The sequence below is a fragment of the Bacillus sp. MYb78 genome, assembly GCF_002975115.1.
GTDB lineage: Bacteria > Bacillota > Bacilli > Bacillales > Bacillaceae_G > Bacillus_A > Bacillus_A cereus.
The window spans coordinates 345,064-402,734 of the sequence record NZ_PCOB01000001.1 but is presented as its reverse complement, the minus strand read 5'-3'; the positions used below and the strand labels follow the sequence as shown (position 1 = coordinate 402,734).

Sequence of the window (57,671 nt, the reverse complement as noted above, 5' to 3'; positions counted from 1 at the left end):
TAGAGTTTCGTAATTAGAAGCTTTCGTAATAAGCATTCCTTTTATAACTTTTTTTTCATTATTTGTGGAATTGGAATAAGGGATGTCGTTTTGTTTCGTATACAAAAGTTTGTATGGAACTGTTTTTCTCTCTGCTTTTGAAATAGTGGAGTATTTTAGAGTTAAAAAAAATCCTACACATAAAATAATGCATATCATAAGAGCAATCCAAATGCGTATCAGTGACATAACTCTCATTTTTCATCCCTCTTTCATATCTTTGACTTCATTATTTATCATACAAAATGAGGATTAAGATAGAGTAAATTTGAGGTAAAGAAACGTAAAGAAGGAGCACTTATCCTCCCAAATAAGTGCTCCTTTTTATTAAAAGAGAGATTTAATAGACAATCAAAAGCAAACCTATTACTTATAAATGTGCTTAGTCCTCCCAAAATATTATCGGAAATTGTGGTTAGTAAATTCGGAAGACAGATAGTGTCGCAGTTGTATCGCCCGCAGGTCCTTGAGCACCAGTAGTCCCCGTAGTTCCTCCACCTAGGCAACCAGATCCATATTGAACTAGAATAGCTTGACCAAGAGCTTGAAGAAGTCTAACAAATTCTGTAAGTTCTGACTTAGGGATGTTAATATGGCTACATGCTCTTACTTCGCAACAATCATTACCATAAAATACTTTTCCTTTATTTTTATTGTTCATCTTTTCATTCTTTTCTTTCATAGAATCATTAGTCATTACTATATATTAAAATGAAATTTATACTAAATTCGTGATGGACAAACTACCATTTCTAAAAAAATAAGAAATTGGCCCACCTAGAAAGAAATAAGTAAGATATAGAGAAAGGTTTATATAATGTAAAGAAGAAAAGTGCAACATAAAAAACTACATGCTAATTGTTGGGAGTGTTTAACAATTGGCATGTAGTTCGTGGATTAGTCCTTTATTTACATTGATTTAATTTTTCAAGGGTTGTTTTAGGTAAGATTGGAATTGAAATAGTGAAAGTTGTACCATCTTCATTACTAGTCATTTTTAATGTGCCGTTATGATTTTGGATGATTTTTTTTGTTACTGACAAGCCTAGTCCTGTTCCCGAATCCTTCGTTGAGAAGAATGGATCAAAGATATATTCTTGAATAGCTGGAGGAATACCAATTCCATTATCTGTGAAAGTAATCCGAACGAAGTTATCAAGGCGATAACTAGTAATTTGAATAGAAAGAGGTTTGTCGCCTTGAGCATCGACGGCATTTTGAAATAGATTTAAAAACACTTGAACAAGTTCATGTCGATCAATATTGACTAAAATATCATCTAATTCATTAGAGAAGTTATAATCAATTGAAATGTTATGCAAGGAGACTTCACTAGCTAGTAACTGTTGAATATAGTCACGTAAAAATGTATTGATCGGAAACGGTTCTCTTGTAAATTCCCGTGTTTTTGAAACAGCTAAAAATTTTGTAATAATATTATTTGCACGATCTAATTCAGGGATAAGCAAGTTTTTAAATAACTCTTGATTTGATGTAGAAACGCTTTCTTGTAAAAATTGTAAGTATCCTCGTACTGTTGTAAGAGGATTTCGTACTTCGTGTGCAATTCCAGCTGCGATTCGCCCTGCTAACGAAAACTTCTCTGCATCACGTTCTGTATTTAAATAATGAAAGACACTAATAACTCTAAAAATCTCACCGTTATAATCACGAATAATTCGGTTATTTATAATACCGTAATTTTTGTCTAAAACTTCTTCATTATATATTTCTGTTCCCGTTCTTAATGTTTCAATTGCTTTAATTTTTTCTTCCGGCAAGTTTAGTAATTGTTGAATTGGTTTTCCAATAATATCATTGCGTATTACACCGAAATCATCTGCGGCAACTTGATTACATAAAGTAATATTCCCTTTACTATCGACAAAGGTTACATGATGTGAAAAGGCATCAAAAATATGAACAAAGTGTTTTTCAAGTTGTTCAAATAAAAATAATGAATCACAAGTAAGTTGAAAATTAGCTTCTTTATTTTCTTTTGGTATTTCTTGAATGGAATGAGTTGTTCTGGTTTTCTTTATTCGTAAACCAATATGTGGATTTTTGTATGTGAAATGATGTGGTAATTGATTCACAAGTTCTTCATAAAAACGTACTTTATTTTCTAGTTCTTCAATTCGTTTTTCATGAGATACAGTAACATCGTTTGGAAGCATAAATAAATAACCCCTCATTTTAAAAATTCTTCCATATAGTATATCATATTTTTATAAGGATACTCTTAAAGAAAAGGCTACATGATGCAAAGTGTTTGGAAAGTGAATAGAAGATGAAGTTAAAAAGGGAGGGATATATGTGCTGTTCATTGGAGTGACAGGATGGGGAGATCATAATTCTTTATACATAGATTCCTATGAAAATAGAAATAAATTACGAACATATAGCGAGTATTTTCCTATTGTGGAAGTGGATAGTTCATTTTACGCGATGCAACCTGCACGAAATTATATAAAATGGGCAATGGAAACGCCGAAAGATTTTTCTTTTGTCGTAAAAGCGTATCAAGGAATGACAGGACATATGAAAGGTGAAATTCCTTTTTCTACGTTCGATGAGATGTTTGATGTGTATAAACAGTCTATTCTTCCTTTATTAGAAGCTGATAAATTAAAAACAATTTTATTTCAATATCCACCATGGTTTGATTGCAAAAAGAAAAATGTAGATTTTCTTCGATATACGAAAGAAAAAATGGAAGGTTTACCATGTGCAATAGAATTTCGAAATCAAACATGGTTTTATCCAGAAATGAGAGATAAGACGTTACAGTTTCTAGAACAGGAGAAATGGGTTCATACAATTTGTGATGAACCACAGGCTGGGATAGGTTCTGTGCCACTCGTGTTAGAGGTTACGAATTCAGACATGGCATTAATACGTTTTCACGGTCGAAATGTTCATGGTTGGCTTGATAAAGGGGAGAATTGGAGAGCGGTTCGCTGTTTATATCGCTACAACAATAAAGAACTGGAAGAATGGGTTGAACGACTAGAGCAATTAAAAAAGAAAACAAAGGATATATACGTACTGTTTAACAACAATTCAGGTGGGGATGCAGCAGATAATGCGAAACAGCTGATGAAAATGATGAACATTACATATGGTGAGCCGAAGCCGGAGCAATTAAATTTTTTTGAATGATAATAAACAAGAAAGGCACTGTACAAACAGGGGGAATGTACAGTGCCTTTCTATATGAAAAAGAGGGGTAACAATGTTACTGAGCGTTTGGTTGATTCATCAATTGTTGGCTTCATAATAAATGATAATGGTTATCATTATCATTGTCAATGGTTTTTCTAAAAATATATAAAAAACTTTGTATATTTTAAATAGAGATAAAAAAAGAACAGCATTAATGCTGTTCTTTTCCGTTGACGAATTGTTGTAAATCAAAAGGAGTTATCGCCTGGATAAATTCTTTTGAGATAAGTGTTTGAACGAGAGTGCTCTCAGAGATAGAAGCACCTGTTTTCTTTTCATAAGCTTGTTTTAATAAATCAAGTTTTTCAGCCGTTTCTTTTGGTAATTCAATTGTAAGTGTGTTCATAATTTCTCCCCCTTATTATTAGAGTACCACTACAGTATAGGAGAGACAAGAAAAGAGAATATGAAATATAAAAAAGGTTACCAAATTTTCAAATGGTAACCTTTTTTATGTATAAGAGTTATTAAGCAATACCGATATACTTTAAAGTTTTTGATGGAGTACTGTGATCAAAGAAGTGTTGTAAAAATGCAATATCAACACCTGATTTGTATGCACAATAACCCCAAGTTTTTCGAAGTGTATGTGAGCTAATCCCTTCTAATCCAACTTCTTTTGCAGCTTTGTTTAAAATGTACCATGCATGTTGTCTCGTAATAGATTTTGTTCCTTTTTGAGATTTTAACAATGGTTCATTACGTTTCCAAGTTTTACGTTCTTTCATGTAGTCTTCGATTGCGTGCTGTAAGTCTTCATTTACAGCAAACCATTTATGTTTCTTCACTTTTTCATTGTAAAATAAAATGGAATGGCGAACATTTTCATTTTCATCGATTACATCACTAACTTTTAATTGTAAGATTTCACTTACTTTTAAGCCAGAATTTACAGCTAATACGAATAATAAGCCATCACGTTTCGAAGATTGTAAAAGTATATTTTTGATAGTTTCTAATTGTTTTTCATTTTGAATAGGTTGTCCTGCTTGTTTCATTTTACGCACTCTCCTCTTTTATATGTGTAAAGGAAAGGATTAACTTGTTTCTTACTATAAAGGGAGAGTGTGAATTTCATGTGAACTCCTAGTGAAATTAAGACAAATTATTTGACTTCTTTTACTTTTTGTAAATTGAAATAGAATACAACACTGTTAGTCGTATTATACACACCGTATTCGGCATGATGGAGGTCTAAAATGTTTTTTACAATAGATAATCCGAGACCGGTACCTCCAGTGTGACGGCTACGTGATGCATCTAGACGATAGAAGCGATCCCAAATTTTTTCAAGACTTTCTTCAGGGATAGGGTTTCCTGTATTTTCGATTTCGACTTTTACGGTATCTTCTGCTTCTATAATAGAGACTTGTATTTTTTTTCCATCTGGCGTATAACGGATTGCATTACTTAGTAAGTTCACAACTACTTGCTCAATGCGACTGCGATTTGCTTTAACAAGTATAGAAGGGTCTGCATCGACATTCACTTGTAAATGTTTTTCTTCCATGCTAAATAATAATTTTGTGTAGACTTGTTGCGTTAATTCACCAATTGAGAACGTCGTCATATCTAGTTTGTAAGTACCAGATTCCAGCTTTGCTAATTCTAACATTTCAACAATCAGCCTGTTCATATTTTCTGTTTCTTCTAAAATAACATCAGTATAATACGAAGTATCCTTACTAACACCATCTTTAATTCCTTCTGCAAAACTTCTAATTACACTCAGTGGTGTTTTTAATTCGTGTGACACGCCAGAAATGAATTCTTTTCTTGTTTTTTCTAATTGACGTTCACGTTCAATATCTTGTTGTAACTTTGTATTAGCGACATTTAATCGATCGATTCGATCTTTTAAATTTACAGATAATGTATTGATACTGCCAGAAAGCCCGCCAATTTCATCGTCAGCTGTAACAGGTAATTTCTCGCTGAAATCAAAATTAGCCATTTTTTTTGTAACACGATTTATTTTAATTAATGGCTTAACAATGATTTTTGAGTAGTAGAAGGATAACAAAATAATAACGAGAAACACGATGATTAAGGCATAAACATAATAGTCTTTTAAAACGAGCATCGCTTCATTAACGGGCTGCAAAGATGCTATCGCAAAAGCATATTCTGTAATCTTTCCGTTTTCTATAATCGGTTTTACAAAGATACTATTTTTTATATTTTCGCCACCATCTAATATGAACGTGTTTAATTGGTTCGAGTTAGAAGTGCCATCTCTAATAATATCTGCAAAATATTGAACGGCTTGTAATGTTTCAATATCATTTGCAAGACGAACCTCAGCTTTTGATGGGAGCTGTAACTTAGTTATAACACCTGTAAAGACGATGCGAGTTGTAGATTTGTATCGGCTTGCAAGTCTATTCTTGGAAGGATTACCATTAATCGACTGAAAATCCGAATAGAAATGTTCGTTTTGCCATTGATTATAATTCGTTCCTAATTTTTGTGGTGTGATTATATTATTCTCTTGTACGACTCCATCAACATTAATTATTACATCTTTTTTTAAACCTAAATTTTCGAATTTATTATATTCTTCTGGTGTTAAAAGATTATTGAGTGGAATGGAATACTGTTTATTATTGTTGGGATTAAATACATCGATATAGTAATTGTTATCACTTTTAATAATACCGTTAGAATCCAAAAACTGCATATCGGCATTTGTTTTATCATGAAATTCTTGTTTTAGTTTTCTAATTTTCTCATAACTTTTATCACTTTTGTCATAATTATCTACGAATTTTTCAAAAGCAGTTTGAACTGTTTTTACTTTTTTATTAATATAAAATTTCTCTAAAAATAGAGATTGTCCTAGGAAAAAAAGTAGGAATATGATTGTAAATAAAGTTGATGTTAATAAAAATAGTTTAAAGACGATACTTCTGTTTTTCACTGCGTCACCTCTTATGAGAAATACTGTAAATGATTTCTTTATCCCGCTTTAACGGGTAATAAGACTCCTACTTCAAAATTCGGCAAATACAAGGGAGTTAGGCGGGAGATCAACTGCCCGTAAAATCCTGATTGGTTCAACTAATAATCAGTGGGGAATGGGAAAAATCCCCACTGATTAAAGTTTCACTTTATTATAACAAACGTTACAAGAAAGTAGAGGGGAGAAATCTGTCTCTTTATGAAATAGTTATTTATAAAAAGTCACATAAAAAGAACTCGCCAGACGTATGACAAGTTCTTTAGTGTATTATTGTTGAATTGCTGCATCTAAAGCGATTTCAATCATTTCGTTAAATGTAGTTTGACGCTCTTCAGATGTTGTTTCTTCGCCAGTGAAGATGTGATCGCTAACTGTTAATACAGATAATGCATTTACACCGTATTTCGCTGCTAATGTGTAAAGAGCAGTTGTTTCCATTTCTACTGCTAATACACCGTAATCTCCAAGTTTTTTAACCATGTCCATGCTTTCACGATAAAACACATCTGCTGTTAAAACGTTACCGACACGAACGTGTAATCCTTTTTCAGTTCCAGCATCGTAAGCTTTCTTTAAAAGATCAAAGTTTGCAGCTGGTGCAAAATCAAATCCTGGGAATGTTAAACGGTTCATATTAGAATCAGTACAAGCCGTCATTGCGATAATAACATCACGAACTTTTACATCTTTTTGAATTGCACCGCAAGTTCCAACGCGAATTAAATTTTTAACTCCGTAGCTTTGGATTAATTCGTTTGCATAAATAGAAATAGAAGGAACACCCATACCTGTACCTTGAACAGATACACGTTTTCCTTTATAAGTTCCAGTGAAACCTAACATACCACGTACGTTATTATAGCAAGTAACATCCTCTAGAAATGTTTCAGCGATATATTTTGCACGTAATGGATCACCAGGTAATAGAATAGATTCAGCGATTTCGCCTTGTTTTGCTTCGATATGTACACTCATGAAAAGTCCTCCTTATAATGTATTGATAGAAATCAATATCATTTGCATTATACACTACGAATCCTTTCAATTAAAATCTTTTTATTATTTGTAATATGTGCAAAATAGGAGGATTTCATAAATCATAATCTAGAATATATACCTTAAGAAGTTTTGTATGAACAGAGACAATAAAAATGGTAGGTGATGTTTTGAAAAATCTTGTCATTGGGCTTATTGCGTTAGTACTTATTGTGGCAGGAGGATTTTACATAAAAAAATATCAAGAAAACGAAGAGACTGTAGGAGATGTTCAGGAAGTAAAGTGGGATGTGTCAAATGGAAAGGGAAATGAGAAAGTAGATATTGTATTTCAGTTGTTAAACAAAAAGAATAATGAAATTCGTGGTTTAAATGATCAAATTCGGGCAGTGATTGTAGATGGACAGTTAAAACACATACAACAAATTAAACCTACATTTGCAGGGAACGGGTCATATAAGTTATCTTCCAAAATAGCGAAAGACGAAGAATATACAATATTTTTATACGAAGATAAAAATAAGTCCGTAGAGTCATTCGCTAGGAAAGATTTTGGTAGAACGAAAGAGGAGAACAATAAGAAAAAAGTGAAATTTCCAATCGACAGTGTACTTACAAAAAAAATAGGAGAGTATGAAGTTTCTCTTTTATTTGGCGCATTACATCCGAATGAACCAGTTACGTTAACATTTCAGTTTCAAGCGAAAAAGGGTGAAAAATTGAAATTACATTCAGAGAGAGGAGAAGTAGAGTCACTCTATATCGTGGATGAAACGAAGGAGAACTTTTTATACGCTATGCCTGTAGATACGGATGAGCAATTACAATACCGGATTACATTTCCTGCCGAGGGCACGTATAAAATGTGGGGGAATTTCTATATAAATGGTAAGAAGTATGAAAAAGAATTTATTGTACAAGTTCAAAAAAGAAAAAACAGCTAAGAATTTAGCTGTTTTTTCTTTTTCCTATTAATTTTGTTACAGAGAGCATTGTAATTGGTAAAGAATGATTCTTCCTAAATGCTAAATATTTACCGCTCCATGCTGGTTTATATTTTTCTTTAAAATGTCGTAATCCGCTGAAACTATACGTATAACGAACGTTATTAAAGATTGCAGCAGCCACTCGTTCAGACCAGAAAGACTGTGTGGATAAACCAACATTTGAAAGTGGTGCCATACCAATATTAAAGGAGTGGTATTCATTTTCTTTTGCCCATTGGAATAAGTGGATGAAAATTGCGTCCATAATGCCGCTAGGCGCATCGGGATAATATCGCATTAAATCGACAGATAATGATCCGTTTTGATATACGGGCATGAATGTTGTGAATGCAATAATTTTTCCATCTGCATCAGATAATGTTGCGATAGGGGCACGACTAATATATTCACGATCGAAGTATCCGAGTGAAAAACCTTTCTCTTTTTTTCCACCAAGCCATGCATCTGAAACTTTTCTTAACTCTTCATATAATTCGTCTGAGAAAGGTGGCTCGTGAATAGAGAATGTATAGCCTTCTCTTTCAAAACGGTTGAAAGTAGCTCGCATGCCAGCGCGTTTCTTTCCTGTTATTGTAAATGTATTTAAATCAACAACAGCTTCTTCACCGAGCTTAAAGAAGTTATAACCAAAATCGTGATATAAACTCATCCATTTACTTTCAATTTGGTAGAATACACAAATGTATCCAAATCGATCAGCCTCAGCTAAAAACTCTTGCAGTACAGTACGATAGGAGGAAGGGTCCCCAATTGGATCACCTAGTACAATAAGTCGTTTTCCAGTTATTGAGAAGAGAATGAGTGCTTTTCCATCACTACTGAAAAAGAACTGCTTATCTCCTAAAAAACCTAAATGACTAAGTACGTTTCCACCATGTTCATCTAAGAAGTTTTGTAATCTTTTATCATTAGCTGGTTGCCCGGGAAATTCATTTCGATAACGATTTGCAATGAGTGAACCAATTAGTAAAAAAGTAGGAACAAAAAAGGCAGCTGCTAATGCACTTCGTTTCACTTGTGTAATATTACGAACGACAAAATCAGGTTTGAAAGCTTCCTTTGCACCTGCAAATAAAATACCTAAGTTTTTATATAAATATAACGTTACAAGTAGGAATATAAAAACTTTTACGATATCGGAAAGTGAGACTTCCATTTTCTCACGTACAAACCTTTTACGAAGCATATACAATACAGCGAGTACGATTAATAAAATAAACGTTTCTTCAACATCAATTCCTTTTAGTGTATTAAAAATAGCCGCTCCAATTAAAGAAACAATCGTCATATAATAAGAACGTTTTGTTCCGTAATATATCCCCCGTGAAAGAATGAGTAGGAGAATACCGAATGTTAGCGATAAGCTAAAAGAAAATTGAATAAGGTGTTTTGGAGCTAGAATATGTAAGGCGTGTGCCCGATTTATACTTGTCGGTAGAATGGTTGATAAAATAACCATTAAGCCAGCAAATACTGTTAAAGCAGCAGATGCCCAAGAACCTAACTTTCCTAGAAAGTCACGCTGCAAAGTCCATATAACACCAGTTGTCTCTAATGCAGGCGCAATAAAAGGTTTATCTTCAAACTTTTTAATGGCTACTCCTGTCATTTCAAAAGCTGCAAAAATGAGACCAAGGCAGAATGGTAAGATGTAATAGACGAGACGATATAATAACATAGCAGGGAGTAAAACACCTGTATCGATGCCGTATTGCCCAAGCCCAGTTAAGAAGACAAGATCAAATGATCCAAGGCCACCAGGAACAAGACTAACGACACCAGCTAAAGCAGCAATGACATATACGCCTAAAAACTTTTGGAATTCGATTTCAATGCCAAATAATAATAATATGACGTACATAACAATACCAGCAGATACCCATTCGACTAATGAAACTAATGAGTATAAAACGGTTGGGTTTTTCTCCTCTTCTTCTTGTCCCTCTGTTTGCGTCGCTTTTCTATTTTTTAATTTAGAAAACCCGATATATATAGGAACGAAAAGAGCAAAGAAGATAAGAACAGGCCATAGCCATGGTTTTTCATGCAAAATAAATCTCGTGTCTAATATTCCGATAAGACCAAGAAATGAAAGAATGGCTAATCCATTAATAAAGGCAGTTGTCATCCAAGCGATACTTTTAATAAGTTTTCCATTTTCTTTTATGTATGGACGATAAAGCATTGTGCGTACGCCGGCTCCAACGAGACCACCAAACCCGATAAATCCATTTAAAGTATTAGCAATCCACGAGATACGGAAAATCTTTTGGACAGGAATATCAGCTTTTAAGTAACGAAGCATAACATAGTCATAAAAGAACATTGTTGATACAGCGAATGCACCAAGTGTAATTGCTAAAAAGACTCCTCCAGTTGGAATGTTTTTAATTGTATCAATCGCTTCTAAAAAAGAAATGCCCGCTAATTCTTTTTTTGCTTGAAAGAATACAATTGTTAATACAACAAATGGGAAGATAATTTTCCCGATTTGTAAGAAACGTTTCCATGAAAACGACATAAATACAACTCTCCTTGTGTAAGAAAACTGAGACAATAATATTATTATGACAAACTTCAAGAAAAATAAAAAGGTAAATTCCTGTATAGGGGAGCTATTTTTTATATAGGTATATTTAAAAGAATATTTTGTTTATCAGAAAATTAAGTTAGAATAAGATAAAAGAAGGAGGATGGGGGAGTATATGATTATAAAAGGTTATGTAGGATATGAGTTAGAAAAAGCGAAACCTAATACATCAGAGGATTTTTTTAACAGATCTGAAGTGACATATATATTAAATGATAAAGAGAAAACTTTTTCGGTTTTATACGTTCGATATTTTGAAGAAGTTTTACAAGAAATTACTCCTTTTGAAGGAAATCCAGTGTATAAAGTAGAAGAACAACACATATATTTGCGCGATATTGTAGCGATATGTTGTTTAGTGAAAGATAGGGAGCTTCGTGCGCAAAAACGTTTGTATTTAAATAATATGGAAGAATTTCAACAATATTTTGATGAGGGAACGGTGTTGAAAGTACAAGAAATATTGGCTGAATTACATAAAAATAAAAGAGTAGAAATAGCGTAAAATGGCAAAGGAGAGAGAAAAATGTCTAATTTGATGGTTGAAAATCAAACAGAGCAAGTTTCTATATTTTTAGAAGATGCTATTCATTTAATAACCAATTATGTAAATTATCATACGTTGCCTTCTTTATTAGAGGAGACACCGGCAGGGAACGAGCAATATTATAAAGGGTTATTAGCATCAATGAGACGACTTCTCGTTTTTTGCGAAGAAGGACATGATGCATGTTTTGTTTTGTTGAATAGTCAGCCATTTCGAAAAACAGCAGCTGAAAAAATTTTATATAAGATTTACCATCAAGTAATTGCAGAGTTTTTTTCACCGAAGAGTGATTATTGGTATGAAAATAGTCGGTCTGCATATACAGGAAAAAATTCTATCGTTTTTCAACAAACACCACCTGCATCTTTGGGGCAAGTGATGAAGAGTTTAGAAGGTAAATTTCAATTGATGCGTGAAGAACTAGAATATTATGAGACGGATTATCAGACAAAGATGTTACACAAATATTGATTGCGGAAAAGAAGCTAAGGTGACTTAGCTTCTTTTCCTTTTGTACAGTTATATAAGGGATTTTCATTGAATATAGTTAAGTGGATAGCATTAGGGAGGTGCAACATGAATCAGCAAGGTGTATTTACAGATTACTTTCATGAAGTAGAAAATTGGTGTGAAAGTGTTCTTCACGTATTAGATAGCCGTGCAATGGAAGTGTATGATGTCCATATGCTTGCTTATAAAATTCAGACGTTGTTAGAGCGTATGAAAGAGCATGAGTATGAAACAGATGCAGAGTTTATGTATGAAATAAGTGATGATGTAGAACATATTCAGCATCACTTGCAGGAAGTATTTATGCAAGAAGAAGAGGAATATGAATTATATGAAAGAGGGGATAGCGAACGAGCTGTTCCAATTGGAGGACATACACTCCCGCCATTACCTTATCCGTATAATGCGTTAGAACCGTATATTTCTAAAGAAATTATGATGTTACACCATGATAAACATCATCGGAGTTACGTGGAAGGGTTAAATAAAGCAGAGAAGATGATGGAAGAAGCGAGAAAAACAAATCAATTTGATTTAATTAAGCATTGGGAAAGAGAAGCGGCTTTTCATGGGTCAGGTCATTACTTACACACGATATTTTGGAATAACATGAAAAAAGACGGTGGTGGAAGTCCAAGAGGTGCTTTTTCACAACAAATCGAACAAGATTTTGGGAGCTTTTTACGTTTCCAAAAACATTTTACAGAAGCGGCCTCTAAAGTAGAAGGTTCAGGCTGGGCAATTCTCGTTTGGGTGCCCCGGTCTGGAAGGTTAGAAATTTTGCAAAGTACACTTCATCAATTATTTACACAATGGGATACGATACCACTCCTTGTACTAGATGTCTGGGAACATGCGTATTATTTACAATACCAAAATCGAAAAGATGAATATATTAAAAACTGGTGGAATGTTGTAAATTGGCCTGATGTAGAAAAAAGGTTTGAAACTGCGAAACAAATTGAATGGACACCATATTAGACGCAAATTCTCTGCGTCTTTTTTAATGGAAGCAGAAGGAAGATTTCGTTCATATTTTAAAAGGCCAAGCATACACTTGTACAAAAAGTGCCAAAAGGACGTGGGGGGAAATATGAGACGAATTTGTGTAATCATTACGCTTCTTATTATGTACGCAAGCGTTATGCCAATTCCTACATATGCAAAGATGAACAGCAATGTCAGTGCTCGAAATGCTGTATTAATGGAGCAACAGTCTGGTCGTGTATTATACGGAAAAGCAGAACATGAACCTCAAAAAATTGCTAGTATAACAAAAATTATGACTGCCTTGTTAGCTGCTGAATCAGGGAAGATGAAAGAAATGGTGTCAGTTAGCAATGAAGCGGTGAGGGTGGAAGGATCAGCAATCTATTTAAAGCCTGGACAAAAAGTGAAGTTAGAAGATTTAGTATACGGACTCATGCTTAGATCTGGTAATGACGCAGCGCAAGTAATTGCTGAAAGTGTGGGTGGGAGTATAGATGGATTCGTATATTTAATGAATGAAAAGGCGAAAGAAATTGGAATGAAAGATACTCACTTTTCAAACCCTCATGGTTTAGATGGAGATGGATCACATTATTCGTCGGCTTACGATATGGCGTTATTAACGAAGTATGCAATGGGAAACGAGTCATTTAAAAAAATCTTTGGAACAAAAACGTATAAATCCGATTCTTGGGATTACCCGTGGAAAAATAAACATAAGTTGGTAACGTCTTATTATGAATTTGCAACAGGAGGAAAAACAGGCTTTACGAAGAAAGCAGGAAGAACGCTTGTTACAACGGCATCGAAAGATGGACTAGATTTAATTGTCGTAACTTTGAGTGCTTCTAGTGATTGGGATGATCATATGAATCTATTTGACAAAGGATTCGAACGTTTCAAGCAAACGAAAGTTTTAGGACAAGGAGCAATTGCTGAAATAAATGAAAAGAAGTATGCCAACCATGTTTATACGAAAAATAGTTTTTCCGTGCCGTTAACTGAAGAGGAAAGAAAGAACGTGTTATTAAAAGTTGAACTGGATAAAAGTATAACGCTTGAGGATGGAGTAAAGGTTGGAAAGACAGATGTTTATGTTGGCAATGAGAAAGTTGGAGAACGGAATTTATTTTATAGTAAACGGAAGTTAGTAGCTACAACGGGACTTTACTGGAATAATGTGAAAGAAATTTTTTCTTACATGATAGGTGTTGGGAACGATGGTTAATCTCGTATGGGTAGCGATGGCTGTCATTGGGATTGTATACGCCATGATAAATGGAACGATGGAAGAAGTGAATAAGGCTGTATTTGACGGAGCAAAAGATGCAGTAACGATTTGTATAGGACTTATTAGTGTTTTAGTATTTTGGCTTGGTTTAATGAAAATTGCAGAGGAAGCCGGATTGTTAAAAAAATTAGTTTCACTTTTTATGCCGATAGTAAAAAGGTTGTTTCCAGAAATACCAAAGGACCATCCGTCCATGGGATTTATTCTATCAAATATGATGGCAAACTTTTTTGGTCTAGGTAATGCAGCAACCCCTCTTGGTATTAAAGCGATGGAACAACTAAAAGAGTTAAATGGAGGAAAGGATTCGGCGAGCCGTTCTATGGTGACGTTTCTAGCATTAAATACATCAGCTATTACATTAATTCCTACGACAGTCATTTCAATTCGAATGACGTATGAATCAGCCAATCCTACTGAAATTGTTGGGGTAACATTTATTGCACAAGTACTTTCTATGATTGGAGCGATTTGGATTGACCGCTATTTTTACCGAAGAAGGAGTAGAAAGGGGCGGAAAAAATGAGTATTGTAAATACAATTTCTTTATGGGTAATCCCTTGTGTAATTGGTTTTATCCTTTTATATGGCACGATAAAGAAAGTGCCGACGTATGAATCGTTCGTTGAGGGAGGAAAAGAAGGGATTCAAATTGCAATTTCCATTTTACCGTTTATGGTTGGAATGCTTGTTTCTATTTCTATATTCCGATCTTCAGGTGCGCTAGATGCAATGATATCAGTAATGAAGCCAATGCTAGATTTAATTCATGTTCCAGCAGAAATCGTTCCATTAGCACTAATACGCCCTATTTCAGGTTCTGCTGGTCTAAGTATTACGACTGATTTAATTGCCACATATGGGCCAGACTCATTCATTGGGAGATTAGCTTCTACGATGCAAGGGAGTACAGATACGACTTTTTATATTTTAACAGTATACTTCGGAGCTGTTGGTATTAGAAAAATGGGAGATGCATTAAAAGTAGGTCTTTTTGCAGATTTAATCGGAATTATTTGCTCGATTGTCTTTGTTTCCCTATTGTTTCAGTAAAGCTATTCATTTTTTATGCTATTTCGCGTATAATACGTATACGACCACTATTAAGGTGTAGCTTAATAGTGGTTTTTTTATGTGGTATTTTTGACAAAATGATGAACTTTTATTGTGAGAAATATGAAAAATATGGACAATAATAAAGGATAAAAACATGATTTGACCTTTATATGTTTAATATCATCGCTATGTTGTTTAAGTGAGATGGAGCGAATAACCGTAAAGCGTATGCGGTTGCCAAGTCTTTCTAATGTAAGGTAAGATAAATTCGAGGTGAAAAAAAGAAATGGAACGATTACAAAAAGTGATTGCGCAAGCAGGTATTGCATCGAGAAGAAAGGCTGAGGAATTAATTCAGCAAGGAAAAGTGAAAGTTAACGGAAAAATAGTGAAAGAGTTAGGAACAAAAGTAACTCCTCAAGATAAAGTAGAAGTAAATAACATCCCTCTTGAAAAAGAAGAACCTGTTTATTTTTTACTATATAAACCAACTGGTGTAATTTCAAGTGTATCAGATGATAAAGGTAGAAGTGTTGTAACAGACTTTTTCCCTGAAATTACACAACGTTTATTCCCAATCGGACGTCTAGATTATGATACGTCAGGAGTATTATTAATGACAAACGACGGGGACTTCGCAAATATATTAATGCATCCTAAATATAAAGTTGAAAAAACGTATGTTGCAAAAATAAAAGGCCCATTAACAGGTGAGAAAATTCGCATGTTAGAACGCGGTGTTGCACTAGAAGACGGTAAAACAGCACCAGCACATGTGAAAATTATTTCTTGGGACAAGCGTAAAGAAATGGCTATTGTACAATTAACAATTCATGAAGGACGTAACCGTCAAGTACGTCGTATGTTTGAAGCGTTAGACTGTAAAGTAGTGAAATTAAAACGTGAACGTTATGCTTTCTTAGAAGTAGGAAGCCTGCGACCTGGTGATGCGAGAGAATTGACACCACATGAGGTGAAACAATTACGCGCGCTTGCTTCTACAAAGCCAAGATAAGCTATAGAGTTAAAAATTCACCAGTGGAGTGCTCTGCTGGTGATTTATTCAATACAACATTTACAGAAGATAATACATAACATTTACCGAGGAGAGGAGAGGTAATATGAAGAAAAATCGCTTATTATTTCGCGTTATTATTCTACTCATTTTATGTGGTGCTGTAGGATTTACCCTTTATCAAGGATTCTTTGCTAATAAAGAGAAAATGCAAATCGGAAAAGAAGCACCTAACTTTGTTGTGACGGATTTAGAAGGGAAGAAAATTGAACTAAAAGATTTAAAGGGAAAAGGTGTATTTTTAAACTTTTGGGGTACGTGGTGTAAACCTTGTGAAAAAGAAATGCCTTATATGAATGAATTATATCCAAAGTATAAAGAAAAAGGCGTTGAAATCATAGCGTTAGATGCGGATGAAACGGATATTGCAGTAAAGAACTTTGTGAACCAATATGGTTTGAAATTCCCAGTTGCTATTGATAAAGGACAAAAGATTATAGGAACATATGGAGTAGGTCCATTACCGACAAGCTTTTTGATTGATAAAGATGGAAAAGTAGTGGAGCAAATTATAGGTGAACAAACGAAAGAACAGTTAGAAGGGTATTTAAAGAAAATTACTCCGTAATAAAGAAAGCCTTTACATAAGAGGTGCGTGTCTATAGTGCCTCTGGTTTAAAAATTCTGAGTATTGCGGTAACTCAAGGTTAGAATATACAATAGTACATATAGAGACAGGGGCGGTGAGAGTGTTGAAAGAAATTAAATGTGAATGTGGACATGTTAATCCGATAGGAACCGTTTTTTGTGAAGCTTGCGGGAAACCATTTGAAAGCAATGAAAATGCAAAACTATTGGATATGCGCTATGAGGGGAGTGCACGGAGATCTCTCACGCAAACAAAAACGATAGTCGATAAAATTTGGAGCTTTTTCTCTTCTGTAAAAGTGGGTGTATGGCTAATCGTAATAACTTTAGCTGCATCAGCGATAGGAACTATTTTTCCGCAAGAAATGTACATAACTCCAGGGATTGCACCAGCTGAATATTATAAACAAGAATACGGATTTTTAGGGCAATTATACTATCAATTAGGATTTAATAATTTATACGGTTCATGGTGGTATATGATTTTGATTGCTTCTATCGGTATTTCACTTGTGATATGTAGTTTAGACCGCGTTATTCCACTTTATAAAGCTTTAAAAAAGCAAGGCGTAAAAAGACATCCTAGCTTTTTAAAGAGACAGAGATTATATGGGACTGGTACACCGAAAGATGGTGACCTGGAAAGAGTGCAAAAGAATTTAAAGAAAAGAAACTATAACGTGAAAGTGGAAGACGGAAACGTTTTAGCAGAAAAGGGACGCTTCTCGCGTTGGGGTCCATATGTAAATCATATCGGTCTTATTATCTTTTTATTCGGTGCGATGCTTCGTTTTTTACCGAGTATGTACGTAGACGAAGCACTTTGGTTACGTGATGGTGAAACGAAAGAAATACCAGGGACGGATGGACAATACTACTTAAAAAACGAGAAATTTATAAAAGAAGTTTATGATAAAAGTAAGGACAAGGAAGTTTTTGAGGAAGCGATTGATCGTGTAGGCGATAAAATGATTGCGAAAAACTTCCAAACGAATGCTGTATTATATAAAGCTGTGGGCGAAAATATAGCAGGGCAAAAACCAAAGTTGGAAAAAGTAAAAGAAGCGGAAATTCGAGTAAATGAACCACTGAAATTTGATCAATTTGCAGTGTATCAAGTGGATTATAAAGAAAGTGAATTTAAAAGTATGTCCTTCAACTTGCAAAATAAAGAAAATAATCAAAAATGGGGACCGATTAAAGTAGATTTAACGAATCCTAAGGAAAAATATGATTTAGGAAATGGTTATTCTCTAGAACTATTAAGCTATTTTCCTGATTTTTATTTTGATGAGAATGGAAAACCAAATACAAAAACGAAATTACCGAACAATCCTGCATTTGTATTTAAAATGTTTACACCTGAAACACCAGATGGTGAAGTGAGTTTTGTTGGTATTCAGCAAAATATAGAACCTGATGGAAACAACAAATATAAAATGTCGTTTGTAGGTGTTGAAATGCAAAATGCAACAGCACTTACTGTAAGAAAAGATTTAACGCTTTGGATTCTCGGTATTGGAGGGTTTATATTTATGGTTGGTGTCATTCAAGGTATGTATTGGAATCATCGCCGTATTTGGATACAACGTGTTAATGATGAATGGTGGATTGCAGGGCATACGAATAAAAATTGGTTCGGTTTAAAGAAAGATATTGAAAGAGTAATAGAAGGTACAGCAATTCCACAGCCAAATGATAAAGTAATCGATAAAAAAATTAGTTAAGGTGGGGAAACGATATGGTGCAAATAAGTAGTAACTTTCTCTTTACCGCATTTATTTTATATTTAATTGCGACTCTATTTTTTGGTGGAGCCATTAAAGAAAAGGGTCATAAATGGGCAAATGTAGGAATAACAATTACAATTTTAGGGTTTATAGCACAAACAGTATATTTTGTTACAAGGTGGATCGCATCAGGGCATGCACCAGTTAGTAACTTTTTTGAATTCGGTACATTTTTCGGCATGATGCTTGTAGGAGCATTTATTGTAATGTATTTTATGTACCGTGTAAGTATAATTGGACTATTTGCATTACCAGTTGCGCTTTTATTAATTGCCTATGCAAGTATGTTTCCGAGGGAAATATCTCCGCTTATTCCATCTTTAAAAAGTAATTGGTTACATATTCACGTGACGACTGCAGCAGCAGGACAAGCAATTTTAGCGATTAGTTTTATTACGGGCGTTATGTATTTATTAAAAAATGTAGATCAATCAACGAGAAGTAAACGGACATTTTGGCTAGAGACGGTAGTATTTACACTTGTTTGTACAGTTGGATTTATTGGAGTAACAACGGTATTTTCTAGTATGAAATATGAAGCGAAGTTTCAATGGGTTGATAAAAATGAACAGCAACTGGAAATGAAGTACAATCTTCCGGCTTTAGTTGGACCGCATGAAGGGAAGTTACTGACAGAAAATAAATTAGAACCGGCAGTTGAAGTTCCAGCGATTGTAAATGCGAAGAAATTAAATACTGTTATTTGGTCAGTATTAGTTGGAACATTACTTTATATTGTATTAAGACTTGTTTTACGGAAGCGAGTATCGGCAGCACTTCAGCCGTTAGTAAAGAATACGAATAGTGATTTACTAGATGAAATCGGATATCGATCTATTGCAATTGGATTCCCAGTTTTCACATTAGGAGCGTTAATTTTTGCAATGATTTGGGCTCAAATAGCGTGGACGCGTTTTTGGGGCTGGGATCCGAAAGAGGTTTGGGCACTTATAACGTGGCTTTTTTATGCTGCAGTACTACATTTACGATTATCTAAAGGGTGGCATGGAGAGAAATCAGCTTGGCTTGCAGTAATTGGTTTTGCAATTATTATGTTTAACTTTATTGTAGTAAACTTAATTATTGCCGGTTTACATTCATATGCATAGAGAAATAAAATAGGAGAGTGCATGTCACTTTCCTATTTTATTTTTGTCAACTTTTCTTCTTTTTTGAGAAAAACATGACAAAGTAGCGGTTGATTTTGTAAAATGATGTCGAGGACATTATATACTGTTCAAAAAAAATACATAGTTTTGGAAAAAAATTGAACAAAATTTATTATTCTTGTGAAGCATAATATGGGAAGTGAAACATTTAGAAGATTGCTTAAATAAACGAGAATAGCGCAACATAATAGTAAAGAAGGGTAGGTGTGAACCGCTGAAGTGAGAGTACGCAGCGGGTAGAGATGGAAAATGAATCAAGAATTTTAATTGTAGATGATGAGGATCGTATTCGTCGTTTATTGAAAATGTACTTAGAAAGAGAACAATACACAATTGAAGAAGCAGATAATGGTGATACAGCTTTAGAAATGGCGTTACAAAATGATTACGATTTAATCTTATTAGATCTTATGATGCCTGGTAAAGATGGCATTGAAGTATGTAAAGGGGTTCGTGAGAAGAAAGCGACACCAATTATTATGCTGACAGCAAAAGGTGAAGAAGTAAATAGAGTACAAGGATTTGAAGTTGGAACAGATGATTATATTGTAAAGCCATTTAGTCCACGTGAGGTCGTGCTACGTGTGAAAGCGGTATTACGTCGTGCTGTACCAACAACATTCTTTACACAAGATACAACGACAAAAGATGTTACTGTATTCCCGCACTTAACAATTGACAACGATGCACACCGTGTTACTGCAGATGGCAATGAAGTAAACTTAACGCCGAAAGAATATGAGTTACTATTATTTTTAGCGAAAGCTCCTGATAAAGTATTCGATCGTGAGCAACTGTTAAAAGAAGTATGGCAATATGAATTCTTCGGAGATTTACGTACAGTTGATACACATGTAAAGCGTTTACGTGAGAAGTTAAGCAAAAAATCACCAGATGCAGCGAAAATGATTGTTACTGTTTGGGGTGTAGGTTACAAATTTGAGGTTGTGAACGACTGATGCTTTGGAGAAGTGTAGTAGGGAAGTTATGGATGACCATATTACTTCTCGTTTCGTTTGTTCTTGGATTTGTTGCGATTTTACTTTCACAGTTTTTTAGAACGTATTATGTTGATATGAGTGAAGCTAGGCTTCAAAAAGTCGCAACAAGTGTTTCAGAGTTAATTGAAGAAGGTGCCGATGTAAAAACGATTGAGAATATCGCTTACAAATTCTCTGATCCACTTTCAAGGATTATTATTGTAGAAGATGGTAAAGAAATCTCTTCTTCACCGAAACAAGAAGGCTTAGTCACTCTTACAATGGATGACTTAAAAGAAGATAAAGAATTAGCGGCTGTGTTTACAGACAAAAAAGAAATTAAGAATAACATTAGAAAAGCCTCTAATAGTAGAAAGAATAAAAATACTGAAAATGATATTATGATTGTCGGAAAACCAGTGCAATCAAAAAATCAAAGTGCAGTGTTTGTGTACGAATCTTTACAAGTGCCGATACAAGGTATGGAAAGAACGACTGATTTTATATTCTTATCAGCAGGGATTGCGATTATATTAACAACTTTCTTTGCATTCTTCTTATCTACTCGAATTACAGCACCACTTCGTAAAATGCGTGAGGTTGCTTTTGAAGTGTCGCGTGGGAAGTTTGATGCGAAAGCTCCTATGGTATCTCAGGACGAGATTGGTGAGCTTGCAACGGCCTTAAATCAAATGGGGAAACAGTTGAAGTTTAATATGAATGCCCTGCAGCAAGAGAAAGAACAGTTAGCAAGTATTTTGAGTAGTATGGCAGATGGGGTTATTACATTAAATCAAGAAGGTGAAGTTGTAGTAATCAATCCGCCAGCTGAACATTTCTTACAAGTTTGGCAAGAAGAAAAAGAGATAGAGCTCAGTAAAAAACTGCCTTCTGAACTTGTTGAACTATTCCATCTCGTTGTAGAAAGCGAACAACAACAAGTTGTTGAAATTAATTTACAAAAAGGGAACTATGTAGTTCTTATGACGCCGCTCTACAATCAAACGAAAATTCGCGGGGCTGTAGCAGTACTGCGAGATATGACGGAAGAACGTCGTCTTGAAAAGATGCGTCAAGACTTTATTGCGAATGTATCGCATGAACTTCGTACACCGATGGTCATGCTGCAAGGATATAGTGAAGCAATTTTAGATGATATTGTGCAAACGAAAGAAGAAATTAATGAGTTTGTTCAAATCATTTATGATGAATCCGTTCGTTTAGGTAAACTTGTAAATGAATTATTAGATTTAGCACGCATGGAAAGTGGTAATGTAGAGTTACATATAGGTGAAGTGGACATACATCCGTTTGTTGAAAAAATTGGTCGTAAATTCCAAGGGATCGCAAAGGATAAAGAAGTTGAACTAACAGTTGATTTCAAAAATCCAATTGAACAATACCCGTTTGATGCAGATCGTATGGAACAAGTATTGACGAATTTAATTGATAACGCAATACGTCATACGAACGCAGGCGGACATGTAACACTTGTAATTGATACGAAAAATAATGGTCTCATTTTTGAAGTACAAGATTCGGGCGTTGGTATTCCAGAAGAAGATATTCCATTTTTATTTGATCGTTTCTATAAAGCTGATAAAGCAAGAACACGTGGGAAAAAAGGTGGAACAGGACTCGGGCTTGCGATTGCGAAAAATATTGTTCAAGGCCATGATGGTAAAATTTCTGTATCAAGTGTTGTTGGAGAAGGAACTACATTCTCTGTCTATTTACCGAATCGTATAATTTAGATATACGTTTTTAAAGTTGATAATGAATAAAGTTCTGCTGTTTTTTATTTTTTTGTAAACTCAATTAAATAAAGAATGGTAGAACTTTTTTCTATGTTGCTCGAATAAAGAATAACAAGAGAGGTGCTGTGAAGAAATGAAATTATATACAAAAACAGGAGATAAAGGAACGACAAGTGTAATAGGTGGTAGGGTTGATAAAGATGATATCCGTGTGGAAGCGTATGGAACAATAGACGAGGCGAATTCTCATATCGGATATGCAATGACTAAACTACAAGGCGGGCCTTTCGGAGATATTTACAATGAACTTGAAACGATTCAACATGAACTATTTGATTGCGGGGGAGACTTGGCGATAGTAGGCGAGAAGATACCTTATAAAGTAAAAATTGAAATGGTCGAAAACTTAGAAAGTAGGATTGATTCGTATATAGAAGAAGCACCGCCGCTAGAGCGCTTTATTTTACCAGGTGGAAGCGAGTCGGCAGCTGCTATTCATATTGCACGTACAGTTGTAAGGCGAGCAGAACGATGTATCGTGTCCTTACAAAAAGAAGGAAAAATAAATGAAGTTGTTCTAAAGTATGTAAATAGATTATCTGACTATTTATTTGCAGTAGCTAGAGTAATAAACGCTCGATTACAAGTAAAAGATGTAGAGTATAATCGCAGTGCAATCGTTTTTCGTGATAAGAAAGAGAAGGAAGTGGAGTGATTCACTTTCTTTTTTGTATACTTTTTTCTGTAATATACCAAAATAGAGAAGGTATGGTGGTAATTAGAAAACGGAGGATGTATATGAAAGTTTTAAAATACGGCGTTATGTTATTGACAGTACTGTTTTTATCTCAATTACATGTGTACGCAGAGGGAAATCAATGGGCATGGCCTGTTGAAGGACAGATAAGTGATTATTTTGGGACAAGACACGGAAAACACTACGGTATAGATATAGCGGCACCGATCGGCACACCTGTGTCAGCTATTCAAGAAGGGAAGGTAACAAAGTCTTATTATTCAAGTAGTTATGGAAACGTTATATTTATTAAACATGGAGAATATGAGGCTGTGTATGCACATTTAAATAAGAGATATGTAGTTCAAGGGGATTATATTTCAAAAGGAGAAAAAATTGGAGAAGTAGGGAACACGGGAGAATCGCGAGGTGCACACTTACATCTAGAACTTCATCAAGGAAGATGGACGATGGCGAAAAAGAATGCGATGAACCCATTGCTTGTTTTAAGTGAACAAAGAAATGAAGTTGTTTCTTCATCATTATATGTCGTACAAAAAGGGGATACTTTAGTTAGTATTGCACGGAAATTTAGTATGACACTTAAGGAAATTAAAGAAAAAAATGGATTGCAGCAAGAGCTAATTTATCCTAATCAACAATTATACGTTAAGTAAAGGCAACGTCTCAAAAATTAAACTTTGAATATTTTTAAATAAGGTTCAATGTAAATGAAATTATATGGGCGCTTCTCCTAGAAGTATTGAGTGAATTAGAGTATCTATATTTAAAAGAAAACCGTCCCAAAATTTATTTTGGGACGGTTTCTTTTACCAAAAAATAAAGACACATATAAATCCAGAAATAGCTAAATAGCTATATAAGTAAAAAACTTTTGTTCTTGTTTTCTCTTTTGTTCGAAACAGTACGATAGTCGGTTCAATTAAACCGATTGTCAAACAAAGTAGGCCAAGAAGCATACAACCAATCGAAATAGAATACAGGGCGATTTGTGGTGCTTGAAATGGAATCATCCATTTTAATAAAAATGCAATAAGTGCAGTGTAACAAATGCTACCGATGTATTTATTCAGTGGTGTATTAGAACGAAAGCCAGGAAGTTTTTTTAAGAAAGAGCGGGAAACAACTTCTGTTTGTAAAGATGTATGCTCTTCAATAATTTTTTGAGCTTCTTTTCCTTTTTGAAAAAGAGATAAGATCCAATTTCGCTCACCCTGAAAAATAAATTGAGAAGTTGTCAAATAGTGATCAATCTTCACTTTACTCCAACTCTTCCACGGATGACGCTCACACAATTTTAATTTACTTTCTGTTTTCTTATCATACTGATAAATACTGATGCCATCTTCATCGAAAGTAGCATAGTATGTCTCGTTTGAGAATGTGCCTAAATCAATTGGGCAGTAGAAAAGTAATTCTTTTTTTAAGTAAAAGTATTCTTTTCTTAAGTTTTTTTTCATTGCTTCTCGAATAGAATGTCTCTTTTCTTTTTTCATGACATTTCCTCCATAACTCAGAAAATGTTCTTATCTTAACAATTCAATATCTTATCACTTTTAATTATATATGACTAGGTAATTCAAAAGAGAAATGCCGAATAATAAAAAATATGGATTGTATTGTAAAATATTTCGCAATTCATTTGTTGTTACGAAAAATAAATAACTAATTTTAAATAAGTTACAATTTTTTAGTTCACAATGTTATGAGGTTGTTGTATAATGAAGGGGAAAATAGAATATCGGTCTATCTTCGGGGCAGGGTGAAAATCCCGACCGGCGGTGATGAACTATTTATGATTTTGTTCTAAGCCCGCGAGCCGTTAAGGCAGGATTTGGTGTGATTCCAAAGCCGACAGTATAGTCTGGATGGGAGAAGATGGAGGTTCAAGCGTTCAAAAAAGATATGGATTTGAACGTCTGTTTGATGTGCCTTAAATTCTCCCTTTGTGTAAAACACAAAGGGTTTTTTCGTTCTATGAAAAAATAGGCATAGCAGAACCTTTCCACTTTCCATGAGATGATCGATGGAAAAGGAGAGAGAAAGATGAAACAAAAAAACAGTGTAGTGCAGATGGTGAGTGTAGCGATGCTAAGTAGTATTGCATATTTACTAATGATGTTGGATTTCCCGTTCCCAGGGCTTCCGCCATTTTTGAAAATTGATTTTAGTGATGTACCAGCTCTAATTGCAGCAATTATCTTTGGACCAGTAGCAGGAGTGATTGTAGAGGCGATAAAGAACATTTTACATTACGGGATTCAAGGAAGTTTAACAGGAGTACCAGTTGGAGAAATTGCAAACTTTATTGCAGGATGTTTATTTATTGGACCAGCAGCTTTCTTATTTAGAAAGTATCGTACTGTGAAGAGTTTAACGACAGGATTAATGCTAGGGACAATTACAATGGCACTTATTATGAGTGTATTAAACTACATCATCATATTCCCGGCTTACACTTGGTTTTTAAATTCACCGGCTATGTCTAGCGAAGCTATCAGAACAACGGTTGTAACGGCAATCTTACCATTTAATTTAATTAAAGGAATTGTTGTAACAATTGTATTTGTGGCATTATTCTCACGCCTGAAAGTATGGGTGTTTGCAAAAATGAAAAATGCATAATATATATTAAAACCATTAGTAGTGTGGAACTACTAATGGTTTTTTATTAAGGAAAATAAAATTTAGATACAAAAAACGCCCCTCATCAATATGAGGGGCGTTTTTTGAAGTTAATAAAAGACTATTCGAATTTTAAAGCGTCTCCGTCGAATGATTCGTCAGCAACTTTAATTGAGTCAGTTGGACAGCCTTCGAATGCATCCATCATATCTTCAATTAATACATCTGGAATTTCAACGATACCTTGGTTATCGTCTAATGTTACAAATGCAATACCTTCATCATCATAGTCATAAATGTCTGGTGCAGCAGCGCCACAAGCACCACATGCAATACAAGTATCTTTATCAACGATTGTATATTTTGCCATCTTTTTTCCCTCCTGATAATATGTATGTGAAAAGCTCGCCATAAAAATTATAACCTTATTGTAAAACGGTTTGTGAAACTTTTCAACATAAAATTATAATGATAATGCTTATCAATTAGAGTGTCAACTTATTTTTGAATTATGTCATAAGATTTTCAAAATACGTAAATGTGATTTCGTTTGATACAATAGAATATATACAAGTATATAGTTCTTATATGATAAGTTTAATGAGCGACAGTAGATAGTGTAATTGTACTGAAAAGAATGAAGTTAAGATTGGAAGGTGGAAGCGGTCATGCAAATACAATATACTTTGTTGCATTGTTTAAAACAATTGAATGGTGAAAGAACCGTTTCTTCTATTTATTATTTACTAAAGGGCAAACGTTCTTCGCAAACTTTACAAGATGGAAATATGTTTCGGATTTCTTTTTTATTCGGAATATATAAATCATTAAATAGAAATGACTATGATGGTGAAGTTGTAAAGTTGTTGCAAGCGGATTTTATTCAAGAAATACATGAAAATACATATGTGTTAACACCTACGGGTAAAATGCAGTTACATAAATGGGAGGAAGTTTATGCTTTTCCAGCACATTTGCATGGTTTACATTATGGTGAATTAGGTGAAACATTTTGGAAAAGATTATCATTGATTATTCAAACCATATCAAATTTACAACAGAATAATACGAAGTTTATCCCAATTCAACAAGATACAGAAATAATGATGTGGGTAAAACGTTTTCTAACAGGAAGGCCATATAAAAGAAGTGAGTTGGCGAGGAAACTATGGACGGAAGTACATAATCTTTTGGAAAAGAGTAATGCGATAGAAGCGACGATTGTAACATATCGACTAACGGGCTATGAACGTATTGGTTGTACATTGCAACAATTAGCAGAAATTACGAAACAAGATATATTCAGGGTGTATTTTTTATTTTGGGGTACAATGCATTTCTTTATACAAGAAGTTCGTGATAAAGAAAATGAATTTCCACTATTAGCTGAAATTATATCTTATCCAAATGAGAGAGCTGAATTATTTAGTTTATCCACGAAAAAAACATATAATTTTTGGAGACAAGGGCGTTCTTTAGAAGAAATAGCGACGATTCGGAATTTAAAGGTTGCAACGATAGAAGATCATTTTGTTGAAATTGCTTTGCGAGAAAAAGATTTTTCTATTGAAATGTTTATGGAAAAAGAAAAGATAGACAAAGTAATAAAAGTAATTGAAGCATTACAAACGCGGAAGTTACGTGTTTTGAAACAAGCGGTTGGAGAAGATATCTCTTATTTTGAAGTTCGTCTTGTATTAGCGCGGATGGAGGGTGTAAATGAAACTTGAAGAATATTTATATAAGTGGTTTGGATATTCTGAATTTCGTCCAGGTCAAAAAGGAGTTATTACAGATTTATTAGAAGGAAAAGATGTGATAGCAATGCTTCCGACTGGAAGAGGGAAATCTATGTGCTATCAGTTTCCGGGGCTTATGCGAGAAGGAACAGTGCTTGTTGTATCACCGTTATTATCTTTAATGGAAGATCAAGTGACACAATTAAAGTATGTTGTGAAAAACCGAGTGATAGCATTTAATAGTTTTCGGACATTAAATGAAAAAAGAGAAGCGATGAAAAAATTATCTTCATATAAATTTATTTTTGTTTCACCAGAGATGTTACAGTCGGAGTTATTAATTAGGGAATTGAAGAAAATTCATATTTCATTATTTGTTGTTGATGAGGCTCATTGTATTTCTCAATGGGGTTATGATTTTAGACCGGACTATAAGAAACTAAATGTAGTTATTGAAAATATTGGTTCTCCTACAGTATTAGCATTGACAGCTACAGCGACAAAAGAGGTACTACAAGATATCGCAGACAGTTTAAATTTAAAGGGTGCCGCGGAACATGTATACTCTATTGACCGTCCTAATATTGCAATGAAGGTGCAATTTGTAGAGACGATAGAAGAAAAGAAAGAGGCGCTTTTGGAGCAGGTGATGTATTTACAAGGGCCGGGAATTGTATATTGTTCAAGTAGAGCGTGGACAGAAAGGTTAACGGAATACTTGAGAGGAAAAGGTGTTACTGGTGTAGCTTTTTATCATGGTGGTATGGAACATGAAGAGCGTATGTTAATTCAACAACAGTTTATGAACGATCAATTGCAGCTTGTAATATGTACAAGTGCATTTGGTATGGGGGTAAATAAGGCGAATACGCAATATATTATTCATTTTCATTATCCAACTAATATAGCTTCTTACTTACAAGAAATCGGAAGAGCTGGAAGAGATGGCGAACCGAGTATAGCTATTTTATTGTGTAGTCCGTTGGATCATGATTTACCAATTTCAATCATTGAGGATGAATTGCCAAGTAAGTCGCAAATACAATTTTTATTTTCTTTACTACAAGAAAGAATGTTTCAAACGAAAGAATTACCAATAGAAGATGTAGAAGAAATTTGTTATAATGCAGCAAGATTTAATGAGCAATATTGGCGTTTCGTTCGTTATCATCTCGAACAGGCTGGAATTATACAACAACGAAGATTATTATTAGAGGGTTTGTCAGATGAAATTATGAACCGATTAATAGCTGAAGTAGAAATAAGGTTGCGTAATAAATATAGTGAGCTAGAAAATATGAAGTCATGGATACGAGTTAAAGGATGTAGACGTGAATATGTGCTGCAACAGTTCGGTTATAGGAAAGAGAAAGAGTTAAATAATTGCTGTGATTATTGTGGTATTACAAAAGAAGATTATAAAAAAAGACGAGCGCAACAATCGGATTTCGACTATAATTGGGAAACAGAGTTACAAAAGCTTTTCGGCCTAGAAAAGATGGGGGAATGATGAACATTCAAAGGCATAATGTTGAAGATATGAGTCCGCAGGAAATAAGGCTGAATCTATATATAACACAGTTAATTATTATCGGTATTGGCTGTTTACTAGCATATATATTATTTCAAGATGTAAAAGAAGTGTTTAATTTATGGAGATGGGAACCAGTATCTATACTTATTATAGGTGGTTTGTTAGCGATTGGTATTGTGTTATTAGATTATGTTGCAATGCGAGTGTTTCCAGAGTCTTGGTTTGATGATGGTGGTATTAACGATAAGATGTTTCGAGGAATGTCGGTTCTGCATTTACTCATTATTACGTTCGTAATCGGTTTTGCAGAAGAATTTTTATTTAGAGGTGTAGTGCAGACTCATTTTGGAATTGTAATTGCGAGTTTCGTATTTGCAGTGTTACATATTCGTTATATAACAAAGCCATTTTTGTTTTGTTTCGTCTGTTTCATTAGTTTTGTCTTTGGTTATGTATTTGAATGGACAGGGAATTTGTTTATAACAATCTTTGCACACTTTCTTGTTGATTTTATAATGGGACTCCAATTAAGAAAATAAATGGAAGGTGGTGGTGAACAACATGAGGAAACGAATTCCTGATTTTGAAGAGGAATTAGAAGTTGAGCGAGTAGAAGAAAAAGAAAGTTTACCGCCGCGTAGTGAAATTCATAGAAATAAAGAGAAAAAACAAAAGTTTAAAATAAATCATATTTTCGTCCGGGTTTTAACATTTCTATTCATTCTGCTGCCGATTAGTATTTTGTGGTATACGGATAAATATATTCAGGTGAAGGGCGATAGTAATAATGCCGGGAAAAGTGCGTTTGAAGTAATCTTCTTTGATTCAGCTAAATCTGAGTCGCAGAAACAGTCTGAAAAAGCGATAACGCATACTGTGAAAGAGGGAGAAACTTTAGAAAGTATAGCGAAGCAATATTTTTCAGATGAAAATGGGGTTGAAGTAATTAAAAAGTATAATAACTTGCAAGAAGATGAAGTGAGTGCAGGTCAAGAATTAAAAATTCCGATAAAAGATAAGTCCACAAAGCAAGAGAGCTAGTGAATTAGGCGAACGCAGTTTGTTATAAAAGCCTAGGGTTATCTTTATGATGAGGGGAGTAAAAAATATGATATGGATTATATTATTCAGTACTCTCATAGGAATGGGGATTTTATTACTTCTTGTGATGTATAAAGAAGCGATGCGTAATACAGTGTTGGAACATACTTTAGTATTTAAAGAATTTCCGAAAAGTTTTCAAAAAGTAAATGTGTTTTTTATTTCTGATATTCATAGAAGAGTCATTTCGAATTTGTTAATTGAACAAGTAAAAGGAAAAGTAGATCTCGTAATTATCGGAGGAGATTTAGCAGAGAAAGGAGTCTCTTTATCAAAAATCTCTGCCAATATTCAAAAGTTAAGAGAGATAGCTCCTGTATATTTTGTGTGGGGAAACAATGATTATGAGATAGAATATCATGAATTAGATGCTTTATTATTAGAAAATAACGTAAAAGTTTTAGATAATACAAGAGTGGTATTTGAGTCTGAATTAGGCGAGAAAATTTGTTTGCTCGGTATAGATGATGTTGGATTGCACCGTGATCGTTTAGATTTGGCATTGGCGGATTGTAAAGAAGATGGTTTTCGTATCTTAGTTAGTCACAACCCTGATATAATAAAAAAGATGTCTGGAAATGAACAGATCTCACTTGTATTAAGTGGACATACGCATGGAGGACAAATCCGATTATTCCCATCTAAAAAATATTTAAAAGGTGGCGTATATAACCATTTGAATACGATTCTCTTTGTTAGTAATGGGTACGGAACAACATTGATACCACTTCGTTTCCGAGCGCCTGCTCAAACACATATTATTACATTGTGCGGAGGGAAATGATGCCAACTCTTAGTGGAAAATATAATATAAAAGCTGTTTCAAATATAATTGGAGTTCAGCCGAGTACGCTTCGCGCATGGGAAAGACGATATCAAATTATTGCCCCAAAGCGGAATCAAGCTGGACATCGTTTATATACAGAAGAGCATATTCAAATTTTAAAATGGTTAATGGAAAAAGTTTCTTCCGGTATGATGATTGGACAAGCAGTTCAGTTATTAGAAGAGAATCGTTTGCAGAGTACAGTTCAAAAAGAGATACATTGCGATAAAGAAGTTGTTTTAGTGGACGATTTGCTACAAGCTTTGTTAAAATTTGATGAAATTACAATTGCTGCATTATTAAACGAAGCTTTTAGTATATATTCAACAGAAAAGGTTGTTGCCAGTATCGTTCTTCGAGTGACAGACAAATTATTAACGTCAAAAAATAATAATGAGATTTCAATGGTGCAATTTCAATATGCACTATCGTTTTTACAAACGCGTCTAGGGATGGTGTATCACAATGCCTCAATGTTTTCTTCTTTACACAAAGTTATTGTGTTAGAAAAGAATGCATTGAAAGGATTTATTTTTTCAACTTATTTACGCTTAAAAGGATATGAGGCGATATATATTAGGACAAGCTTAGCTGAAGATGGTATGTTGTCAGCGGTAGAGGAAATACAGCCGAAATATGTGTTTGTATCTTTTGCTGACGAACTAGAAATGAAAAAGACGATGAACTTTATAAATGTATTACAAGAAAAAAGGGAATCTCTTTCTGTTGGATTTATCGGAAAGCTAGGCGTTCTAAACCAGTTGGACATTGAAACAATCTTAATTGGTGATACGAAAGAAGAATGGGATGAATGGTTAAAAATGTCGGAATAGTTGTTCGAAAAGAACCATCTATTTTCTATTTCATATAATAAAAATTAGATGCATTGGTTACGTAGGGAGGGTATGAGATGAGGCTGGAACGATTAAATTACAATAAGATAAAAATTTTTCTAACATTTGATGATTTATCTGAACGAGGATTAACGAAAGAAGATTTATGGAGAAATGCGCCGAAAGTACAGCAATTATTTCGTGATATGATGCAAGAAGCAAATAAGGAATTAGGATTTGAAGCAGATGGTCCGATTGCAGTTGAAGTGTTTTCTCTACAAGCACAAGGGATGGTTGTAATTGTAACGAAAGAAAATCAAGAAATGGATACGGATGATGAGTTCCGTGACGAGTTTATTGAAATGCAAGTGACTCTAGATGAAAGTGAACATATATTATATGAGTTTGCTACGCTAGATGACATAATTAACCTGTCGAATCGCTTATATAACCTTGGTGTAACTGGCGGAAAGCTATATACGTGGGATGAGCGCTTCTATCTTTGGGTGGAAGAAGAGGAACAAATTCAATTGTTAAAAGCGGATTTTATAGCTATTTTAGCGGAATACGGCAATCCGTCTACAGCAACTATTTATCGCATCATGGAGTACGGTAAAGAATTAATGGATTTTAACGCGATAGAACAAATACACAATTACTTTGTGAAAAAACAAAACCTCAGCTAATACAACATAGCTGAGGTTTTGTTTTTATTTGGATAAGGGAAGGGATGATAGTAAATACGCGAACATACTTTTTGAAAATAAAATATGCAGTTTTATGGGAGCGTCGCTGAGGAAAATAAAAAATATTTAAATATTTAAGTATTTTACTTTTCTAAAAGTAATAAAAGGACTATAATAATAGTGAAAACGCTTGCAACAGAAAATAGTTTGTATATATTTGTTAGCGTTTTCTATTGCATTCCAAATTTAAGGGTGTATACTAGGCAATGAAGGTTTACTAAACAAGTGAAATTACAGGGGGTTTACTTACTATGGTAGCCGAAAAGGGAACTCAAACAAAAACACAACAACAAAGGGAACAACATTTTGAACTATTGAATTCAACACAAATTGTTATTAGTGAAGCGTTAGAAAAATTGGGTTATCCAAACGAAGTATATGAATTATTAAAAGAACCAATTCGTATGATGACAGTGAAAATACCAGTTCGTATGGATGACGGGACTGTTAAAATATTTACAGGATATCGTGCACAACATAATGATGCTGTTGGTCCAACGAAAGGTGGAATTCGCTTCCATCCGAATGTAACAGAAAATGAAGTGAAAGCACTTTCAATCTGGATGAGTTTAAAATGTGGTATTGTTGATTTACCATATGGTGGAGGTAAGGGTGGAATTATCTGTGATCCACGTGAAATGTCATTCCGTGAGTTAGAAAGATTAAGCCGCGGTTATGTACGAGCAATTAGCCAAATCGTAGGTCCGACGAAAGATATTCCAGCTCCAGATGTATTCACAAACTCTCAAATTATGGCATGGATGATGGATGAGTATAGCCGTATTGATGAATTTAATTCACCAGGATTTATTACAGGTAAACCGCTTGTATTAGGTGGATCACATGGACGTGAAACAGCAACTGCGAAAGGTGTAACAATTTGTATTCGCGAAGCTGCGAAAAAACGTGGCATTGATATTAAGGGTGCACGCGTTGTTGTTCAAGGGTTCGGTAATGCTGGTAGCTTCTTAGCTAAATTTATGCATGATGCAGGTGCGAAAGTTATTGCAATCTCAGATGCTTACGGCGCTTTACATGATCCAAACGGATTAGATATTGATTATTTATTAGACCGTCGTGATAGCTTCGGTACAGTAACAAAGCTATTTAACAATACAATTTCAAACAAAGAATTGTTAGAGCTTGATTGCGATATTTTAGTTCCAGCTGCAATTGAGAACCAAATTACAGAAGAAAATGCTAATGATATTAAAGCGAAAATCGTTGTTGAAGCTGCAAATGGTCCAACAACATTAGAAGCGACTAAAATTTTAACAGATCGCGGAATTTTACTTGTTCCAGACGTATTAGCAAGTGCTGGTGGTGTAACGGTATCTTACTTTGAGTGGGTACAAAATAACCAAGGTTACTACTGGACTGAAGAAGAAGTAGAACAACGTTTAGAAAAAGTAATGGTAAAATCATTTGATTCTATTTATGAAACAGCACAAGTTCGTAAAGTGAACATGCGCTTAGCGGCGTACATGATTGGTGTTCGTAAAATGGCTGAAGCAAGCCGCTTCAGAGGTTGGGTATAAAATATTATATCTTGAGAAAACGTGATTTCCTTTCGAGGGAATCACGTTTTTTTGTTGAAGTATTAAATGAGGTGTTGTATATGGAGAATGAAATGCTGGAACGAGTAGAACAATTAGAAGAAAAGGTTAAGAGGTTAGAGGGAGAACTTGCAAGAACGGTGAAAGCTCGAAAAATAAGTACTGTTCGGATATTCGGGGAAGGGCTACTGTTTTTGATATTTGGTATGGTTGTAGTAGGGCCGATTATTGCCGTTGTAATCTCAATTTTTACTTGGCTTGCTGAAAAATAAAATAAAAATAAAAAGAACGCTTGTTCTGTACGAACAAACGTGCTATACTCTCCTTAGATAAACAAAACGGAAATGATTTTAAGGAGAGATAAATGATGAAAATGACAGTAGACCAAAGATTTATGATGCCAGCAGATGTTGTAGAGCGAGTAGAAGTATTACGAAACAAACAAAGCAAGCGTGGCACATTATTACAATCGGTAAACAAATTTTTCGGTTTAGATACGAAAGAAGATTGTGTTTGGTTTTACGGTTTTTATGGAGTGGCTGTAAGTATCTTGTTGTTTATGGTGTTCACTTCAAATATTTTCGATTTTCTCTTTGCGTAAGAAATATGCGATAAGGACATTGCTACCGAATACATATATAAGGAAGTAAGGTAATCTTCTAGAGCGGGAGTTGGTAGCAATGGCGATGTTTCCTATAGAGCGCAACTATATAGGATATGGAAGTTCACGACCGGGGATTCCTCTAACTAAAGTGAGATTTATTGTAAGCCATGATACGGGGAATCCTGGAAGCAATGCGATAGGAAATCGAGATTACTTTAATGAATTACAACCGAAAGCTTCGGCGCATACATTTATAGATGATAAAACAATATTGGAGATTATTCCTATAAATGAAGTTGCATATCATGTTCGATATGGTGTGCCGACGGATAATGACTTATACGGCTATGACGCGAATAAGGCGGCCATTGGAGTGGAACTTTGTTATGGCGGTGATGTTAACTTTTGGGAAGCATATAATCGTTTTACATGGTATCATGCGTATTTATGCCAAAATTTTGGCTTAAATCCGAAAAAAGATATCGTATCACATAAAACGCTTGATCCAGCTAGAAAGATTGATCCTGAGAATGTATTAGGGAAACAAGGTATTAAATTTCAGCAGTTTTTAGCAGATGTCTATCGGATGTACGTTTCGTTTAGATGACAAATATATGAAAAATGAATACAATAAAGATAGGTGCCTACTGCTGTAAGTAGGTTTTTTCTTGTTTTTATAAATAGTGTATTGGTAGAAGACTAGGAGTGGACGAGTATGCAGAAAGAAACAGTTATTATAATCGGAGGCGGTCCGTGCGGATTAGCGGCAGCGATTTCGTTGCAAAAGGTAGGGATAAATCCGTTAGTAATTGAAAAAGGAAACATTGTAAATGCCATTTATAATTATCCAACTCATCAAACATTTTTCTCTTCTAGTGAAAAATTAGAAATTGGTGATGTAGCTTTTATTACAGAAAATCGTAAGCCAGTTCGAAATCAAGCGCTTGCGTATTATCGTGAAGTAGTAAAACGTAAATCTGTACGTGTAAATGCTTTTGAGCGAGTGGAGAAAGTTCAAAACGATGGAGAAGTTTTTCAGGTTGAGACGACAAAGCGTGACGGAAGTAAAGAAATATATATAGCGAAATATATTGTTGTAGCAACTGGATATTATGATAATCCAAATTATATGAATGTTCCAGGTGAGGAATTGAAGAAAGTAGCTCACTATTTTAAAGAGGGGCATCCTTATTTTGATCGAGATGTAGTAGTTATAGGTGGGAAAAACTCGAGTGTAGATGCCGCGTTAGAACTTGTTAAAGCTGGTGCGCGTGTAACGGTACTGTATCGTGGAAGTGAGTATTCACCAAGCATAAAGCCTTGGATTTTGCCGGAATTTGAGGCGTTAGTACGAAACGACACAATTCAAATGCATTTCGGGGCTCATGTGAAAGAAATTACTGAGCATACATTAACGTTTACAGTTGATGGTGAAGATTTTACAATCCAAAATGATTTTGTATTTGCGATGACTGGTTATCATCCTGATCATAGCTTCTTAACAAAGATGGGTGTTAAGATTGATGAAGAAACAGGACGTCCAATTTATACAGAGGATAGAATGGAAACGAATGCTGAAAATATTTTCATTGCAGGTGTCATAGCTGCTGGAAATAATGCAAATGAAATATTTATCGAGAACGGTAGATTTCATGGAGATGCGATTGCACAAACTATTGCATCAAGAGAAAAATAAAAATGAGCTGTCGGGAAAACCTCGACAGCTCCTTTTTATTCGTGCATAAACATATTTTGAATGGATTCATGAGAATTTGTATTCTCTAATGCGACAAGTAATTTAATGCGTGCTTTTTGTGCATTTAAGCCGTATGTGAATACAATGCCCATATCTTTTAAGTGTTTACCGCCACCTTCATACGAATATACGTCTTGAACGATACCGTTGAAACAGCGAGAAACTAATACGACAGGAATACCTTTATTTAATAATCGTTCTAGACTAGGAAGTGTTCTTGGAGGTAGATTACCTTGTCCAAGCGCTTCGATAACAATACCGTCTACAGGAAGATTTTCGATTGCTGCTAATAATGTATCATCCATGCCGGCATATGCTTTTAGAACAACTACATTTTTAGATACTTTGTTTATCGTATATGTTTCGTGATGTACTAAAGCGTGATGGAAGACAACACCGCGTTTTGTTACCATTCCAATTGGTCCATATTGTGGGCTTTGGAATGTTGCGACATTACTTGTATGTGTTTTCGTTACATTTGTAGCGCAATGAATTTCGTCGTTTAATACGACTAAAACACCTTTTTCTGCAGCTTCATCACAACTAGCAACTTTTACAGCTGATAAGAAGTTATATAGACCATCAGCACCTAACTCATTGCTAGAGCGCATTGCACCTGTCACAACAATCGGAATGGTTGCTTGTACTGTTAAATCTAAGAAATAAGCTGTTTCTTCTAATGTATCCGTACCATGCGTAATGACTACGCCATGAATGTTGTCTTGTTTTACTCTTTCATCAATGATGACTTGTAATTGTAACATTTCGCTCGGTGTCATATGAGGAGATGGTAGATGGAACACATCTTCAACGATTAAATCAACATCACCTTCTAAATCAGGAATGAATTTTAAAAGAGGATTTTTTTCACCTGGTTGTACGACCCCAGTTTCTTTATCTTCCTCCATTGCAATTGTTCCACCTGTGTGTAAAACTAGGATTCTTTTCAATGCTTATACCCCTTTCAAGTAAAAAAATACATTTAGAACATAACATGTTTTGAGTAAATTCGACAATGGAAATGTATAAAAGTATGCCTCGAAAATGACAATAAAATTAACTGCTATATGTACGATGTATAAAATCACGAAACGAAATGTGCAAATATAGTATAGGAGGGGGCAATTATGTTGAAAAAGATGGAGAGAATTTTTATTCGTATATTAATAATACAATTCATTTGTCTTTCTGTTGTACAATTGTTATTTATACATAAGTCATCAGTGAAATATTTATCTAAAATTGTTTATTACGAAGGTGTCATGGTAAAAAATAAAGCAGAAATCTTGCAGGTGAATAGGTAGTTTTCATTTTCTTCTATGAAGGATTATGCTACAATAATTGAGGATTTAATGACGTGAAGCAAATGAAAAGAAGCAGGGTGAACACCTGCTTTTCGTTTTGTTTTATAAGTGAAAAAATGAGGTGTTACAATGGATAAACGAATTTCAATTGCTATAGATGGTCCAGCAGCTGCTGGGAAAAGTACAGTGGCAAAAGTTGTTGCGAAGGAACTTTCTTACGTTTATATTGATACAGGCGCGATGTACCGTACGCTTACATATGCAGCCCTTGAACAAAAAGTAGATATTGAAAATGAAGAACAGTTAATGGAAGTTGTAAAGAATGTAAATATTGAATTTCAACAAGGAGAAAATACGCAGCTTGTATTTTTGAATGGACAAGATGTTTCTGAAGTAATCCGTACACCTGATGTGACGAATCGAGTATCTATTGTAGCGAAGCATCGCCTTGTTCGTGAAGAAATGGTACGTCGTCAGCAAGAGTTAGCGAAAAAAGGCGGCGTTGTAATGGACGGCCGTGATATTGGTACACATGTATTACCGGATGCTGAAGTGAAAATCTTTATGCTTGCTTCTGTTGAAGAAAGAGCGGAAAGAAGGCATTTAGAAAATTTAAATAAAGGTTTCGATTCTAATTTAGAGCAGCTAAAAGAAGAAATTGCTCAGCGTGATAAATTAGATTCAGAACGCGAAGTTTCTCCACTAAAAAAGGCTGATGATGCATTGGAATTAGATACGACTTCTTTATCAATTGAAGAAGTTGTCCAAAAAATTATGAGTATTGTTTCAGGAGTGTTTGCGAAATAAAGAAAGGGGATAATCCTCTTTCTTTTTTTGTTGAAATAGAAATGTAAAGGATACGTGAATTGTGAGTCTCTTTCCTTGACAAATGAGCTGATTTGTAAGAAGTTAGTTAAAGAGGAATAAAACTGTCAGAATATATTCGCTATTATATTTCAAAACATACTTTTTTCAAGCTGGTTTTGCTGTATACTATTTATATAGGTTTAATATATTTTCTTGTGAATGGTATTGAAAAAGAGTATGTGATGAGAAATTCTTAAACATGCAAATGAAAACTTTGTTTTCATTTCGTATATACATAAAAAATGCTTTGTCAATTCTGTAGGGAGGTATTTCCATGGTAGAGAAAATGAATGAAGAAGTTATGGATTCAAAAGAATTACAAGTTGGTGACGTTGTTACAGGTTCTGTAACGAAAGTTGAAGAGAAACAAGTGCTTGTAAATGTTGGATACAAAACAGATGGCGTAATTCCAATTAGTGAATTAGCTAACGTTCATATTGAAAAAGCAAGCGATGTTGTAGAATTAGATCAAACACTAGAGTTGAAAATTATTAAATTAGAAGAAGATGATCTTGTCTTATCTAAACGTGCTGTTGATGCAGAAAAAGCATGGGTAGAATTACAAGAGAAATTTACTTCTGGTCATGTATTTGATGTTACTGTAAAAGATATTGTGAATGGCGGATTAGTTGTGGACCTTGGTGTTCGCGGTTTTATTCCAGCTTCACTTGTAGAAGTACATTATGTAGAAGACTTTACTGACTATAAAGGTAAAACATTAGCGGTGAAAATTGTTGAATTAGACCGTGAAAAAAATCGTGTAATCCTTTCGCATAAAGCGGTAGTAGAATTAGAACTAGATTCTAAGAAAAAAGAAGCAATTTCTTCATTAAAAGAAGGTGACGTTGTTGAAGGAACAGTGCAACGATTAACTGACTTTGGTGCTTTCGTTAACGTTGGTGGCGTGGACGGTTTAGTTCACATTTCACAAATTTCACACGAACGTGTAGAGCAACCTTCTGAAGTATTAGAGCAAGGTCAAAAGGTTAAGGTAAAGGTGTTATCTGTTGATGCTGATACACAACGTATTTCTTTATCAATTAAAGCGGCTCAACCAGGACCTTGGGAAAACGTTGCTGGCGAAATAAAAGCTGGAGATATTCGTGAGGGAGTAGTAAAACGCCTTGTTACATTTGGTGCATTCGTTGAGATTTTACCTGGCGTTGAAGGACTTGTACACGTATCTCAAATTGCAAATCGTCACGTGAAAAACCCGAATGAAGTATTGGAAATGGGACAAGAAGTAAAAGTGAAAGTACTTGAAGTTCACGTAGCAGAGAAACGTATTTCTTTAAGTATAAAAGAAGCGCTTGAGGAAAATAATGTAATTGAAGATTATAGTCAGTATGAGCCAAATGCTGATTCTGCTACTTTCCAATTAAGTGATATTATTGGTGAACAACTGAAAAAATTAAAGAAATAATGAGGGGTACAAGTGGTAAGGGCAAAACGTAAATTAGATCATATTGAATACGCTCTTTCTACTGGTCAGTCTCGTACGCATGGCTTTCATGATATTGATTTTGTGCATCAAAGCTTGCCAAATTCAAATTATGACACAATAACATGTGAAACAAAAATCGGCGAACTTTCACTAAGTTCGCCGATTTTTATCAATGCGATGACTGGTGGCGGAGGAGAGAAAACGTTACATATTAATGAGCAATTAGCATATGTAGCGAAACAGCATAACCTTGCTATGGCTGTAGGGTCGCAAATGGCGGCGTTAAAAGATGAAAATGAGGCTGCTTCTTATAAGGTGATTAGAAAGGTAAACCCGAATGGTATTTTCTTTGCTAATTTAGGTAGTGAGGCAACTATCGAGCAGGCAGAGCGTGCCGTTGATATGATTGAAGCGAATGCATTGCAAATTCATTTAAATGTCATACAAGAGTTAACGATGCCAGAAGGAGACCGTGACTTTACTGGTGTACTTCAGCGCATAGAGAAAATTGTTTTAAATAGTAAAATTCCTGTCATTGTAAAAGAAGTTGGATTTGGGATGAGCAAGGAAACAATGCAACAGTTAGCGAACGTAGGTGTAACGGCAATTGATATTGGTGGGCAAGGTGGTACGAATTTTGCTGCTGTTGAAAATGAAAGAAGACAGCGAATGCTTTCTTATTTTAATAACTGGGGCATACAAACAGCAACCTCGATTATTGAAGCAACCTCTACAAATAATAACCTCTCTTTTATTGCATCAGGGGGTATACAGACAGCGCTTGACGTAGCGAAAGCAATCGCATTAGGGGCGAATACAACTGCGTTTGCTGGTTACTTTTTACGTATTTTAATGCAAGATGGTATCGAGAAATTAGTGGATGAAATTGAGCTTCTACATACAGATTTGAAATTTATTATGACAGCTCTTGGTGCGAAGACGATAGAAGAGTTGCAATCTGTACCTCTTGTTGTAAAAGGTGAAACATATCATTGGTTAATGCAGCGTGGTATTGATACTGCGCATTATAGTAGGAGATAAAAAATCAACCGTTCGGTTGATTTTTTTGTTTTGTTTTCTTTCTCGTAATATAAAATGGAATTGGTATTTTATAAAAATTGTAATTGAAAAAAGGTTAAAAAATGAAGATGATTAGTTACTAGATTTTTGGAGAGGGCTGGATTTTCTAAAGGAAATAGGTGGAGGTAAAAAAAGTGATAGGAGGATATAGTACACAAAATATTATTTCAATATAAATAAAAATCATTAAAATGATTATGTAAAAGACGGTTTCGTACAATATCGAAACCGTCTTTTTGTATTCATTAGTGCTGGTTTTGTTTTCGAGCCTGCTCTGGTGTATCAAGTCCAGTTGCACCTGGATATTGTAGTGATTGATCACGATCAGATTCAACGCGGCGTGATTCTCGTAGTTTTCGTTCTTGGCGATCTTTACCCATAATGAATAACACCTCCTTGTTAAAAGTGTTGCTGTTATAAGAAAAAACTATGCGTAAATAAAGTGGATTAACTTTCATAAAAAATTCCCATAATGGAAAACATAGGAGGTGAAGTAGATGGATGGAAGTACTTTTTATTTTATAGCTTGGATAGGGTGGGTTGTCGTAACCTTTTTTATGAAAAAGGACCATATTCGGTGGAAGTTAGGCGCTTGTATATTGATTTTTATAATTTGCTCTCCGTTACATGTAACGATCGCCTCATTCATGGTATCAGTAAATGCTCTTTTACTTTGTATTATTTCTTTTATAGGGATCGCGCTGTATTCTGTTTGGAAAAAATTATATAGCTTACTTTCGGCACTTATTATTGCGATGTTATATACAAGTTTTCATCTGTTAGAGATATATGATCCGATTTGGATTGTGGTGGATAGAGTGTTTCTGCTAAGTAGTGCTCTTGTGTATGCATCGGTGTTATTGCATGGGGATCGCATATTACGATTATGTTCCCTATATGTAGGGATGTTACAAGGAGAGTTGCTAGTGACATTTATTTTTCGGAAATTGAATTTTCCATATGATTACGGTAGTTTAGCATTTTTTGATATCGTCGCCGTTTCTACATTATTCATGGCAGTATTGTTTTGGATTGCAAAAGCATCAGTATACATGGAACAGTTTAAGAGAAAAACACGTAAAAGAAAGGCGAGGGTAATACATGACTGAATATACACCAGCCATTTTATGCGGCGTAATAGCGGGGACAGTTACAAGGGTGTTAATGCTTCGGACGGATACACGGCAATATCCGACGAGGCTACATGGAAAGATTATTCATATTGCAATGGGGTTAATTGCAGCAGCTTTAGGAGCGATTGCAATCCCATCTATTTTGAAAAAAGATTTTTCTGCCATTACATTTCTTACGTTAGCAGCGACACAATTTCGTGATGTACGTAATATGGAAAGAAATACACTTCAACAATTAGATGGATATGAGCTCGTACCGCGTGGAAATACGTACATTGAAGGGATTGCATTGGTTTTTGAAAGTCGCAACTATTTGGCGATGTTAACGTCGTTTGCAACGACGTTTGCGTATATAGGGTTCCGTTCATGGATTGCTGGAGTAATTATGGCTATAATCGCATTTTTTATTGCGAAAAAATTAATGTCTGGTAGAAGGCTCCATGACCTTGTAGATATTGAGCATGTTCCGCTGCGTTTTGAAGGAGCAGGGCTTTATATCGATAATATTTATATTATGAATATTGGATTGCCGGTGAGGCAAGAAGAGATTATGAAATATGGCATGGGGTTTATATTAAAACCGAAATCCATTGATGCGATGGTGACAATCTCAAATTTAGGGCAACGGCAAGCTATTTTACACGATGTTTCGGTGGCGTTAGGGATTTATAGAGATTCTGGTACACCAGCGCTTGTACCGTTAGCAAAGCGTGATTTAGAGGATGGCAGGGTTGGGATTTTTGTCTTACCGCAAGATCAAGATGCAGAGAAAGCGATAAGTGTCATAGGAAATGTACCAACGTTAGAAAGTGCTGTCCATATGTCATCGGAAGCCCCGAAAGGAAGGGGAGATAAGAGATGATGTTAGAAAGCGTTATCCTGGCAGTTATTACAACAGCGCCAGAAAAATTTGCAGGTGGTGCTCCTTTATTTGTTTGTGAGTCGATGGAGGAACTAGAATTCGTTGCAAATAATTTAGAGGCAATTTTAGATGGTATTGCGCATCGCTTACAAGAGAATGTATATATTATTGTGAAACATTAGGAACGTGTGTTATAATGTGAGGTGTTTTGATACGTTGAGAAATATTCTGGAATGCAAATCCCTTCTTGCACAAAGAAGGGTTTTTTACATAATAAACAGAAGCAAGTTGAAAGGATGAAAGTATATGCCGAAACCAGTAATAGCAATAGTAGGCCGCCCGAACGTAGGAAAATCTACTATTTTCAATAGAATAGTTGGAGAAAGAGTTTCAATCGTAGAAGATATCCCAGGTATAACTCGAGACCGTATTTATAGTGCGGGAGAATGGTTAAATCATGAGTTTAACATTATTGATACAGGTGGAATTGATATTGGAGACGAGCCGTTCTTGACACAAATTCGTCAACAGGCGGAAGTTGCGATTGATGAAGCAGATGTTATCATTTTTATGACGAATGGTCGCGATGGTGTAACTGCAGCGGATGAAGAAGTTGCTAAAATTTTGTATCGTTCTAAAAAACCAATTGTACTTGCGGTAAATAAAGTTGATAATCCAGAAATGCGTAGTGATATTTATGATTTTTATTCATTAGGATTTGGCGAGCCATTCCCGATTTCAGGTACACACGGTTTAGGACTTGGTGATTTGTTAGATGAAGCTGCAAATCATTTTCCAAAGATTGAAGAAGAAGCGTATGACGATGAAACAATCCGTTTCTCTTTAATTGGACGTCCAAACGTAGGGAAATCATCGCTTGTAAATGCACTTCTTGGTCAAGAACGTGTAATTGTAAGTAATATCGCAGGAACGACGCGTGATGCTGTCGATACACCATATAGTAAAGATGATCAAGATTATGTAATCATCGATACAGCTGGTATGCGTAAAAAAGGAAAAGTATATGAAAGTACAGAAAAGTATAGTGTACTTCGTGCACTTAGAGCGATTGAACGTTCTGACGTTGTTTTAGTTGTTTTAGACGGAGAAGAAGGAATTATTGAGCAAGATAAAAAAATCGCTGGATATGCTCATGATTCAGGACGAGCTGTTATTATCGTTGTAAACAAATGGGATGCAGTGAAAAAAGATGAAAAAACAATGAAAGCATTTGAAGAAAACATTCGTGCTCATTTCCAATTCTTGGATTATGCACCGATTGTATTCTTATCTGCAAAAACGAAAAAACGTACACAAACGTTATTACCGGTTATCAATGAGGTAAATGAAAGCCATAGTATCCGTGTACAAACAAACGTATTAAACGATGTAATTATGGATGCGGTAGCGATGAATCCAACACCGACTCATAATGGTAGCCGTCTGAAAATCTTCTATGCGACACAGGTTGCGGTAAAACCACCGACATTTGTTGTGTTTGTAAACGATACAGAATTAATGCACTTTTCATATGAGCGCTTCTTAAAGAATCGTTTACGTGAAGCGTTCGGTTTTGTAGGAACGCCGATTCACATTATTGCTCGAGCAAGAGACTAATGGAGAGGATGTGATTTTATGACAAAAATCACAGTAGTAGGAGCAGGTAGCTGGGGAACAGCGTTAGCGATGGTATTAGCTGACAATGGACATGATGTACGTATTTGGGGAAATCGCTCAGAACTTATGGATGAAATGAATACGAAACATGAGAATAGTCGATATCTCCCAGGCATTACATTGCCAAGCACAATCGTAGCCTACTCTTCTTTAGAAGAAGCATTAGTAGATGTAAATACAGTACTGCTAGTAGTACCGACGAAAGCGTACAGAGATGTATTACAAGAGATGAAAGAAATTGTTACAGAACCGATTACTTGGATTCATGCGAGTAAAGGGATTGAACCTGGTACGTCAAAACGTATTTCGGAAGTAATCGAGGAAGAAATTCCAGAGAACTTAATTAAAGATGTTGTTGTATTGTCTGGACCGAGTCATGCTGAAGAAGTTGGTTTACGACAAGCGACAACAGTTACGTCTGCAGCAAAGCGTATGGAAGCGGCTGAGGAAGTACAAGATTTATTTATGAATAGTTATTTCCGTGTATACACAAATCCAGATATCGTTGGAGTTGAACTTGGTGGTGCGTTAAAAAATATTATCGCATTAGCTGCTGGTATAACTGATGGTCTTGGATTAGGTGATAATGCAAAAGCGGCATTGATGACACGTGGTTTAACAGAGATTGCTCGTTTAGGAAGAAAAATGGGCGGGAATCCGTTAACGTTTGCTGGTCTAACTGGTATGGGAGACTTAATTGTAACTTGTACAAGTGTTCATAGCCGAAATTGGCGCGCTGGAAATATGCTTGGAAAAGGACATTCTTTAGAAGAAGTGTTAGAAAGCATGGGTATGGTTGTGGAAGGTGTAAGAACAACGAAAGCTGCTCATGAATTGGCAGAGAAAATGGAAGTTGAAATGCCGATTACAGCTGCTTTATATGACGTGCTGTTCAATGGGAATAACGTAAAAGATGCGGTAGGCTCATTAATGGGACGTGTTCGAAAACATGAAGTGGAAGCTATACCTGACTTACTGTAAAGAAAAGCGACAGAAGTACATTTGTACTTCTGTCGCTTTTTTATTTTATGGGTCTTTTCACCATTTATTTATTTTTGCATAGGATGAAGAGTAACTTGAGGAGAGGGTGAAAAGAATGGATAATAACATTTTTAATAATATTGAGAAGGAAGCGAAAGTAAATAAAGAGGATATTTTTAAATTAGCATCATCCGTGCAAAATGCGAATTTACGTGATGAAACTGTACTTCGTCAATTGATTCATCAAGTGGCTCTTATGGCGGGACGTGAAGTGCCGAAAGAGCAAGAGGATCAAATTGTAAAAGCAATTATTAATAATAATATGCCAGCGGATTTTGGCTCGTTAAGCAAAATGTTTAAAAAATAAATTATGAGAAACAAAGAGTTTGTAGATTGCATATGATAGCCATGAAAGAATGGGAATAGAGCTGTTTTTGGGCATATTTGGTCAACCGAAGCGAGAGATATAATCGCTTCGGTTTTATTTTTATCTAGATTGGTGGAAGATGCTGAAAAACCTATTGATTAAAGTTACATATTTGCGATTTGTAGTAAAATGTTCTTTTTGTATTTGTTTAAAGATTTTAATTTGTTAAAATAGTATAAAAATAGATTAATAAAAAGGGGTGTGTATATGTCAGAAGGGCTTATGAAAATGTGGTTGGCTTTAGGGGCAATTGGATTTATGTTTTTTGCAGTAAGTTTTATTTTATTAAGTAGACATAAAATAAAGAATAAATTTTTGAAAGGGATTACAGCGTTAGTAGCGTACACCCTTATGGTTGTGTCAGGAATTGTTATTTTTCTTGTTGTATTTAGTGGACCTGTACAGCAGTAAATGGAATGGTCTCGAAAATACTACATACGGAGCAAGTTATATTAGTATGAAAAGGTGATGCTAGTGAAAAAAGTCCATATTATTTTAATATTTTGTTGTATGAGCCTTTTAACGGGGTGTCTGTATCCGAAAGAAAATATGAAGCAAAATGCGGTTCCTTATGAAGATCAGCTACAGGTTGTTCAAAAAGCTGTTGTGACATTTAAGGAGCAAAATGATGGGATATTGCCAATTAAGACGAGGGATATGAGTACACCTATTTATCAAAAGTATCCAATCGATTTTCAACAGATTGCTCCGCGTTACATACAAGAAGCGCCAGGGAATGCATATGAAAGTGGAGGAGTATATCAATACGTATTAATAGACGTTGAAACAAATCCAACAGTAAAGTTAATTGATGTTAGGATGGCTGAACAAATTCAGGAATTATCTTTAAAACTTAGGATGTATCGTGATGAACATCAATATCCACCTTTTAAAAAAGTAATTTCAGATGGTGTATATGAATTGGATTTCAAAAAACTAGGATATAAAGATGTGCCACAAGTGACAAGTCCATATTCTGGTAAAGGGCTTCCTTTTGTAATTAATGAAAAAGGAGAAGTTTTTGTTGATTATAGAATCGACTTATATGACGCTTTGAAAAAAAATGAAGGGCAGTTTACGGAGGGAGAAGATATTCGAAATATACTTTCGAAAGGTTCCCCGTTTGTACCAGCTTATTCTTTACCGTACACAGTAAAGAACGGAGAACCAATTTTTTTAAAATCATAAGTCATGAACCTTTCTTTTAGTGAATAAGTTCTAGAAGAAAGGTTTTTTATGTTATACAACTTACGATGCAAACAAAAGATATTTTTTAATAGTCATATGAAATTGGACAAAATTATATGATATATTGTCCGAACTTCTAGAATACCATTATATTATATCAGATATTATAGGCAACGTTAGAGAAGGTATTAGTTGACTATAAACGCGGAATTATTCCCAAAAATTTTGAGGGAGGGAATCACTTGGAAAAGGTAGATATTTTTAAAGATATTGCAGAACGAACAGGCGGTGATATTTATTTTGGAGTTGTAGGAGCTGTTCGAACAGGGAAATCAACATTCATTAAAAAATTTATGGAACTTGTAGTTATTCCAAATATTGAGAATGAGTCTGACCGTCAAAGAGCGCAGGATGAATTGCCTCAAAGTGCTGCTGGTCGTACAATTATGACGACGGAACCGAAGTTTGTTCCAAACCAAGCGGTTTCTATCGAAGTAGATGAAGGACTTGAAGTGAACATTCGATTAGTAGATTGTGTTGGATATACGGTTCCAGGAGCGAAGGGCTATGAAGATGAGAATGGCCCGCGCATGATTAATACCCCTTGGTATGAAGAACCTATTCCATTCCATGAAGCTGCAGAAATCGGCACGCGTAAAGTAATTCAAGAACATTCAACAATTGGTGTTGTAATTACAACAGATGGAACAATTGGTGAAATTCCAAGAAGAGATTATATAGAGGCAGAAGAACGCGTTGTAAATGAGTTGAAAGAAGTAGGAAAACCTTTCATTATGATAATTAATACGGTACAGCCGTATCATCCAGATACAGAGCAATTACGCCAAAGTTTATCAGAAGAATATGATATCCCGGTTATTGCAATGAGTGTGGAGAGTTTAAGAGAAACAGATGTATATAATGTACTTCGTGAAGCGCTATTTGAATTCCCTGTATTAGAAGTGAATGTGAACCTTCCGAGCTGGGTAATGGTGCTAAATGAAGGGCATTGGTTGCGTCAAAGTTATCAAGAAGCAGTTCAAGAAACTGTGAAGGATATAAAACGTCTTCGTGATGTGGATCGCGTTGTTTGGCAGTTTAGTCAATATGAATTTATTGATCGAGCGAGCCTAGCTGGCATTGATATGGGGCAAGGTGTGGCGGAGATTGATTTATATGCGCCAGATGAATTATATGATCAGATTTTAAAAGAAGTAGTAGGAGTAGAAATTCGAGGGAAAGATCATTTATTGAAGCTTATGCTCGATTTATCTCATGCGAAAATAGAATACGACCAAGTGGCAGATGCATTGCGTATGGTTAAGCAAACAGGATATGGTGTAGCAGCCCCTGCGCTAGCGGATATGAGCTTAGATGAGCCAGAAATTATTCGTCATGGTTCAAGGTTTGGTGTGAAGTTAAAAGCGGTAGCGCCATCTATTCATATGATTAAAGTAGATGTAGAGTCAACGTTTGAGCCGATCATTGGTACTGAAAAGCAAAGTGAAGAATTAGTTCGTTATTTAATGCAAGATTTTGAAGATGACCCGTTATCAATTTGGAATTCTGATATATTTGGACGTTCGCTTAGCTCGATTGTTCGAGAAGGAATTCAGGCGAAATTATCTTTAATGCCAGAAAATGCTAGATATAAATTAAAAGAAACGCTAGAAAGAATTATTAATGAAGGATCTGGCGGATTAATTGCGATTATACTATAAGAAAAATCCCTCTCACTGTAGAGGGATTTTTTGTTTTTTCGATTATAAAATAGAAAAATAAACAGTCATTATCTAATACATTGTTGTAAATTGTCAAGTTTCATCAGATTTTCACATTTTCAGAGTAACAATTTCCTTAAAAATATTGAATTATAAAGGAGAATCGTATAATATAGGCGTTGATAATGATTTATCTACATCTTTGTAGTATAGAATTTGTAAAAATTGCCTACAAATGAAAGTAAGACTCATTTTATGATCATTATACAGTCTTATCTTTGGGAGGAGGTGAATGGCATGAACAAGACAGATTTAATCAATGCTGTTGCAGAAGCAAGTTCCCTTTCTAAAAAGGACGCAACAAAAGCAGTAGACGCTGTTTTTGATTCTATCTTAGAAGCTTTAAAACAAGGTGATAAAGTACAACTGATCGGATTCGGTAACTTCGAAGTTCGTGAGCGTGCGGCTCGTAAAGGTCGTAACCCACAAACAGGTGAGGAGATTGAAATCGCTGCAAGTAAAGTACCTGCATTCAAACCTGGTAAAGCGTTAAAAGATGCGGTTAAATAATCCTTACATATTAACAGGGAAGAAGAGTTTCCTTTTTGGGAACTCTTCTTTTTGCTTTTAAAAACATAAATATGCTAGAATGTGTTCGTATCACTTTTAGGTTTTCGGGAGGGCTAGCGGATGGCAAAAGTTAATTTAGAACAAATTGAACATGCAGTACGCCTTATTTTAGAGGCGATTGGGGATGATCCAAATCGTGAGGGAGTACTTGATACGCCAAAGCGTGTTGCAAAAATGTACGCAGAAGTGTTCTCAGGTATGCATGAAGATCCGAAAGAGCATTTGCATAAAGTATTCGGAGAAGATCACGAAGAGCTTGTACTAGTAAAAGATATACCATTTTATTCGATGTGTGAGCATCATTTAGTTCCATTCTATGGAGTTGCTCACGTTGCATATATTCCGCAAGGTGGAAAGGTGACAGGGTTAAGTAAATTAGCTCGTACTGTAGATACAATTGCACGTCGTCCACAACTGCAAGAACGTATTACATCAACAGTAGCCAACTCTATTATGGAAGTACTAGAGCCTCATGGTGTAATGGTAGTAGTAGAAGCAGAACATATGTGTATGACGATGCGTGGTGTGAAAAAACCAGGTGCGAAAACAGTAACGACAGCAGTGCGTGGTGTGCTTGAAAATGATGCTGCAGCGCGCAGTGAAATTTTATCGTTTATTAAAGCGAAGTAAAGAAAAGCGGGAAACTGCTTTTCTTTTTTTTTTTTAGTAAATAAATGATATAGTTTTAGCTAGACAGAGTGAGATTAGAAAGATTGCTTACATGAATGGTAGGTGTAGCCAAGTTTTGGTTATAGAAAATAGAGTGTATGTGTTATAATAAGTTTTATGAATTAGAAAACAAGGGTGATTTTTTGTGTGTGACATCTACGGAGGGTATGCGGGTATAAAAGAGAAATTGATGGAGAAATTACGCCATCCTTATTTTATAAACTATATTGAAGAACCATTTATTGATGAAGAAAAGATAGCATTGTTATATGGTGCTTTAAAGAGTGCAAACTTACATATAGAACAAATTGAGCATTACGTAGTAACAATTATGCTTGTACAAATTGCGCTTGATACGCATGAAAGGGTATCAAATAAAGCAGGCGAGGAAGAGATTGAATTCCATAAATGTCGTCAATTAACAGTACTTGCAGGCGATTACTATAGTGGACTATATTATTATTTATTGTCTATGAATCGTGATATTGTTTTAATTCGTGCACTTGCTGAAGGAATTAAAGAGATAAATGAACACAAAATTATGTTATACCAAAAAGCGCATGAAACGACGGATGACATAATGAAAAGCGTAGTAACGATTGAGTCTGCGCTCCTTCAAAAAACATGTGATCATTTTCATTTATCACATTGGAAGCCATTTATCACATACGTATTAGGTGGAAATCGCCTTCAAAAAGAAATTCAATTGTATGCTGATAAACAACATTCACCTGTTTTTCAAGCGGTGCAAGATGCTTTAGGGGATAAAGCAGAAGTAGTGATTAATGGTTGGATGATGGAATTGAGAAAGAAAGAAAAACAATTTTTAGAAAATCACACAGACGTAAGTGAAATAAATTCTGTGTTAAGGGATAAATAGAAGACATAAGCAATTTTACATTGGAAGAAGGTACGAGCATGCAACAATCAAAAGAAGAAAGAGTACATGACGTATTTGAAAAGATTTCTGATAAATACGATGTGATGAATTCTGTAATTAGTTTTCAAAGACATAAAGCGTGGCGTAAAGAAACGATGCGAATTATGGATGTACAACCTGGCAGTAAAGCGCTTGATGTATGCTGCGGAACCGCAGATTGGACAATTGCGCTAGCTGGAGCGGTAGGTGAGCAAGGAAAGGTTGTTGGCTTAGACTTCAGTGAAAATATGTTATCTGTCGGTAAGCAAAAGGTAGAGGCGTTACAATTAAAACAAGTAGAACTTCTACATGGGAATGCAATGGAGCTTCCATTTGAAGATAATACGTTTGATTATGTAACAATTGGGTTTGGTTTACGTAACGTACCGGATTATATGCACGTATTAAAAGAAATGACGCGTGTAGTAAAACCAGGTGGAAAAGTAATCTGTTTAGAAACATCTCAACCAACAATGATTGGTTTTCGACAAGGGTATATTTTATACTTTAAATATATCATGCCGTTATTTGGAAAGATGTTTGCGAAAAGTTATAAAGAATATTCATGGCTTCAAGAATCTGCTAGTGCATTCCCAGGGATGAAAGAATTGGCCCAAATGTTTGAGCAAGCTGGACTTGAACGTGTGCAAGTGAAACCATTTACTTTTGGGGTAGCAGCGATGCATTTAGGTATTAAACCAGAATCAAAATAGAAAAAAGAAAAAAGAAGTTTTAGGTTAAGGTGAACAATATGAAGTTACAACTTATGTACTCTTTTTTACGATCGGATATTAATGTGATAGAAAAAGAATTAAAAAAGACAGTTGCTTCTGAACAGCCATTAGTAGAAGAGGCAGCATTACAACTTATTGAAGCTGGTGGGAAGCGAATTCGTCCTGTATTTGTGTTGCTTGCAGGGAAATTTGGAGATTATAAGTTAGATGCGATTAAGCATGTTGCTGTTGCGTTAGAGCTTATTCATATGGCTTCTCTTGTTCACGATGATGTTATTGATGCTGCATTTTTACGACGCGGCAGTGCGACTGTGAATGCGAAATGGGGAGATCGTATTGCGATGTATACAGGGGACTATTTGTTCGCTAAGTCTCTTGAATGTATAACAAATATCGAAATCCCAGAGGCGCATCAAGCGTTATCACATACTATTTTAGAAGTCTGTAAAGGTGAAATTGAACAAATTAAAGATAAATACAATTATGACCAAAATTTAAGAACGTATTTAAGAAGAATAAAGCGAAAAACAGCATTATTAATTGCCGCGAGTTGTCAATTGGGAGCGATTGCTGCTGGTGCTAATCGTGATACAGTAAATCGTCTATTTTGGTATGGGTATTTTGTAGGAATGTCTTATCAAATTATTGATGACATTTTAGACTTCGTTTCCACAGAAGAGAAACTTGGAAAACCTGCTGGTGGAGATTTATTACAAGGAAACATAACGCTCCCTGCTTTATATGCGATGGAAGATCCAGTACTTCGTCAAAAAATCACATCTGTACATGAAAATACAACAGCAAGTGAAATGCAAGAAATTATTGATGCTGTAAAAAATAGTCCAGCAATTGATCAAGCATTTGCGTTTAGTGAACGTTATTTACATAAAGCTTTAGAAATAATAAAACCACTCCCACGTGGAAAAGCAAAGTATGCATTACAAAATGTTGCAAAGTATATTGGAAAACGAAAATTTTAATGTTTATTCTAAAAAATAAAATAATCTCTCTATTTCAAAACTATTGCACAATTGTGATAAGGGTGATAATATGTGTGTGGGGATATACAATTACATACATAATTCAGAAGTGGAGAGATTTTTTATGGAAAAAACATTTCTAATGGTAAAACCAGACGGTGTACAACGTGCCTTCATTGGGGAAATTGTAGCTCGTTTTGAGAAAAAAGGCTTTCAATTAGTTGGTGCAAAATTAATGCAAGTCACTCCGGAAATTGCTGGACAACACTACGCTGAGCATAAGGAAAAACCTTTCTTTGGTGAGTTAGTAGACTTTATTACATCTGGACCTGTATTCGCAATGGTATGGCAAGGTGAAGGTGTAGTAGATACAGCGCGTAACATGATGGGGAAAACAAGACCACATGAAGCAGCTCCTGGAACAATTCGTGGAGATTTCGGTGTAACTGTTGCGAAAAATATTATTCATGGTTCTGATTCTTTAGAAAGCGCAGAGCGCGAGATTGCTATTTTCTTTAAAGAAGAAGAATTAGTTGACTACTCAAAATTAATGAATGAATGGATTTACTAATTATTTTGAAATAATTTGTAAACGCTTTAATCACTGTGATAATAGTAAAAAGTGCAAGGAGAATAGGGGTATTCTTCTTGCACTTTTTTTATTTTCAATTAGTTACGAAGTTTGAGCTGTTATGATATATTGATATTTAAATTAGGCCTATCGGAAATATAGAATAAGAAAATGGTCGATTTATGATATAATTTCTTTAATATTTTTAGAATGATAAAAGTTAATATAGTGAGATAAATACATATACGAAAAGAGGAATAACGTATGCGATATATTACAGCTGGTGAATCTCATGGTCCGCAACTTACAACGATTATAGAAGGTGTTCCAGCAGGATTGTCTTTAGTAGCGGATGATATAAACGAAGAGTTAGCTAGAAGGCAAAAGGGATATGGGCGTGGTAGACGCATGCAAATTGAAACGGATCAAGTGCAAATTTTAAGTGGTGTTAGACATGGAGAAACATTAGGTTCCCCTATTGCACTCGTTGTTGAAAATCGTGATTTTGCCCATTGGACAAAAATTATGGGGGCAGAGCCTTTAACTGAGCAGGAAGAAAAAGAGATAAAAAGGAAAGTGACAAAACCAAGGCCTGGGCATGCTGATTTAAATGGTGCAATTAAATATGGTCATAGAGATATGAGGAATGTACTGGAACGTTCGTCAGCGCGCGAAACGACGGTGCGTGTTGCTGCTGGTGCGGTTGCTAAAAAGGTGTTAGCAGAACTTGGTATTAAAGTGGCGGGCCATGTAATTGAAATTGGCGGTGTACAAGCTAAGGAGGTTACGTATAGTTCAATTGAAGAATTAAAGAGTATTACAGAAGCATCTCCTGTACGTTGCTTAGATGACGAAGCTGGTAACCAAATGATGAAAGCGATTGATGATGCGAAAGCAAATGGTGATTCAATTGGTGGAATCGTTGAAGTAATTGTGGAAGGAATGCCAATTGGAGTAGGTAGCTACGTGCATTATGATCGAAAACTGGATGCGAAATTAGCAGCTGCAATTATGAGTATTAATGCTTTTAAAGGTGTCGAGATTGGAATTGGTTTTGAAGCAGCGCATAGACCGGGAAGTGAAGTTCATGATGAAATTCTATGGAATGAGGAGCATGGATATACAAGAAGAACAAATAATGCAGGTGGATTAGAAGGCGGTATGACGACTGGAATGCCAATTGTTGTGCGCGGTGTGATGAAACCGATACCTACACTTTATAAACCTCTTCAAAGTGTAGATATTGATACGAAAGAGCCTTTTACAGCGAGCATTGAACGTTCAGATAGTTGTGCAGTGCCAGCAGCTAGTGTCGTTGCAGAAGCGGTTGTGGCTTGGGAATTAGCAACAGCTTTAATAGAACAATTCGGATTAGATCGTATGGAACTAATTCGTGAAAATATTGAGAAACATAATGAATATGCGAGGGGATTTTAATGGGAAACATACATATTCAAACGAAATCAAAAGAATATGATGTACATGTTGGTAAAGAAGCGTTGTCAAACTTAACAATGATCGTTCAAAATATGCAGCCAGCTGTATCTAACGTAATGATCATTTCAGATGAAGCTGTTGCATCACTACATTTACAGACAGTTATCGATGCATTACAAGTGGAGCAGGACGTGTTTTCATTTGTTGTACCAAGTGGCGAAAAAGAGAAGTCTTTCGAAAATTTCTATGCGGCTCATACGTCAGCTCTTGAAAATAAATTAGATAGAAATTCTTTAATTCTTGCACTTGGAGGCGGAATGATTGGAGATTTAGCTGGTTTTGTTGCTGCATCTTTTATGCGGGGTATTCGCTTTGTGCAGGTTCCGACGACTTTATTAGCGCACGATAGCGCAGTAGGTGGGAAAGTAGCGATTAATCATCCGTTAGGTAAAAATATGATTGGTGCATTCCATCAGCCAGAAGCGGTTGTATATCATACACCGTTTTTACAGTCTCTTCCTGAAAAAGAGTGGCGTTCAGGTTATGCAGAGGTGATAAAGCATGCTCTTATTGGTGATGTGGAGCTATATCATTGGTTAAAAGAAGAAGTGCAAACATTAGCGGATCTTCGTGATGAGAAGTTAATCCATATATTAACGAAGGCGATTCCTGTAAAGGCAAATGTTGTGTCACAAGATGAAACAGAGAAGGGTGTACGTGCCCATTTGAACTTTGGACATACGTTAGGACATGCTCTTGAAAAAGAGCTAGGGTATGGGAATATTACTCACGGTGACGGCGTAGCGGTTGGAATGTTATTCGCCATATTTTTAAGTGAGCAAGTGTACAAGGTTGATCTTGCTTATGAAGATATGAAGCAGTGGTTCTTGAAATACGGCTATCCAAAAATGCCAAGAGATTTGAATGTAGAGCGCCTCGTTCAATTGATGAAACAAGATAAGAAAGCAAATGCAGGAGCAATTCATATGGTGCTTATGCAGGAATATGGGGTAGTGAATGTCGTATCTATTTCAGATGAGACTGTTCATATTGCGTTAGAGGCATTTCAAAAAGATATGGTTTAAAATGATAGCGAAGTGTTGTGAAGTGCTCATTTAGAGGTATTCTCGTAATAGTGACGGTTATGATAAAAGATTACAGTAAGGGGCTATAACTGTATTGTAATCAAATTGAATGAAATGACTGGGGGAAGAAAAATGAGAGTGAAAGAGCAATTGTTAACTTTGAGAGCGTATGTGCCTGGGAAAAACATTGAAGAAGTAAAAAGGGAATATGGATTATCGAAAATTGTGAAATTAGCATCGAACGAAAATCCATTCGGTTGCTCAGCGCGTGTGACAGAAGCATTAACTTCTTTAGCGAGCCAATATGCCCTTTATCCAGATGGATATGCCTTTGAACTTCGGACAAAAGTAGCGAAACATTTAGGTGTAAAAGCAGAACAACTACTATTTGGTAGTGGATTAGATGAAGTCATTCAAATGATTAGCCGAGCGTTACTACATGAAGGAACAAACGTTGTAATGGCGAATCCTACGTTTTCACAATATCATCACCATGCTGTTATTGAAGGAGCAGAAGTTCGTGAAGTATCACTTAAAGACGGTATTCACGATTTAGATGCAATGCTAGAGCAAGTAGATGATAAAACGAAAATTGTATGGATTTGTAATCCGAATAATCCGACAGGTACATATGTTGAGAAACAAAAATTACTTTCATTTTTAGAATCAGTTCCTAAGTCGGCTCTCGTTATTATGGACGAAGCATATTATGAATACGCGGAAGCAGAAGACTATCCGCAAACATTGCCACTTCTTGAAAAGTATGAAAATCTTATGGTTTTACGCACGTTTTCAAAAGCATATGGTTTAGCTGCTTTTCGTATCGGATATGCGATTGGGGATGCGAAGTTAATCGGACAGCTAGAAGTAGCGAGGTTACCATTCAATACATCAACTGTAGCGCAATCTGTAGCACTCGCTGCATTAGAAGATCAAGCCTTTTTACAAGATTGTGTGAAAAAGAATGCTGAAGGTCTAAATCAGTATTATGCATTTTGTAAAGAATATAACGTATTCTATTATCCATCTCAAACAAATTTCATTTTCTTAAAACTTGGTATACCAGGTAATGAAGCTTTCGAACGATTAATGAAAAAAGGATATATCGTTCGTTCTGGTGCTGCATTTGGTATCGATGATGGTATTCGTATTACTGTCGGTTTGAAAGAAGAAAATGATGAAATTATAGAGTTGCTGAAAGAGCTTGTAAATGAGCAAGTACAGAAAGAAGAAACATATTCTTAAGAGATTGTGAAGGCTCCTATTATAGGAGCCTTTTTTATCGTATTAAAAATAAAGGTTGAAGACTGGCA

The 57,671-nt window shown here is 35.2% G+C and carries 63 protein-coding genes and 1 riboswitch (1 of these 64 running past the window's edge); of the genes, 51 read left to right on the top strand and 12 right to left on the bottom strand.

What is annotated here, in order from left to right:
• From CQ064_RS02130 to CQ064_RS02120, 3 genes are all read right to left on the bottom strand, one after another.
• On the bottom strand, positions 1 to 237 hold the 5' portion of the coding sequence (locus CQ064_RS02130) for a hypothetical protein (protein WP_001265576.1). It extends 192 nt beyond the left edge of the window; only the first 237 of its 429 coding nucleotides appear in the window; the start codon lies at positions 235 to 237; its stop codon lies beyond the left edge, outside the window.
• A 217-nt stretch (positions 238 to 454) separates the two neighbouring features.
• Entirely contained in the window at positions 455 to 721 is a 267-nt protein-coding gene (locus tag CQ064_RS02125; protein ID WP_003270023.1) for a hypothetical protein, read from the bottom strand.
• Between the two features lie 223 nt (positions 722 to 944).
• Complete coding sequence (locus CQ064_RS02120; RefSeq protein ID WP_000937268.1) at positions 945 to 2,216, bottom strand: ATP-binding protein; 1,272 nt, start codon at positions 2,214 to 2,216, stop codon at positions 945 to 947.
• Positions 2,217 to 2,355: 139 nt separating this feature from the next.
• Here CQ064_RS02120 and CQ064_RS02115 point away from each other — a divergent pair, with 139 nt between their 5' ends.
• The gene (locus tag CQ064_RS02115) at positions 2,356 to 3,201 is read left to right on the top strand and encodes a DUF72 domain-containing protein (protein WP_000897364.1); all 846 of its coding nucleotides are present in this window, start codon (positions 2,356 to 2,358) and stop codon (positions 3,199 to 3,201) included.
• Between the two features lie 214 nt (positions 3,202 to 3,415).
• Here CQ064_RS02115 and CQ064_RS02110 read toward each other — a convergent pair whose 3' ends face one another.
• The 4 genes from CQ064_RS02110 to deoD all read right to left on the bottom strand — a co-directional run bounded on the left by CQ064_RS02110 (position 3,416) and on the right by deoD (position 7,201).
• A complete protein-coding gene (locus CQ064_RS02110) occupies positions 3,416 to 3,610 on the bottom strand; it encodes a DUF3924 domain-containing protein (protein WP_001094860.1) in 195 nt (64 codons plus the stop codon).
• A gap of 121 nt (positions 3,611 to 3,731) precedes the next feature.
• Positions 3,732 to 4,262, bottom strand: a complete 531-nt coding sequence (locus CQ064_RS02105) for a tyrosine-type recombinase/integrase (RefSeq protein WP_000806236.1) — start codon at positions 4,260 to 4,262, stop codon at positions 3,732 to 3,734.
• A gap of 107 nt (positions 4,263 to 4,369) precedes the next feature.
• Positions 4,370 to 6,184 (bottom strand): sensor histidine kinase, encoded by a 1,815-nt coding sequence (locus CQ064_RS02100; protein ID WP_000797504.1) that lies wholly within the window; start codon positions 6,182 to 6,184, stop codon positions 4,370 to 4,372.
• A gap of 309 nt (positions 6,185 to 6,493) precedes the next feature.
• On the bottom strand, positions 6,494 to 7,201 hold the full coding sequence (gene deoD / locus CQ064_RS02090) for a purine-nucleoside phosphorylase (RefSeq protein WP_000110700.1): 708 nt from the start codon (positions 7,199 to 7,201) through the stop codon (positions 6,494 to 6,496).
• Positions 7,202 to 7,377: 176 nt separating this feature from the next.
• Between deoD and CQ064_RS02085 the strand changes: the two genes are divergently transcribed.
• Positions 7,378 to 8,166 carry a hypothetical protein gene (locus CQ064_RS02085; protein WP_000232601.1) on the top strand — a complete coding sequence of 263 codons (789 nt, stop codon included), beginning with the start codon at positions 7,378 to 7,380 and terminating at the stop codon, positions 8,164 to 8,166.
• 4 nt (positions 8,167 to 8,170) lie between these two features.
• On the opposite strand, the gene mprF is transcribed toward CQ064_RS02085, so the two are convergent.
• A complete protein-coding gene (gene mprF / locus CQ064_RS02080; RefSeq protein WP_000010853.1) occupies positions 8,171 to 10,750 on the bottom strand; it encodes a bifunctional lysylphosphatidylglycerol flippase/synthetase MprF in 2,580 nt (859 codons plus the stop codon).
• A gap of 184 nt (positions 10,751 to 10,934) precedes the next feature.
• Between mprF and CQ064_RS02075 the strand changes: the two genes are divergently transcribed.
• From CQ064_RS02075 to CQ064_RS02010, 14 genes are all read left to right on the top strand, one after another.
• Positions 10,935 to 11,324: a hypothetical protein gene (locus tag CQ064_RS02075; protein WP_000584358.1), complete on the top strand. Its 390-nt coding sequence runs from the start codon at positions 10,935 to 10,937 to the stop codon at positions 11,322 to 11,324.
• Positions 11,325 to 11,345: 21 nt separating this feature from the next.
• The gene (locus tag CQ064_RS02070; protein ID WP_000067551.1) at positions 11,346 to 11,837 is read left to right on the top strand and encodes a YpuI family protein; all 492 of its coding nucleotides are present in this window, start codon (positions 11,346 to 11,348) and stop codon (positions 11,835 to 11,837) included.
• A 105-nt stretch (positions 11,838 to 11,942) separates the two neighbouring features.
• The gene (locus CQ064_RS02065) at positions 11,943 to 12,857 is read left to right on the top strand and encodes a superoxide dismutase (RefSeq protein ID WP_001075742.1); all 915 of its coding nucleotides are present in this window, start codon (positions 11,943 to 11,945) and stop codon (positions 12,855 to 12,857) included.
• 112 nt (positions 12,858 to 12,969) lie between these two features.
• On the top strand, positions 12,970 to 14,094 hold the full coding sequence (locus tag CQ064_RS02060; protein WP_001252626.1) for a D-alanyl-D-alanine carboxypeptidase family protein: 1,125 nt from the start codon (positions 12,970 to 12,972) through the stop codon (positions 14,092 to 14,094).
• The gene (gene spmA, locus CQ064_RS02055) at positions 14,087 to 14,683 is read left to right on the top strand and encodes a spore maturation protein SpmA (protein WP_000247810.1); all 597 of its coding nucleotides are present in this window, start codon (positions 14,087 to 14,089) and stop codon (positions 14,681 to 14,683) included. The genes CQ064_RS02060 and spmA overlap by 8 nt, the downstream gene beginning before the upstream one ends.
• Positions 14,680 to 15,210 (top strand): spore maturation protein SpmB, encoded by a 531-nt coding sequence (gene spmB / locus CQ064_RS02050; protein ID WP_000029514.1) that lies wholly within the window; start codon positions 14,680 to 14,682, stop codon positions 15,208 to 15,210. The genes spmA and spmB overlap by 4 nt, the downstream gene beginning before the upstream one ends.
• Positions 15,211 to 15,499: 289 nt before the next feature.
• The gene (gene rluB / locus CQ064_RS02045) at positions 15,500 to 16,228 is read left to right on the top strand and encodes a 23S rRNA pseudouridine(2605) synthase RluB (protein WP_000440553.1); all 729 of its coding nucleotides are present in this window, start codon (positions 15,500 to 15,502) and stop codon (positions 16,226 to 16,228) included.
• A 106-nt stretch (positions 16,229 to 16,334) separates the two neighbouring features.
• A complete protein-coding gene (gene resA / locus CQ064_RS02040) occupies positions 16,335 to 16,856 on the top strand; it encodes a thiol-disulfide oxidoreductase ResA (RefSeq protein ID WP_000742194.1) in 522 nt (173 codons plus the stop codon).
• A 121-nt stretch (positions 16,857 to 16,977) separates the two neighbouring features.
• Positions 16,978 to 18,603, top strand: coding sequence for a cytochrome c biogenesis protein ResB (gene resB, locus CQ064_RS02035; protein ID WP_000910518.1), 1,626 nt, complete (start codon positions 16,978 to 16,980; stop codon positions 18,601 to 18,603).
• Between the two features lie 14 nt (positions 18,604 to 18,617).
• The gene (gene resC, locus CQ064_RS02030) at positions 18,618 to 19,775 is read left to right on the top strand and encodes a cytochrome c biogenesis protein ResC (protein ID WP_000250087.1); all 1,158 of its coding nucleotides are present in this window, start codon (positions 18,618 to 18,620) and stop codon (positions 19,773 to 19,775) included.
• 302 nt (positions 19,776 to 20,077) lie between these two features.
• Positions 20,078 to 20,794: a DNA-binding response regulator ResD gene (gene resD / locus CQ064_RS02025; protein ID WP_000426861.1), complete on the top strand. Its 717-nt coding sequence runs from the start codon at positions 20,078 to 20,080 to the stop codon at positions 20,792 to 20,794.
• A complete protein-coding gene (gene resE, locus CQ064_RS02020) occupies positions 20,794 to 22,569 on the top strand; it encodes a sensor histidine kinase ResE (RefSeq protein ID WP_000964683.1) in 1,776 nt (591 codons plus the stop codon). The genes resD and resE overlap by 1 nt, the downstream gene beginning before the upstream one ends.
• Before the next feature lie 136 nt (positions 22,570 to 22,705).
• Complete coding sequence (locus CQ064_RS02015; RefSeq protein WP_000781271.1) at positions 22,706 to 23,287, top strand: cob(I)yrinic acid a,c-diamide adenosyltransferase; 582 nt, start codon at positions 22,706 to 22,708, stop codon at positions 23,285 to 23,287.
• 83 nt (positions 23,288 to 23,370) lie between these two features.
• On the top strand, positions 23,371 to 23,985 hold the full coding sequence (locus CQ064_RS02010; protein WP_000866228.1) for a peptidoglycan DD-metalloendopeptidase family protein: 615 nt from the start codon (positions 23,371 to 23,373) through the stop codon (positions 23,983 to 23,985).
• Positions 23,986 to 24,138: 153 nt separating this feature from the next.
• Here CQ064_RS02010 and CQ064_RS02005 read toward each other — a convergent pair whose 3' ends face one another.
• Positions 24,139 to 24,825 carry a hypothetical protein gene (locus CQ064_RS02005; protein ID WP_000711798.1) on the bottom strand — a complete coding sequence of 229 codons (687 nt, stop codon included), beginning with the start codon at positions 24,823 to 24,825 and terminating at the stop codon, positions 24,139 to 24,141.
• A gap of 248 nt (positions 24,826 to 25,073) precedes the next feature.
• Positions 25,074 to 25,213, top strand: a riboswitch (FMN riboswitch).
• A 162-nt stretch (positions 25,214 to 25,375) separates the two neighbouring features.
• Between CQ064_RS02005 and CQ064_RS02000 the strand changes: the two genes are divergently transcribed.
• Entirely contained in the window at positions 25,376 to 25,954 is a 579-nt protein-coding gene (locus CQ064_RS02000; protein ID WP_000810856.1) for an ECF transporter S component, read from the top strand.
• A gap of 121 nt (positions 25,955 to 26,075) precedes the next feature.
• Here the strand turns inward: CQ064_RS02000 and CQ064_RS01995 are convergent, their stop codons facing one another.
• Positions 26,076 to 26,324 carry a ferredoxin gene (locus CQ064_RS01995; protein ID WP_001151993.1) on the bottom strand — a complete coding sequence of 83 codons (249 nt, stop codon included), beginning with the start codon at positions 26,322 to 26,324 and terminating at the stop codon, positions 26,076 to 26,078.
• 298 nt (positions 26,325 to 26,622) lie between these two features.
• Between CQ064_RS01995 and CQ064_RS01990 the strand changes: the two genes are divergently transcribed.
• The 12 genes from CQ064_RS01990 (at position 26,623) to CQ064_RS01935 (ending at position 36,589) form a co-directional block, all read left to right on the top strand.
• A complete protein-coding gene (locus tag CQ064_RS01990) occupies positions 26,623 to 27,684 on the top strand; it encodes a YpbB family protein (RefSeq protein WP_001167017.1) in 1,062 nt (353 codons plus the stop codon).
• On the top strand, positions 27,674 to 29,203 hold the full coding sequence (gene recQ, locus CQ064_RS01985; protein WP_000762970.1) for an ATP-dependent DNA helicase RecQ: 1,530 nt from the start codon (positions 27,674 to 27,676) through the stop codon (positions 29,201 to 29,203). The genes CQ064_RS01990 and recQ overlap by 11 nt, the downstream gene beginning before the upstream one ends.
• On the top strand, positions 29,203 to 29,766 hold the full coding sequence (locus tag CQ064_RS01980) for a CPBP family intramembrane glutamic endopeptidase (protein WP_001025783.1): 564 nt from the start codon (positions 29,203 to 29,205) through the stop codon (positions 29,764 to 29,766). The genes recQ and CQ064_RS01980 overlap by 1 nt, the downstream gene beginning before the upstream one ends.
• A 22-nt stretch (positions 29,767 to 29,788) precedes the next feature.
• Entirely contained in the window at positions 29,789 to 30,268 is a 480-nt protein-coding gene (locus CQ064_RS01975; protein ID WP_001231555.1) for a LysM peptidoglycan-binding domain-containing protein, read from the top strand.
• A 67-nt stretch (positions 30,269 to 30,335) separates the two neighbouring features.
• Complete coding sequence (locus CQ064_RS01970; protein ID WP_000637796.1) at positions 30,336 to 31,112, top strand: metallophosphoesterase; 777 nt, start codon at positions 30,336 to 30,338, stop codon at positions 31,110 to 31,112.
• Positions 31,112 to 31,987, top strand: coding sequence for a MerR family transcriptional regulator (locus tag CQ064_RS01965; RefSeq protein WP_001142715.1), 876 nt, complete (start codon positions 31,112 to 31,114; stop codon positions 31,985 to 31,987). Before CQ064_RS01970 ends, CQ064_RS01965 begins: the two co-directional genes overlap by 1 nt.
• A gap of 77 nt (positions 31,988 to 32,064) precedes the next feature.
• Positions 32,065 to 32,673 (top strand): genetic competence negative regulator, encoded by a 609-nt coding sequence (locus tag CQ064_RS01960; RefSeq protein ID WP_001235398.1) that lies wholly within the window; start codon positions 32,065 to 32,067, stop codon positions 32,671 to 32,673.
• 311 nt (positions 32,674 to 32,984) lie between these two features.
• Positions 32,985 to 34,271 (top strand): NAD-specific glutamate dehydrogenase, encoded by a 1,287-nt coding sequence (gene gudB / locus CQ064_RS01955; RefSeq protein ID WP_000225172.1) that lies wholly within the window; start codon positions 32,985 to 32,987, stop codon positions 34,269 to 34,271.
• 80 nt (positions 34,272 to 34,351) lie between these two features.
• Positions 34,352 to 34,561, top strand: coding sequence for a hypothetical protein (locus CQ064_RS01950; RefSeq protein ID WP_000426766.1), 210 nt, complete (start codon positions 34,352 to 34,354; stop codon positions 34,559 to 34,561).
• A 92-nt stretch (positions 34,562 to 34,653) separates the two neighbouring features.
• A complete protein-coding gene (locus tag CQ064_RS01945) occupies positions 34,654 to 34,890 on the top strand; it encodes a DUF3961 domain-containing protein (RefSeq protein WP_001983018.1) in 237 nt (78 codons plus the stop codon).
• A gap of 79 nt (positions 34,891 to 34,969) precedes the next feature.
• Positions 34,970 to 35,500: a peptidoglycan recognition protein family protein gene (locus CQ064_RS01940; RefSeq protein ID WP_001240655.1), complete on the top strand. Its 531-nt coding sequence runs from the start codon at positions 34,970 to 34,972 to the stop codon at positions 35,498 to 35,500.
• Positions 35,501 to 35,608: 108 nt separating this feature from the next.
• Entirely contained in the window at positions 35,609 to 36,589 is a 981-nt protein-coding gene (locus CQ064_RS01935; RefSeq protein WP_001168518.1) for a YpdA family putative bacillithiol disulfide reductase, read from the top strand.
• Between the two features lie 35 nt (positions 36,590 to 36,624).
• Here CQ064_RS01935 and ansA read toward each other — a convergent pair whose 3' ends face one another.
• The gene (gene ansA, locus CQ064_RS01930; RefSeq protein WP_000822009.1) at positions 36,625 to 37,599 is read right to left on the bottom strand and encodes an asparaginase; all 975 of its coding nucleotides are present in this window, start codon (positions 37,597 to 37,599) and stop codon (positions 36,625 to 36,627) included.
• A gap of 180 nt (positions 37,600 to 37,779) precedes the next feature.
• Here ansA and CQ064_RS33280 point away from each other — a divergent pair, with 180 nt between their 5' ends.
• The 4 genes from CQ064_RS33280 to CQ064_RS01910 all read left to right on the top strand — a co-directional run bounded on the left by CQ064_RS33280 (position 37,780) and on the right by CQ064_RS01910 (position 41,305).
• Positions 37,780 to 37,953, top strand: a complete 174-nt coding sequence (locus tag CQ064_RS33280) for a YpfB family protein (protein ID WP_023521499.1) — start codon at positions 37,780 to 37,782, stop codon at positions 37,951 to 37,953.
• A gap of 129 nt (positions 37,954 to 38,082) precedes the next feature.
• A complete protein-coding gene (cmk, locus tag CQ064_RS01920) occupies positions 38,083 to 38,760 on the top strand; it encodes a (d)CMP kinase (protein WP_000361252.1) in 678 nt (225 codons plus the stop codon).
• Between the two features lie 334 nt (positions 38,761 to 39,094).
• Positions 39,095 to 40,243, top strand: coding sequence for a 30S ribosomal protein S1 (gene rpsA, locus CQ064_RS01915; protein ID WP_000229558.1), 1,149 nt, complete (start codon positions 39,095 to 39,097; stop codon positions 40,241 to 40,243).
• A gap of 12 nt (positions 40,244 to 40,255) precedes the next feature.
• Positions 40,256 to 41,305, top strand: coding sequence for a type 2 isopentenyl-diphosphate Delta-isomerase (locus tag CQ064_RS01910; protein WP_000251040.1), 1,050 nt, complete (start codon positions 40,256 to 40,258; stop codon positions 41,303 to 41,305).
• Between the two features lie 284 nt (positions 41,306 to 41,589).
• On the opposite strand, the gene CQ064_RS33100 is transcribed toward CQ064_RS01910, so the two are convergent.
• Complete coding sequence (locus tag CQ064_RS33100; RefSeq protein WP_000513900.1) at positions 41,590 to 41,724, bottom strand: YpzI family protein; 135 nt, start codon at positions 41,722 to 41,724, stop codon at positions 41,590 to 41,592.
• A gap of 117 nt (positions 41,725 to 41,841) precedes the next feature.
• Between CQ064_RS33100 and CQ064_RS01900 the strand changes: the two genes are divergently transcribed.
• The 18 genes from CQ064_RS01900 to hisC all read left to right on the top strand — a co-directional run bounded on the left by CQ064_RS01900 (position 41,842) and on the right by hisC (position 57,603).
• Entirely contained in the window at positions 41,842 to 42,453 is a 612-nt protein-coding gene (locus CQ064_RS01900; protein WP_002093921.1) for a YphA family membrane protein, read from the top strand.
• Positions 42,446 to 43,339 carry a YIEGIA family protein gene (locus CQ064_RS01895; RefSeq protein ID WP_000141599.1) on the top strand — a complete coding sequence of 298 codons (894 nt, stop codon included), beginning with the start codon at positions 42,446 to 42,448 and terminating at the stop codon, positions 43,337 to 43,339. The genes CQ064_RS01900 and CQ064_RS01895 overlap by 8 nt, the downstream gene beginning before the upstream one ends.
• Positions 43,336 to 43,521 (top strand): capping complex subunit for YIEGIA, encoded by a 186-nt coding sequence (locus CQ064_RS01890; protein WP_000979048.1) that lies wholly within the window; start codon positions 43,336 to 43,338, stop codon positions 43,519 to 43,521. Before CQ064_RS01895 ends, CQ064_RS01890 begins: the two co-directional genes overlap by 4 nt.
• A 124-nt stretch (positions 43,522 to 43,645) precedes the next feature.
• Positions 43,646 to 44,956 (top strand): ribosome biogenesis GTPase Der, encoded by a 1,311-nt coding sequence (gene der / locus CQ064_RS01885; RefSeq protein ID WP_001125890.1) that lies wholly within the window; start codon positions 43,646 to 43,648, stop codon positions 44,954 to 44,956.
• 18 nt (positions 44,957 to 44,974) lie between these two features.
• Positions 44,975 to 45,997 carry an NAD(P)H-dependent glycerol-3-phosphate dehydrogenase gene (locus CQ064_RS01880; protein WP_000161783.1) on the top strand — a complete coding sequence of 341 codons (1,023 nt, stop codon included), beginning with the start codon at positions 44,975 to 44,977 and terminating at the stop codon, positions 45,995 to 45,997.
• A 115-nt stretch (positions 45,998 to 46,112) separates the two neighbouring features.
• Positions 46,113 to 46,364 (top strand): stage VI sporulation protein F, encoded by a 252-nt coding sequence (locus tag CQ064_RS01875; protein ID WP_000369753.1) that lies wholly within the window; start codon positions 46,113 to 46,115, stop codon positions 46,362 to 46,364.
• Positions 46,365 to 46,631: 267 nt separating this feature from the next.
• Positions 46,632 to 46,835: a DUF2768 domain-containing protein gene (locus CQ064_RS01870; protein ID WP_001289005.1), complete on the top strand. Its 204-nt coding sequence runs from the start codon at positions 46,632 to 46,634 to the stop codon at positions 46,833 to 46,835.
• 63 nt (positions 46,836 to 46,898) lie between these two features.
• Entirely contained in the window at positions 46,899 to 47,612 is a 714-nt protein-coding gene (locus tag CQ064_RS01865; RefSeq protein WP_000755480.1) for a hypothetical protein, read from the top strand.
• Positions 47,613 to 47,854: 242 nt separating this feature from the next.
• Positions 47,855 to 49,333, top strand: coding sequence for a stage IV sporulation protein A (gene spoIVA, locus CQ064_RS01860; RefSeq protein ID WP_000416519.1), 1,479 nt, complete (start codon positions 47,855 to 47,857; stop codon positions 49,331 to 49,333).
• A gap of 297 nt (positions 49,334 to 49,630) precedes the next feature.
• A complete protein-coding gene (locus tag CQ064_RS01855) occupies positions 49,631 to 49,903 on the top strand; it encodes an HU family DNA-binding protein (protein ID WP_001043860.1) in 273 nt (90 codons plus the stop codon).
• A 120-nt stretch (positions 49,904 to 50,023) separates the two neighbouring features.
• Positions 50,024 to 50,593 carry a GTP cyclohydrolase I FolE gene (folE, locus tag CQ064_RS01850; RefSeq protein WP_001151481.1) on the top strand — a complete coding sequence of 190 codons (570 nt, stop codon included), beginning with the start codon at positions 50,024 to 50,026 and terminating at the stop codon, positions 50,591 to 50,593.
• 184 nt (positions 50,594 to 50,777) lie between these two features.
• Positions 50,778 to 51,512 carry a heptaprenyl diphosphate synthase component 1 gene (locus CQ064_RS01845; protein WP_000332853.1) on the top strand — a complete coding sequence of 245 codons (735 nt, stop codon included), beginning with the start codon at positions 50,778 to 50,780 and terminating at the stop codon, positions 51,510 to 51,512.
• A 38-nt stretch (positions 51,513 to 51,550) separates the two neighbouring features.
• The gene (menG, locus tag CQ064_RS01840) at positions 51,551 to 52,264 is read left to right on the top strand and encodes a 2-heptaprenyl-1,4-naphthoquinone methyltransferase (protein ID WP_001187668.1); all 714 of its coding nucleotides are present in this window, start codon (positions 51,551 to 51,553) and stop codon (positions 52,262 to 52,264) included.
• A gap of 38 nt (positions 52,265 to 52,302) precedes the next feature.
• A complete protein-coding gene (hepT, locus tag CQ064_RS01835) occupies positions 52,303 to 53,265 on the top strand; it encodes a heptaprenyl diphosphate synthase component II (protein ID WP_000776079.1) in 963 nt (320 codons plus the stop codon).
• 124 nt (positions 53,266 to 53,389) lie between these two features.
• On the top strand, positions 53,390 to 53,836 hold the full coding sequence (gene ndk / locus CQ064_RS01830; protein WP_000415883.1) for a nucleoside-diphosphate kinase: 447 nt from the start codon (positions 53,390 to 53,392) through the stop codon (positions 53,834 to 53,836).
• Between the two features lie 264 nt (positions 53,837 to 54,100).
• A complete protein-coding gene (aroC, locus tag CQ064_RS01825) occupies positions 54,101 to 55,273 on the top strand; it encodes a chorismate synthase (protein WP_001269379.1) in 1,173 nt (390 codons plus the stop codon).
• A complete protein-coding gene (aroB, locus tag CQ064_RS01820; RefSeq protein WP_000526809.1) occupies positions 55,273 to 56,358 on the top strand; it encodes a 3-dehydroquinate synthase in 1,086 nt (361 codons plus the stop codon). The genes aroC and aroB overlap by 1 nt, the downstream gene beginning before the upstream one ends.
• Before the next feature lie 132 nt (positions 56,359 to 56,490).
• On the top strand, positions 56,491 to 57,603 hold the full coding sequence (gene hisC, locus CQ064_RS01815; protein ID WP_001264033.1) for a histidinol-phosphate transaminase: 1,113 nt from the start codon (positions 56,491 to 56,493) through the stop codon (positions 57,601 to 57,603).
• Positions 57,604 to 57,671 lie beyond the last annotated feature (68 nt).

Bases quoted from the DNA above. Each gene is read 5' to 3' on its own strand.
- CQ064_RS02125 (WP_003270023.1), bottom strand. From the start codon at position 721: ATGAAAGAAAAGAATGAAAAGATGAACAATAAAAATAAAGGAAAAGTA.
- CQ064_RS02120 (WP_000937268.1), bottom strand. From the start codon at position 2,216: ATGCTTCCAAACGATGTTACTGTATCTCATGAAAAACGAATTGAAGAA.
- CQ064_RS02110 (WP_001094860.1), bottom strand. From the start codon at position 3,610: ATGAACACACTTACAATTGAATTACCAAAAGAAACGGCTGAAAAACTT.
- CQ064_RS02105 (WP_000806236.1), bottom strand. From the start codon at position 4,262: ATGAAACAAGCAGGACAACCTATTCAAAATGAAAAACAATTAGAAACT.
- deoD (WP_000110700.1), bottom strand. From the start codon at position 7,201: ATGAGTGTACATATCGAAGCAAAACAAGGCGAAATCGCTGAATCTATT.
- CQ064_RS02085 (WP_000232601.1), top strand. From the start codon at position 7,378: ATGGTAGGTGATGTTTTGAAAAATCTTGTCATTGGGCTTATTGCGTTA.
- mprF (WP_000010853.1), bottom strand. From the start codon at position 10,750: ATGTCGTTTTCATGGAAACGTTTCTTACAAATCGGGAAAATTATCTTC.
- CQ064_RS02075 (WP_000584358.1), top strand. From the start codon at position 10,935: ATGATTATAAAAGGTTATGTAGGATATGAGTTAGAAAAAGCGAAACCT.
- CQ064_RS02070 (WP_000067551.1), top strand. From the start codon at position 11,346: ATGTCTAATTTGATGGTTGAAAATCAAACAGAGCAAGTTTCTATATTT.
- CQ064_RS02065 (WP_001075742.1), top strand. From the start codon at position 11,943: ATGAATCAGCAAGGTGTATTTACAGATTACTTTCATGAAGTAGAAAAT.
- CQ064_RS02060 (WP_001252626.1), top strand. From the start codon at position 12,970: ATGAGACGAATTTGTGTAATCATTACGCTTCTTATTATGTACGCAAGC.
- spmA (WP_000247810.1), top strand. From the start codon at position 14,087: ATGGTTAATCTCGTATGGGTAGCGATGGCTGTCATTGGGATTGTATAC.
- spmB (WP_000029514.1), top strand. From the start codon at position 14,680: ATGAGTATTGTAAATACAATTTCTTTATGGGTAATCCCTTGTGTAATT.
- rluB (WP_000440553.1), top strand. From the start codon at position 15,500: ATGGAACGATTACAAAAAGTGATTGCGCAAGCAGGTATTGCATCGAGA.
- resA (WP_000742194.1), top strand. From the start codon at position 16,335: ATGAAGAAAAATCGCTTATTATTTCGCGTTATTATTCTACTCATTTTA.
- resC (WP_000250087.1), top strand. From the start codon at position 18,618: ATGGTGCAAATAAGTAGTAACTTTCTCTTTACCGCATTTATTTTATAT.
- resD (WP_000426861.1), top strand. From the start codon at position 20,078: ATGGAAAATGAATCAAGAATTTTAATTGTAGATGATGAGGATCGTATT.
- resE (WP_000964683.1), top strand. From the start codon at position 20,794: ATGCTTTGGAGAAGTGTAGTAGGGAAGTTATGGATGACCATATTACTT.
- CQ064_RS02015 (WP_000781271.1), top strand. From the start codon at position 22,706: ATGAAATTATATACAAAAACAGGAGATAAAGGAACGACAAGTGTAATA.
- CQ064_RS02010 (WP_000866228.1), top strand. From the start codon at position 23,371: ATGAAAGTTTTAAAATACGGCGTTATGTTATTGACAGTACTGTTTTTA.
- CQ064_RS02005 (WP_000711798.1), bottom strand. From the start codon at position 24,825: ATGAAAAAAGAAAAGAGACATTCTATTCGAGAAGCAATGAAAAAAAAC.
- CQ064_RS02000 (WP_000810856.1), top strand. From the start codon at position 25,376: ATGAAACAAAAAAACAGTGTAGTGCAGATGGTGAGTGTAGCGATGCTA.
- CQ064_RS01995 (WP_001151993.1), bottom strand. From the start codon at position 26,324: ATGGCAAAATATACAATCGTTGATAAAGATACTTGTATTGCATGTGGT.
- CQ064_RS01990 (WP_001167017.1), top strand. From the start codon at position 26,623: ATGCAAATACAATATACTTTGTTGCATTGTTTAAAACAATTGAATGGT.
- recQ (WP_000762970.1), top strand. From the start codon at position 27,674: ATGAAACTTGAAGAATATTTATATAAGTGGTTTGGATATTCTGAATTT.
- CQ064_RS01980 (WP_001025783.1), top strand. From the start codon at position 29,203: ATGAACATTCAAAGGCATAATGTTGAAGATATGAGTCCGCAGGAAATA.
- CQ064_RS01975 (WP_001231555.1), top strand. From the start codon at position 29,789: ATGAGGAAACGAATTCCTGATTTTGAAGAGGAATTAGAAGTTGAGCGA.
- CQ064_RS01970 (WP_000637796.1), top strand. From the start codon at position 30,336: ATGATATGGATTATATTATTCAGTACTCTCATAGGAATGGGGATTTTA.
- CQ064_RS01965 (WP_001142715.1), top strand. From the start codon at position 31,112: ATGCCAACTCTTAGTGGAAAATATAATATAAAAGCTGTTTCAAATATA.
- CQ064_RS01960 (WP_001235398.1), top strand. From the start codon at position 32,065: ATGAGGCTGGAACGATTAAATTACAATAAGATAAAAATTTTTCTAACA.
- gudB (WP_000225172.1), top strand. From the start codon at position 32,985: ATGGTAGCCGAAAAGGGAACTCAAACAAAAACACAACAACAAAGGGAA.
- CQ064_RS01950 (WP_000426766.1), top strand. From the start codon at position 34,352: ATGGAGAATGAAATGCTGGAACGAGTAGAACAATTAGAAGAAAAGGTT.
- CQ064_RS01945 (WP_001983018.1), top strand. From the start codon at position 34,654: ATGATGAAAATGACAGTAGACCAAAGATTTATGATGCCAGCAGATGTT.
- CQ064_RS01940 (WP_001240655.1), top strand. From the start codon at position 34,970: ATGGCGATGTTTCCTATAGAGCGCAACTATATAGGATATGGAAGTTCA.
- CQ064_RS01935 (WP_001168518.1), top strand. From the start codon at position 35,609: ATGCAGAAAGAAACAGTTATTATAATCGGAGGCGGTCCGTGCGGATTA.
- cmk (WP_000361252.1), top strand. From the start codon at position 38,083: ATGGATAAACGAATTTCAATTGCTATAGATGGTCCAGCAGCTGCTGGG.
- rpsA (WP_000229558.1), top strand. From the start codon at position 39,095: ATGGTAGAGAAAATGAATGAAGAAGTTATGGATTCAAAAGAATTACAA.
- CQ064_RS33100 (WP_000513900.1), bottom strand. From the start codon at position 41,724: ATGGGTAAAGATCGCCAAGAACGAAAACTACGAGAATCACGCCGCGTT.
- CQ064_RS01900 (WP_002093921.1), top strand. From the start codon at position 41,842: ATGGATGGAAGTACTTTTTATTTTATAGCTTGGATAGGGTGGGTTGTC.
- CQ064_RS01895 (WP_000141599.1), top strand. From the start codon at position 42,446: ATGACTGAATATACACCAGCCATTTTATGCGGCGTAATAGCGGGGACA.
- CQ064_RS01890 (WP_000979048.1), top strand. From the start codon at position 43,336: ATGATGTTAGAAAGCGTTATCCTGGCAGTTATTACAACAGCGCCAGAA.
- der (WP_001125890.1), top strand. From the start codon at position 43,646: ATGCCGAAACCAGTAATAGCAATAGTAGGCCGCCCGAACGTAGGAAAA.
- CQ064_RS01880 (WP_000161783.1), top strand. From the start codon at position 44,975: ATGACAAAAATCACAGTAGTAGGAGCAGGTAGCTGGGGAACAGCGTTA.
- CQ064_RS01875 (WP_000369753.1), top strand. From the start codon at position 46,113: ATGGATAATAACATTTTTAATAATATTGAGAAGGAAGCGAAAGTAAAT.
- CQ064_RS01870 (WP_001289005.1), top strand. From the start codon at position 46,632: ATGTCAGAAGGGCTTATGAAAATGTGGTTGGCTTTAGGGGCAATTGGA.
- CQ064_RS01855 (WP_001043860.1), top strand. From the start codon at position 49,631: ATGAACAAGACAGATTTAATCAATGCTGTTGCAGAAGCAAGTTCCCTT.
- folE (WP_001151481.1), top strand. From the start codon at position 50,024: ATGGCAAAAGTTAATTTAGAACAAATTGAACATGCAGTACGCCTTATT.
- menG (WP_001187668.1), top strand. From the start codon at position 51,551: ATGCAACAATCAAAAGAAGAAAGAGTACATGACGTATTTGAAAAGATT.
- hepT (WP_000776079.1), top strand. From the start codon at position 52,303: ATGAAGTTACAACTTATGTACTCTTTTTTACGATCGGATATTAATGTG.
- ndk (WP_000415883.1), top strand. From the start codon at position 53,390: ATGGAAAAAACATTTCTAATGGTAAAACCAGACGGTGTACAACGTGCC.
- aroC (WP_001269379.1), top strand. From the start codon at position 54,101: ATGCGATATATTACAGCTGGTGAATCTCATGGTCCGCAACTTACAACG.
- aroB (WP_000526809.1), top strand. From the start codon at position 55,273: ATGGGAAACATACATATTCAAACGAAATCAAAAGAATATGATGTACAT.
- hisC (WP_001264033.1), top strand. From the start codon at position 56,491: ATGAGAGTGAAAGAGCAATTGTTAACTTTGAGAGCGTATGTGCCTGGG.